This is a genomic window from Kocuria sp. KRD140 (assembly GCF_017168375.1).
In the GTDB taxonomy this organism is placed as follows: Bacteria; Actinomycetota; Actinomycetes; order Actinomycetales; family Micrococcaceae; genus Kocuria; species Kocuria marina.
Genome location: NZ_JABFAW010000009.1, coordinates 314,571 through 372,241, shown reverse-complemented (window position 1 = coordinate 372,241; position 57,671 = coordinate 314,571). Strand labels below are relative to the sequence as shown.

Annotated in this window: 48 protein-coding genes, 2 tRNA genes and 1 pseudogene (1 of these 51 only partly in view); 16 read left to right on the top strand and 35 right to left on the bottom strand. The window is 69.4% G+C overall.

Going from position 1 to position 57,671, the window contains the following annotated elements:
• From J1M36_RS10435 to J1M36_RS10425, 3 genes are all read right to left on the bottom strand, one after another.
• On the bottom strand, nt 1–1,564 hold the 5' portion of the coding sequence (locus J1M36_RS10435; RefSeq protein WP_206479431.1) for a phospho-sugar mutase. 137 nt of this gene lie to the left of the window's left edge; the window shows 1,564 of its 1,701 coding nt (coding positions 1–1,564); the start codon lies at nt 1,562–1,564; the stop codon falls past the left edge of the window.
• Nucleotides 1,564–2,220, bottom strand: coding sequence for a deoxyribose-phosphate aldolase (gene deoC / locus J1M36_RS10430; RefSeq protein ID WP_206479429.1), 657 nt, complete (start codon nt 2,218–2,220; stop codon nt 1,564–1,566). Before deoC ends, J1M36_RS10435 begins: the two co-directional genes overlap by 1 nt.
• 100 nt (nt 2,221–2,320) lie before the next feature.
• Nucleotides 2,321–3,616, bottom strand: coding sequence for a thymidine phosphorylase (locus tag J1M36_RS10425; RefSeq protein ID WP_206479904.1), 1,296 nt, complete (start codon nt 3,614–3,616; stop codon nt 2,321–2,323).
• A 179-nt stretch (nt 3,617–3,795) separates the two neighbouring features.
• On the opposite strand from J1M36_RS10425, the gene J1M36_RS10420 reads away from it, so the two are divergent.
• Together J1M36_RS10420 and J1M36_RS10415 are read left to right on the top strand one after the other, a co-directional pair.
• Nucleotides 3,796–5,013: a nucleoside transporter C-terminal domain-containing protein gene (locus J1M36_RS10420; protein ID WP_206479428.1), complete on the top strand. Its 1,218-nt coding sequence runs from the start codon at nt 3,796–3,798 to the stop codon at nt 5,011–5,013.
• A gap of 34 nt (nt 5,014–5,047) precedes the next feature.
• Nucleotides 5,048–5,983, top strand: a complete 936-nt coding sequence (locus J1M36_RS10415) for a sugar-binding transcriptional regulator (RefSeq protein ID WP_206479426.1) — start codon at nt 5,048–5,050, stop codon at nt 5,981–5,983.
• A gap of 159 nt (nt 5,984–6,142) precedes the next feature.
• Here the strand turns inward: J1M36_RS10415 and J1M36_RS10410 are convergent, their stop codons facing one another.
• Nucleotides 6,143–8,146, bottom strand: a complete 2,004-nt coding sequence (locus tag J1M36_RS10410) for an FAD/NAD(P)-binding protein (RefSeq protein ID WP_206479424.1) — start codon at nt 8,144–8,146, stop codon at nt 6,143–6,145.
• 248 nt (nt 8,147–8,394) lie between these two features.
• Between J1M36_RS10410 and J1M36_RS10405 the strand changes: the two genes are divergently transcribed.
• Nucleotides 8,395–9,885, top strand: a complete 1,491-nt coding sequence (locus tag J1M36_RS10405) for an MDR family MFS transporter (RefSeq protein WP_206479421.1) — start codon at nt 8,395–8,397, stop codon at nt 9,883–9,885.
• A gap of 141 nt (nt 9,886–10,026) precedes the next feature.
• Here the strand turns inward: J1M36_RS10405 and J1M36_RS10400 are convergent, their stop codons facing one another.
• Nucleotides 10,027–11,985: a S8 family serine peptidase gene (locus tag J1M36_RS10400; protein ID WP_206479418.1), complete on the bottom strand. Its 1,959-nt coding sequence runs from the start codon at nt 11,983–11,985 to the stop codon at nt 10,027–10,029.
• A 179-nt stretch (nt 11,986–12,164) separates the two neighbouring features.
• A tRNA-Ser gene (locus J1M36_RS10395) sits at nt 12,165–12,253 on the bottom strand.
• Between the two features lie 200 nt (nt 12,254–12,453).
• Between J1M36_RS10395 and J1M36_RS10390 the strand changes: the two genes are divergently transcribed.
• Nucleotides 12,454–13,575, top strand: a complete 1,122-nt coding sequence (locus tag J1M36_RS10390) for a glycosyltransferase (RefSeq protein ID WP_064846297.1) — start codon at nt 12,454–12,456, stop codon at nt 13,573–13,575.
• 133 nt (nt 13,576–13,708) lie between these two features.
• Nucleotides 13,709–15,088 carry a lipopolysaccharide biosynthesis protein gene (locus J1M36_RS10385; RefSeq protein ID WP_342358331.1) on the top strand — a complete coding sequence of 460 codons (1,380 nt, stop codon included), beginning with the start codon at nt 13,709–13,711 and terminating at the stop codon, nt 15,086–15,088.
• A 22-nt stretch (nt 15,089–15,110) separates the two neighbouring features.
• Here J1M36_RS10385 and J1M36_RS10380 read toward each other — a convergent pair whose 3' ends face one another.
• The 3 genes from J1M36_RS10380 to J1M36_RS10370 all read right to left on the bottom strand — a co-directional run bounded on the left by J1M36_RS10380 (nt 15,111) and on the right by J1M36_RS10370 (nt 20,121).
• A complete protein-coding gene (locus tag J1M36_RS10380; protein WP_206479400.1) occupies nt 15,111–16,244 on the bottom strand; it encodes a glycosyltransferase in 1,134 nt (377 codons plus the stop codon).
• Between the two features lie 81 nt (nt 16,245–16,325).
• A complete protein-coding gene (locus J1M36_RS10375) occupies nt 16,326–18,482 on the bottom strand; it encodes a RecQ family ATP-dependent DNA helicase (protein ID WP_206479397.1) in 2,157 nt (718 codons plus the stop codon).
• A 598-nt stretch (nt 18,483–19,080) separates the two neighbouring features.
• Nucleotides 19,081–20,121, bottom strand: a complete 1,041-nt coding sequence (locus J1M36_RS10370) for a hypothetical protein (protein ID WP_206069148.1) — start codon at nt 20,119–20,121, stop codon at nt 19,081–19,083.
• Between the two features lie 101 nt (nt 20,122–20,222).
• Here J1M36_RS10370 and J1M36_RS10365 point away from each other — a divergent pair, with 101 nt between their 5' ends.
• Entirely contained in the window at nt 20,223–20,621 is a 399-nt protein-coding gene (locus J1M36_RS10365; protein ID WP_085108167.1) for an SRPBCC family protein, read from the top strand.
• A gap of 143 nt (nt 20,622–20,764) precedes the next feature.
• Here the strand turns inward: J1M36_RS10365 and J1M36_RS10360 are convergent.
• A tRNA-Lys gene (locus J1M36_RS10360) sits at nt 20,765–20,840 on the bottom strand.
• Between the two features lie 278 nt (nt 20,841–21,118).
• On the opposite strand from J1M36_RS10360, the gene glsA reads away from it, so the two are divergent.
• The 4 genes from glsA to J1M36_RS10340 all read left to right on the top strand — a co-directional run bounded on the left by glsA (nt 21,119) and on the right by J1M36_RS10340 (nt 25,538).
• Entirely contained in the window at nt 21,119–22,960 is a 1,842-nt protein-coding gene (glsA, locus tag J1M36_RS10355) for a glutaminase A (RefSeq protein ID WP_206479395.1), read from the top strand.
• Between the two features lie 43 nt (nt 22,961–23,003).
• Entirely contained in the window at nt 23,004–23,624 is a 621-nt protein-coding gene (locus J1M36_RS10350; RefSeq protein ID WP_206479384.1) for a hypothetical protein, read from the top strand.
• 258 nt (nt 23,625–23,882) lie between these two features.
• Nucleotides 23,883–24,500 (top strand): hypothetical protein, encoded by a 618-nt coding sequence (locus J1M36_RS10345; protein WP_206479381.1) that lies wholly within the window; start codon nt 23,883–23,885, stop codon nt 24,498–24,500.
• Between the two features lie 6 nt (nt 24,501–24,506).
• Nucleotides 24,507–25,538: an inorganic phosphate transporter gene (locus J1M36_RS10340; protein ID WP_206479378.1), complete on the top strand. Its 1,032-nt coding sequence runs from the start codon at nt 24,507–24,509 to the stop codon at nt 25,536–25,538.
• A 207-nt stretch (nt 25,539–25,745) separates the two neighbouring features.
• Here J1M36_RS10340 and pstB read toward each other — a convergent pair whose 3' ends face one another.
• From pstB to pstS, 4 genes are all read right to left on the bottom strand, one after another.
• Nucleotides 25,746–26,525 carry a phosphate ABC transporter ATP-binding protein PstB gene (gene pstB, locus J1M36_RS10335; RefSeq protein WP_064846305.1) on the bottom strand — a complete coding sequence of 260 codons (780 nt, stop codon included), beginning with the start codon at nt 26,523–26,525 and terminating at the stop codon, nt 25,746–25,748.
• Between the two features lie 36 nt (nt 26,526–26,561).
• Nucleotides 26,562–27,677 (bottom strand): phosphate ABC transporter permease PstA, encoded by a 1,116-nt coding sequence (gene pstA / locus J1M36_RS10330; protein WP_085108135.1) that lies wholly within the window; start codon nt 27,675–27,677, stop codon nt 26,562–26,564.
• Entirely contained in the window at nt 27,677–28,624 is a 948-nt protein-coding gene (gene pstC / locus J1M36_RS10325; protein WP_064846307.1) for a phosphate ABC transporter permease subunit PstC, read from the bottom strand. The genes pstA and pstC overlap by 1 nt, the downstream gene beginning before the upstream one ends.
• A gap of 149 nt (nt 28,625–28,773) precedes the next feature.
• The gene (gene pstS, locus J1M36_RS10320) at nt 28,774–29,886 is read right to left on the bottom strand and encodes a phosphate ABC transporter substrate-binding protein PstS (RefSeq protein WP_098054270.1); all 1,113 of its coding nucleotides are present in this window, start codon (nt 29,884–29,886) and stop codon (nt 28,774–28,776) included.
• A gap of 252 nt (nt 29,887–30,138) precedes the next feature.
• Between pstS and J1M36_RS10315 the strand changes: the two genes are divergently transcribed.
• The 3 genes from J1M36_RS10315 to disA all read left to right on the top strand — a co-directional run bounded on the left by J1M36_RS10315 (nt 30,139) and on the right by disA (nt 33,930).
• A complete protein-coding gene (locus J1M36_RS10315; RefSeq protein ID WP_085108132.1) occupies nt 30,139–31,296 on the top strand; it encodes an aromatic acid exporter family protein in 1,158 nt (385 codons plus the stop codon).
• Nucleotides 31,297–31,353: 57 nt separating this feature from the next.
• A complete protein-coding gene (radA, locus tag J1M36_RS10310; RefSeq protein ID WP_206479375.1) occupies nt 31,354–32,745 on the top strand; it encodes a DNA repair protein RadA in 1,392 nt (463 codons plus the stop codon).
• Between the two features lie 108 nt (nt 32,746–32,853).
• Entirely contained in the window at nt 32,854–33,930 is a 1,077-nt protein-coding gene (gene disA, locus J1M36_RS10305; protein WP_206479370.1) for a DNA integrity scanning diadenylate cyclase DisA, read from the top strand.
• A gap of 144 nt (nt 33,931–34,074) precedes the next feature.
• On the opposite strand, the gene J1M36_RS10300 is transcribed toward disA, so the two are convergent.
• On the bottom strand, nt 34,075–34,800 hold the full coding sequence (locus tag J1M36_RS10300; protein ID WP_206479354.1) for a hypothetical protein: 726 nt from the start codon (nt 34,798–34,800) through the stop codon (nt 34,075–34,077).
• Between J1M36_RS10300 and J1M36_RS10295 the strand changes: the two genes are divergently transcribed.
• On the top strand, nt 34,799–35,809 hold the full coding sequence (locus tag J1M36_RS10295) for an A/G-specific adenine glycosylase (protein WP_206479353.1): 1,011 nt from the start codon (nt 34,799–34,801) through the stop codon (nt 35,807–35,809). The genes J1M36_RS10300 and J1M36_RS10295 overlap by 2 nt on opposite strands.
• Here J1M36_RS10295 and J1M36_RS10290 read toward each other — a convergent pair.
• The 20 genes from J1M36_RS10290 to dacB form a co-directional block, all read right to left on the bottom strand.
• Entirely contained in the window at nt 35,793–36,311 is a 519-nt protein-coding gene (locus tag J1M36_RS10290; RefSeq protein ID WP_179861259.1) for an amino-acid N-acetyltransferase, read from the bottom strand. The two genes, J1M36_RS10295 and J1M36_RS10290, sit on opposite strands and share 17 nt — an antisense overlap.
• Nucleotides 36,312–36,426: 115 nt before the next feature.
• Nucleotides 36,427–39,045 carry an ATP-dependent Clp protease ATP-binding subunit gene (locus J1M36_RS10285; protein WP_206479351.1) on the bottom strand — a complete coding sequence of 873 codons (2,619 nt, stop codon included), beginning with the start codon at nt 39,043–39,045 and terminating at the stop codon, nt 36,427–36,429.
• Between the two features lie 218 nt (nt 39,046–39,263).
• The gene (locus J1M36_RS10280) at nt 39,264–39,605 is read right to left on the bottom strand and encodes an Lsr2 family protein (RefSeq protein WP_035959173.1); all 342 of its coding nucleotides are present in this window, start codon (nt 39,603–39,605) and stop codon (nt 39,264–39,266) included.
• 218 nt (nt 39,606–39,823) lie between these two features.
• Nucleotides 39,824–40,096 carry a hypothetical protein gene (locus J1M36_RS10275; protein WP_241247058.1) on the bottom strand — a complete coding sequence of 91 codons (273 nt, stop codon included), beginning with the start codon at nt 40,094–40,096 and terminating at the stop codon, nt 39,824–39,826.
• A gap of 61 nt (nt 40,097–40,157) precedes the next feature.
• Complete coding sequence (gene lysS, locus J1M36_RS10270; protein ID WP_206479348.1) at nt 40,158–41,690, bottom strand: lysine--tRNA ligase; 1,533 nt, start codon at nt 41,688–41,690, stop codon at nt 40,158–40,160.
• Nucleotides 41,691–41,714: 24 nt separating this feature from the next.
• Complete coding sequence (gene panC, locus J1M36_RS10265) at nt 41,715–42,557, bottom strand: pantoate--beta-alanine ligase (RefSeq protein ID WP_206479341.1); 843 nt, start codon at nt 42,555–42,557, stop codon at nt 41,715–41,717.
• A complete protein-coding gene (locus tag J1M36_RS10260; protein ID WP_206479340.1) occupies nt 42,554–43,546 on the bottom strand; it encodes a DUF2520 domain-containing protein in 993 nt (330 codons plus the stop codon). Before J1M36_RS10260 ends, panC begins: the two co-directional genes overlap by 4 nt.
• A gap of 51 nt (nt 43,547–43,597) precedes the next feature.
• Nucleotides 43,598–45,433, bottom strand: coding sequence for a PH domain-containing protein (locus J1M36_RS10255; protein WP_206479339.1), 1,836 nt, complete (start codon nt 45,431–45,433; stop codon nt 43,598–43,600).
• Complete coding sequence (locus J1M36_RS10250; RefSeq protein WP_085108103.1) at nt 45,433–45,948, bottom strand: PH domain-containing protein; 516 nt, start codon at nt 45,946–45,948, stop codon at nt 45,433–45,435. The genes J1M36_RS10255 and J1M36_RS10250 overlap by 1 nt, the downstream gene beginning before the upstream one ends.
• Nucleotides 45,932–46,486, bottom strand: a complete 555-nt coding sequence (locus J1M36_RS10245; RefSeq protein WP_085108101.1) for a DUF3180 domain-containing protein — start codon at nt 46,484–46,486, stop codon at nt 45,932–45,934. Before J1M36_RS10245 ends, J1M36_RS10250 begins: the two co-directional genes overlap by 17 nt.
• The gene (folK, locus tag J1M36_RS10240; RefSeq protein WP_085108098.1) at nt 46,474–46,998 is read right to left on the bottom strand and encodes a 2-amino-4-hydroxy-6-hydroxymethyldihydropteridine diphosphokinase; all 525 of its coding nucleotides are present in this window, start codon (nt 46,996–46,998) and stop codon (nt 46,474–46,476) included. The genes J1M36_RS10245 and folK overlap by 13 nt, the downstream gene beginning before the upstream one ends.
• Nucleotides 46,995–47,411, bottom strand: a complete 417-nt coding sequence (folB, locus tag J1M36_RS10235; protein WP_131333416.1) for a dihydroneopterin aldolase — start codon at nt 47,409–47,411, stop codon at nt 46,995–46,997. The genes folK and folB overlap by 4 nt, the downstream gene beginning before the upstream one ends.
• 7 nt (nt 47,412–47,418) lie before the next feature.
• Nucleotides 47,419–48,366 carry a dihydropteroate synthase gene (folP, locus tag J1M36_RS10230; protein WP_206479329.1) on the bottom strand — a complete coding sequence of 316 codons (948 nt, stop codon included), beginning with the start codon at nt 48,364–48,366 and terminating at the stop codon, nt 47,419–47,421.
• Nucleotides 48,363–49,019: a GTP cyclohydrolase I FolE gene (gene folE, locus J1M36_RS10225; RefSeq protein ID WP_206479326.1), complete on the bottom strand. Its 657-nt coding sequence runs from the start codon at nt 49,017–49,019 to the stop codon at nt 48,363–48,365. Before folE ends, folP begins: the two co-directional genes overlap by 4 nt.
• Nucleotides 49,019–51,139, bottom strand: coding sequence for an ATP-dependent zinc metalloprotease FtsH (gene ftsH / locus J1M36_RS10220; RefSeq protein ID WP_206479324.1), 2,121 nt, complete (start codon nt 51,137–51,139; stop codon nt 49,019–49,021). The genes folE and ftsH overlap by 1 nt, the downstream gene beginning before the upstream one ends.
• Before the next feature lie 230 nt (nt 51,140–51,369).
• Nucleotides 51,370–51,921, bottom strand: coding sequence for a hypoxanthine phosphoribosyltransferase (gene hpt / locus J1M36_RS10215; protein WP_085108084.1), 552 nt, complete (start codon nt 51,919–51,921; stop codon nt 51,370–51,372).
• Nucleotides 51,918–52,997, bottom strand: a complete 1,080-nt coding sequence (gene tilS / locus J1M36_RS10210) for a tRNA lysidine(34) synthetase TilS (RefSeq protein WP_085108161.1) — start codon at nt 52,995–52,997, stop codon at nt 51,918–51,920. The genes hpt and tilS overlap by 4 nt, the downstream gene beginning before the upstream one ends.
• Nucleotides 52,998–53,123: 126 nt before the next feature.
• Nucleotides 53,124–53,585 (bottom strand): hypothetical protein, encoded by a 462-nt coding sequence (locus J1M36_RS10205; protein ID WP_064847371.1) that lies wholly within the window; start codon nt 53,583–53,585, stop codon nt 53,124–53,126.
• A gap of 53 nt (nt 53,586–53,638) precedes the next feature.
• Nucleotides 53,639–54,733, bottom strand: coding sequence for a zinc-dependent metalloprotease (locus J1M36_RS10200; protein ID WP_064847370.1), 1,095 nt, complete (start codon nt 54,731–54,733; stop codon nt 53,639–53,641).
• Nucleotides 54,734–54,820: 87 nt separating this feature from the next.
• On the bottom strand, nt 54,821–56,251 hold the full coding sequence (gene dacB / locus J1M36_RS10195; protein ID WP_206479318.1) for a D-alanyl-D-alanine carboxypeptidase/D-alanyl-D-alanine-endopeptidase: 1,431 nt from the start codon (nt 56,249–56,251) through the stop codon (nt 54,821–54,823).
• Nucleotides 56,252–56,470: 219 nt separating this feature from the next.
• Between dacB and J1M36_RS10190 the strand changes: the two genes are divergently transcribed.
• Together J1M36_RS10190 and J1M36_RS10185 are read left to right on the top strand one after the other, a co-directional pair.
• Nucleotides 56,471–56,986 carry an inorganic diphosphatase gene (locus J1M36_RS10190; RefSeq protein WP_035959224.1) on the top strand — a complete coding sequence of 172 codons (516 nt, stop codon included), beginning with the start codon at nt 56,471–56,473 and terminating at the stop codon, nt 56,984–56,986.
• Between the two features lie 224 nt (nt 56,987–57,210).
• Nucleotides 57,211–57,671 (top strand): annotated as a pseudogene (locus tag J1M36_RS10185) (hypothetical protein); the annotation flags it as partial.

Genomic DNA, 57,671 nt, shown 5'->3' with positions numbered 1-57,671 from the left:
AGGGCCGCACGATCACGCGGTCATCGGCCTCGGTGCGGATGAGGATCCCCTCGGTGGGCAGCATCTCGGGCCCGCCCTTGGACAGATCCGTGTACTCGACCACGGACGAGCCCGCGATCTCCCGCGGCGGGTTCTCCCGCAACCGGTCCAGCCCGCGGGTGATGAGCGAGAGATCCGCCACCCGGAACGTCAACGGCGCGGTCGCGTAGAGCCCGTGGAGCGTGGCGAGCCGGTCCAGTTCCTGCTGCACCGTGGCGCCCCGGTCCTTGAGAGCGGCCACGTAGGAGGCCACCCGCACGGCCGTGGAGATCCCGTCCTTGTCACGCACGGCGCTGGGATCGGTGCAATAGCCGATGGCTTCCTCGTACCCGAAACGCAGCCCGGGGGTGCGGGCGATCCACTTGAACCCCGTGAGGGTCTGACGGAACGAGAGCCCGTGGTGCTCGGCGATCCGCCCGAGCAACCGCCCGGAGACGATCGAGCACGCGAGGGTGTCCCCCGCGCGATCGGGATCCGCTGCGGCGTTCTCCCCCAGCAACGCGCCGAGCTCGTCGCCGCTCAGTCGCCGCCAGTCACGTGCGGGATCGCCCGTGCCCGCGCCCGTGGGGATGGCGACGGCGCAGCGGTCCGCGTCCGGGTCCAGGGCGATCGCGACGTCCGCGTCCTGGTCCGCTGCGAGTGCCACGAGCAGGTCCATGGCCCCGGGTTCCTCCGGATTGGGAAAGGCCACGGTCGGGAAGTCGGGATCCGGCTCGGCCTGTTCGGCCACCACGGAGACCCGCTCGAAACCGGCGCCACGCAGTACGGCGAGCGCGGTGTCCAGGCCCACGCCGTGCATGGGGGTCAGCGCGATGGAGATCTCGGAACGGGCCTCGGGGTCGCGCAGGCACCCGGCGCGTTCGATGTAGCCGGCGACCAGATCGGCGTCGGCGGCTGAAACACGCGAGGAGTCCCGGGGAACGCGATCCGCGGGAGGGGCGGCGGCCATGTGCTCAGCGATCAGGGCGTCGTCCGGGGGCACGATCTGCACGCCGCGCTCGTCGTCGGAGCCCACCGCGCGACCGCCCAGGTAGACCTTGTACCCGTTGTCCGCGGGCGGGTTGTGGGACGCGGTGACCATGACGCCGGCGTCCGCGCCCAGTTGTCGCACGGCGTAGGCCACGAGCGGGGTGGGCAGCCGGGACGGCAACCGCACGGCCCGGCACCCGGCGGCGGAGAAGACCGCAGCGGCGTCGGCGGCGAAGTCCTCGGAACCGTGGCGCGCATCGCACCCGACCACGACCAGGGGCGCGGGCCCCGCGCGCTCCGTGAGGAAGGAGGCGAGCCCGGCGCTCGCGCGGATCACGACCGCGCGGTTCATCCGCGATTCCCCCGCGCCCACGGCCGCGCGCAGCCCGGCGGTGCCGAACACGAGCGGTCCGGAGAAGCGCGAGTCGAGCTCGGCGAGCGCGGGCTCGTCACCGGAGGCGGCGGCGTTCGACAGCTCGGTGAGTTCGTCGCGGGTCGCGGGATCGGGGTCGTGCTCGACCCACTGCCGCACCCGCTCGAGTAGCTGGTCGCTCATCAGGAATCGAGCCCCTCGAGCACCGCGCGGGTCCCGGACAGCCCGAGGCGCGTGGCGCCGGCGTCGATCATGGCCAGCGCGGCCTCGGTCGTGCGGATCCCGCCGGAGGCCTTCACGCCCAGGCGCCCGCCCACGGTCTCGGCCATGAGGCGCACCGCCTCGACCGACGCCCCGCCCGCGGGGTGGAAGCCCGTGGACGTCTTGACGAAGTCCGCGCCGGCGGCCTCGGCCTCGCGGCACGCGGCCACGATCTGATCGTCGGTCAGGGCCGCGGACTCGATGATCACCTTGAGCACCGCGGGCGCGGGGCATGCCGCGCGCACGGCCTCGATGTCGTCGCGCACGCCGTCCCAGTCCCCCGCGACGGCGAGGCCCAGGTTGATGACCATGTCCACCTCGTCCGCGCCGTTCGCCACGGACACGGCTGCCTCCGCGGCCTTGACCTGGGCGGGGTGCGCGCCGGACGGGAAGCCGCACACGGTCGCGAGCTTGACCCCCTCGGGCAGGTCCACGTCCAGCCGGGACGGGGAGACACAGATGGAGTACGTCCCGAGTTCACCCGCCTCCCGGGCGAGCTGGGCGACCTGATCGGCGGTGGACTCGGGCTTGAGCAGGGTGTGGTCGACCATGGCGGCCAGTTCTTCACGGGTGATCATGCGGTTCTCCTCGCGGGGGTGGTGCGGCGCGGTGACAATGCACCACGGTGGGGCGACGACGCCCGGTCCCCGAGCGTCGTCGTTGCGGTCGGACGGTGGGTCAGGCGATGCGGTCCAGCACGACGTCGTCGCGCGCCCCTGTGCCCTCGGCGGCATGGGGGTCGATCGTGGCGCCGCCGTGGAGGGACTCGAGCGCGCGCTCGAAGCGGTCGGGGGTGTCGGTGTGCAGGGTGAACAGCTTCTGGCCCTTACTCACGCGCTCGCCGGGCACCGCGTGGATCTCCACGCCGGCGCCGGCCTGGACGGGGTCGCCCTGCCGGGCGCGGCCAGCACCCAGTCGCCAGGACGCCACACCCACGGACATCGCGTCCATCTCGATGAGCACGCCCGAGGTCTCGGCCAGCACGTCCTGCGTGTGCTCCGCCTGCGGCAGCTGGGCGTCCGGATCCCCGCCCTGGGCGGCGACCATGCGCTTCCACGCGTCCATCGCGCGGCCGTCGCGCAGGGCCTCCTCGACGTCCGCGTCGTGCGCGCCGGCCGCCGCGAGCATCTCGCGGGCCAACGCCACGGTCAGGCGCACGACGTCACTCGGGCCACCCCCGCCCAGCACCTCGACCGATTCGCGCACCTCCAGGGCGTTGCCCACGGTGCGCCCCAGCGGGCGGGACATGTCGGTGAGCAGGGCCACGGTGTCCACGCCGTGGTCCTTGCCGAGCTCGACCATGGTGCGCGCGAGTTCGCGGGCGTCCTCCTCCGCCTTCATGAACGCGCCCGGGCCGGTCTTGACGTCCAGGACCAGGGCTCCGGTGCCCTCGGCGATCTTCTTGGACATGATCGAGGAGGCGATCAGCGGGATGCACTCCACGGTGGAGGTGGTGTCACGCAGCGCGTAGAGCTTCTTGTCCGCGGGGGCCAGGCCGGTTCCGGCGGCGCAGATCACCGCGCCCACGGTGTCCAGGATGTCCATCATCTCGGCGTTGCTCAGATCCGCACGCCACCCGGGGATGGCCTCCATCTTGTCCAGGGTCCCACCGGTGTGCCCGAGCCCCCGCCCGGACAGCTGCGGGACGGCCACCCCGAAGCTCGCGACGAGCGGGGCGAGCGGCAGCGTGATCTTGTCCCCCACGCCACCCGTGGAGTGCTTGTCCGCCGTGGGGCGGGACAGCTCCCCGAAGTTCATGCGCTCGCCCGAATCGATCATGGCCTGGGTCCAGCGCGAGATCTCCGCTCGGTCCATCCCGTTGAGGAAGATCGCCATGGCCAGCGCGGACATCTGCTCGTCCGCGACCACGCCGCGCGTGTAGGCGTCGATCACCCAGTCGATGGCCTCGGGGGACAGCGTCTCGCGGTCCCGTTTCATGCGGATGACGTCGACGGCGTCGAACGCTTCAACCACCGTGATCACTCCCTCGTGTAGCTGCGGCACGGTGTCGTGTCGGCGCCGGGCGTCCCAGGACACGACCTGTCCTGCAATCCTAGGCGGCGTATCGGAAAATTTGTCAATTATAGTTTTGACAAATGTTCGCGCCGCTGCGGATCCCGTCGCGGCGCCGGAAGTCGAAAGCTGGGGTCACCGTGGACCGTTTCCAGGGCCTGGTGGGGATCGTCCTCATCCTGGGCATCATCATCCTCCTATCCCGCCACCGCACCGCGATCAAGTGGCGCACCCTGGCGGTGGGACTGCTGTTGCAGGTGGGCGTGGCGCTGCTGATCCTCAAGTGGGGTCCGGGCTACGAGGCCCTGAAATGGTTCTCCGGCCTGGTCCAGGGACTGATCGGATTCACGAACGAGGGCACGCAGTTCGTCTTCGGCGGGCTGCTCAGTGACAACAACGGGTTCGTGTTCGCGCTCAGTGTGCTGCCCGTGATCATCTTCCTGGGTGCCGTGATCGGTGCGTTGTATTACCTGCGGGTCATCCAGGTCTTCGTGCACGTGTTGGGCACGACGCTGAACAAGATCATGGGCACGTCCAAGATCGAGTCCGTGTTCGCGTCCACCGTGATCTTCCTGGGCCAGAGCGAGGCACCGCTCATGATCAAGCCGTACCTGAGCAAGCTCACCCGCTCCGAACTGTTCGCGTGTATGACCGGTGGGTTCGCCGCCGTGGCCGGATCGACCCTCGTGGGGTACTCCCTGCTGGGCGCACCGCTGCCCTATTTGCTCGCCGCGTCTGTGATGAACGCCCCCGGTTCCCTGCTCGTGGCCAAGGCCCTCATGCCCGAGACCGAGACCTCCGTGGCCTCCGTGAACACGCTGAAGGTCCGGGACACCGAGTCCAAGAACCTGATCGACGCGATCGGCAACGGCGCCATCAGCGGCGGCCGGATCGCCGTGATCGTGGGCTGCCTGCTGATCGCGTTCATCGCGCTGATCGCCTTGGTCTCCGCCGTGCTCGGCTGGGTCGGCTCACTCTTCGGTTTCGAGGGCTGGTCCCTCGAGGGGCTCTTCGGGATCATCTTCGCGCCGCTCGCGTGGGCCCTGGGCGTGCCGTGGCACGACGCCGCACAGGTGGGCAACTTCATCGGCCAGAAGACCATCCTCAACGAGTTCGTGGGCTACACCGCGTTCGGCCCGGAGATCCCCAACCTGGATCCCCAGTCCGTGCTGATCACCACGTTCGCGCTCGCGGGCTTCGCCAACCTGTCCTCGATCGCGATCCAGATCGGTTCCATCGGCGGGCTGGCCCCGGACCGACGCGCGGACGTGGCCCAGCTGGGCTTGTTCGCCCTGTTCGGTGGGTTCCTCACGAACATGCTCAACGCCGCGCTCGTCGGCGTGATCATCGGGCTATGACGGTGACGGCACTTCCGGTGACCGGAGCGCCGTCGTGGACCTGACCGCGCGGGACGTCCAGTCCCTGGAGGCGGCCCGGCTCTACCACGAACGCGGCCTGTCCCAGGCGGAGGTGGCCCGGACACTGGCCATGTCCCGCCCCACGGTGTCCAAACTACTGCAGCACGCGCGCGAGCGCGGGTTCGTGAGCATCGAGATCCGGGACCCCCGCACGGTGTCCACGGACGTGGGGCGCGAGCTGTGCTCCGCGTTCGGGCTCGCCCAGGCCACCGTGGTGGCCGATGCGGAGACCGAGCACGAGTTGCTGCACAACCTGGGTGTCGCCGGGGCGCGGATGCTCGAGGAGAATGTGGCCGACGGCGATCTCGTGGGCATCACGTGGGGTCGCACCATGCGCGCCGTGGCCCAGGCGCTGACCCCCCAACCGCGTAGCGGCGTGCACATGGTCCAGCTCAAAGGCGGCAGCAGCCTGGCCTCACCGGCGGCGGGGCACTTCGAGACCGTGCGGATGTTCTGCACCGCGTTCAACGCCTACCCCCACACGCTGCCCCTCCCGGCGCTCTTCGACAGCCCCAAGGTCAAACGCCTCGTGGCGCAGGACCGGCACATCGAGTACGTCCTGGACCTGGGCCGCAGCGCCCGGGTGGCGGTGTTCACCGTGGGCTCCGCCGGACGGGACGCACCCCTGCTCGCACGCGACTACCTGACCACCGAGGAGCGGGAAGGGGTCGCGCAGCGCGCGGTGGGTGACCTGTGTTCGCACTTTATTGACGACGCCGGCAACCCCGCCGTGCCCGAGCTCGACGCCCGCACCGTGGCCATCCCCCTGGACTCCCTGCGGCACAAGGAGATCCGGATCTGCGTGGCCGGCGGCGCGGCGAAGACCCCGGTCCTGCGCGCGGCACTGCGGGCCGGGTACGTGTCCCACCTCGTCACCGACGAACGCACTGCCCGCACCGTCCTGGGCTGAGCCGGCGGCGCGGTAGTGGTGGGACCCGCATGGTTCGGCGCGATTCCGGCCGGGTCGACGTGATCCCGGCGGTGTCGGCCCGAGCCCACCCGTCCCGGTCCCATGGCGCGCGGTTGCTCCGCGCACGGTCACTCCCCGTATGACGCCGCCCGGACCGGATCACTGCCGCGCGCGCGGCTCCCCCAGGATTTCCCGGGCGATGGCGTCCGCGTCCGCGATGGTCCGGGCACCCAGGTGGGCCGGTGCACCGGCCTCGGCCGCGATCGACACACCCCACTGCACCGAGGACAGTTGCAGACCGATCACGTGGATGCCGGGTTCCACCGCGTCTTTGTCCCCCACGGCGCGGTAGACGAACGAGCCGGCCGCGGCGTCGTCGTCGTGGACACCCCGCGGACGCTCGCGCGAGACGTCCAGACCCGTGCTCGTCTCGGGGCTCGCGCCGTCGCGCGTCTCCATGAGTTTCGCGCGCACCAGGCCGCGCTCGTGCATGTGCGTGAGCAGCGGGGAGATGTTGCGGTGGACGTCGTTGCTCGGGGACATGGCCTCGATCATCCAGCGTGAGCGCACGGGTGCCGCCTCGACCCACGGGGACGCGGCCACGAAGTAACCCTCGGAGCGGTCCACGACGAAGCGTGGTTCGGGGCCCAGGAACCGCACGATCCCTGCGCGGGTCAGCGCGGCGAGCTGCTGGATCCGCAGCACGGGCGGTCCGGAGGCCAGCCCCTCCACGAAGGGTTCGAACTCGCGCTGCAGCTCGTGGACCCAGGACGAGTCCGAGATGCCGATCTCCGCAAGGACGCACTTGAGCACGCTGCGCGCGGCATTGAGGGACGCGATCGCCATCTTGACGGGATCGTCCTCACCCTGCAGGGACCCGTGGACGTCCCGGTCCAGGTAGTGCACCACGGCGGCCGCGTACTCGTCGTGGCTCGCGAAGCTCACGTCCTCGAAGGGCCGAGCGAGCCGGGCCTGCTGCAGTTGCCGCCCGGGGACCACCGAGTCCGAGATCAGCGCATCGCTCTTGCGCGCCCAGTTCACGTCCGTGCGATCCGTGAGGATTTCATCCAGCCGGTCCAGGAACGCCCGGGGGTCCCCCAGGAACGCGTCCGGTGCCGTGCGCGCGAGCACCACGTAGTAGTTCCACACGGCGTCCTTGCGGATCAGGGGTCCGAGTTGCCGGTCGAAGGACAGCTCGCCGGGGCTCGAGGCCGCAACGTGGCGCACCGCGTCCACGGTGAAGAAGCGGGTCTGCAACGACGCCGCGTAGTACCCCCGGAGCCGCGGCTTCGCCCGGTACGGCGTTCCGCGACGCGAGCCCGCCACGATCTTCGGTTCCCGTCCGGAGGGGTGGTACACCAACCGTTCCGGGTTGTCTAGATCGGTCGTGAAGCGGCCTCCCCGCCCCTCGGTGAGCTGGGCGAGCGCGTCGCAGAAGTTCAGGCCCATGCCCCGCACGAGCACCGTCTCGCCGTGCGGTAGATCGGGCCACGCGGCGTCCGCGGGCACGGTGGGCGGCCAGTACGTCAGTCCGTGTTCGGCGGCGCCGTCCACGAGTTCCTTCTGGGACGGACGCAGGTGCGCGTCCAGGTGGCCCAGCGCGAGCACGACAGCGTCCGCGGGCAGCACCACACCGCCCGCGAGTTCCACGGAGTAGCGATGACGCCCGTCCGTCCTGACCCACGCGTCCACGGCCTCGGCGCGGTGCACCGTGAGCTCCACGGTGCGCGGCAGGTTCTCCCGCAGGGTCGCGAAGACCCACGCGAGGTAGCGCCCGTACGTGGCGCGCGGCGGGTACCCCTGCGGGGTCAGCCGCGCGAGTTGGTCGCGTTGCTCGTCCGTGAGCGGGCTCACCGGGGTGATCTCCCCGGCGACGACGCCGCGGCGCCACCGTTCGAAGCTCACCCCCCGCAGGGGCTCCAGCGCGGGGACTGCCAATGCGCCGTCGGCGGCGATCACGGTGGGGAAAAGAGAAGGGGTGTTCATGAGGAACAGCTCCGACTGGTCGGTGCGCCACACGTGCCCCGGTCCGGGAGGAAAAGGATCCACCAGGTCCACGTGGACGCGGATCCCGTAGGCCGCGGAGTGCGCCGCGAGCCGTTCCACCACGGACAGGCCTCTGGGGCCCGCTCCCACCACCACCACGCGTTGCTGAATCACCACGTCCTTCAGGATAACGAAGGGTGACCCCCCCCTTCGGGCCGGGCATGAATCCGACGTGGACGTCCGGCCGGTGTCGCGCTCGAGTGCTCGACGGACCGACCAGCACACCACCCGCGGGCGTGCCGCGGGCCTGGCGGACCGCTCCCGATGCGCATGTGCACGCGTTCGTCTGTGACCGTTACCCTTACAGGGGCCCGGCCCCGGAAGGCCCGCCCGACCCCGTCCGCTCCAACGCTGGGAACCTCTCCATGTCCTCTGCCGCTCCGGCCGAACCACGCACGTTCGCCCCCCAGGGCACCACCGGGACCATTGCGGTGCTGCTCGTGGCCGCGTTCGTGGTGATCCTCAACGAGACCGTCCTGAACGTGGCGCTGCCCCACATCATGGGAGACCTGCACGTGGACGCCGCCACGGTGCAGTGGGTGACCACGTCCTTCATGCTCACGATGGCCGTGGTGATCCCCACCACCGGGTTCCTGCTACAACGCTTCAGTACCCGCGCGGTCTTCGCCCTGGCCATGGGCAGTTTCGCGGCCGGGACCCTGCTGGCCGCGCTGTCCCCGAGTTTCGGGGTGCTGATCGCCGCGCGCGTGATTCAGGCCTTTGGCTCGGCGATCATGCTCCCGCTGCTGATGACCACCATCCTCATGCTCGTCCCCCAGCAGCGCCGCGGGGTGGTGATGGGCAACGTGTCCATCGTGATCTCGGTGGCCCCCGCCCTGGGTCCCACGCTGTCCGGGTTGATCCTGGCACACTTTCCGTGGCGCACGGTGTTCTGGTTCGTGTTGCCCATCGTCCTGCTGGCCCTGGTGATCGGCCTGCTGCGGTTGCGGGACGTGAGCGAGCGCGGGAGCCTCACACTGGACCTGCTGTCCGTGGTGCTGTCCGTGCTGGGCTTCGGTTCCCTGGTCCAGGGCCTTTCCGTGGTGGGGGCCGCCGGTTCCCACGCCGGCGCCGAGTCCGGCTGGCTTTCCACGACCGCCGGCGGTGCCACCGTGCTCGCGCTGGGCGTGGTCCTCGTGGCCCTGTTCGTGTGGCGGCAGATCCGGTTGCAGCGCAAGGACCAACCGTTCCTGGACCTGCGCACGTTCCGGCACCGGGACTTCACGGTCTCCGTGGCGGTGCTCGCGCTCGGCATGATGGCGTTGTTCGGCGGTGTGATCGTGTTGCCCCTCTACCTGCAGACGGGCCGCGGGCTGGACACCCTGCAGACCGGCCTGATCCTGCTGCCCGGTGGGCTCATCATGGGCCTGCTGGGACCGCTCGTGGGTCGGTTGTTCGACGCGTTCGGCCCCCGCCCCCTGGCTGTTCCCGGTGCCGCACTGCTGACCCTCGTGATGTTCGGCTTCTCCCGGTTGCAGTCCGACACCCCCGTGTGGTGGATCGTGACTCTGCAGATCTCCATGTCCGTGGGGCTCGCGCTGATCTTCACGCCCGCGTTCACCTCCGGGCTGAACCCGCTGCCGCCGCAGTTGTACTCGCACGGTTCCGCGACGCTGTCCACATTGCAACAGGTGGCCGGCGGCGCGGGCACGGCGTTGCTCGTGGGCGTCCTGCAGGCCGGCACCGTGATTCATCGACAGGCCGACGGCACCACCGTGACCGATTCCATCCCCGGCGTCCACGCGGCATTCGTCACCGCCACGGTGATCGCTGCGATCGTCCTCGTGCTCACGTGCTTCATGCGCCGCTCCACCCCCACGAAACTGACCCGCGTGGGGGACGACGCCGCTCGGTAATGTCCGCGCGCGGATGCCGCAGCGCTGTCGTACCCCGCCCACGAATCGCCCAAGAACATACGAGGCCCGAAAAGGCACGCTGCCAATCGGTGGCGTGCCCTTTCGGGCCAGGAATGCAGCGGGTGGATCACCGCGGGGCGGTCACTTGATGCGGGTGACCTTGACACCCCCGCGCGGGGTCCAGGTGTACTGCGTGCGCTCGCCCGTCCTGATGTTCTGGAACCGCTGGTAGGCGCCGGTGGACGTGCGGACCTCCGGGGAGATCGGGTACCCCGCCTTGGTCTCGTACCCCTTGCGGACCCAGACCCGGCCGATGCCCGAGCTCTCGACGATCGGTTGCGCACCCGTGCGAGCGCTCCACAGGATCTTGGTGGTCTTGCCCGAACGCGGGTCCACGAAGCTTTGGTAGTAGCCTCCCGTGGCGGTGCGCTGCTCGTTGTTGAACGGGATGCCCACCGCGCGGGCACCGCCCAGGCCCTCGTGGCGCGAGCCGATGCCCGTCCACGTGCGGACCTCGCGCACCCCAGTGCGGGAGGACCAGTAGAGCTTGGTGGTGCGCCCGTTCTTCACGAAGTGCTGCACGACGCCGCCCACGCCCGTGTCCCGCTCCCCGGTGGTCGGATTGCCGTAGACGCCCGCCCCACCGTGGGACTTGTAGTACGTGGCGATCGCCCCGCGCGTGGTGGGCGCCACCGCGCGGGCGGCGCGCACCGCGTCCACCTTGCGGTAACCGTTCACGTTCACGCCGGTGTCCCGCAGGGTCTTGCGGATGGCCTCCACGCCGATGTTCGGGTTGCGTTCCTTCATGAGCGCGATCACCCCGGACACGTGCGGCGCCGCCATGGACGTCCCGCTCAGGTCCCCGTACGAGGGAGCGCCCAGGCTGAACGCCCCCGTGTTGACCGTGGACCAGATCGGCGCGTTGGTGTCCCCGCCCGGGGCTGCGACGTCCACCATGGGCCCCCAGTTGGAGTAGCCGGTGATCCGGTTCTGGGACGACGTCGCGGCGACCACGATCGCGCCGCCACAGTTGGCGGGGGCGGCGAGATTGGCGCTCTTGCCCGCGTTCCCGGCCGCGACCACGAGCGGGACCCCGATCTTGTGCATGCGGTTGACCGCGTTCTGCATGACGGGTGCGCACGTGGGAGCGTCCCACGCCTCGGAGAGGTTCACGACCTTGGCGGGGGTCGTGTTGCGCGGGACCCCGGGGATGGCGATGCCCGCGGACCACATCACACCGTCCGCGATGTCCGAGACGTACCCGCGACCGTCCGCTCCCAGGACGCGGGCATGCTGGATCCGGGCGTCCGGGGCCACCCCGGCGATCCCCGTGCGGTTGTTGGTGTGGGCCGCGGCGATCCCGGCCACGTGCGAACCGTGCCACCAGTTGGGCCGTCCGGGGCTCCAGTCGCCCTCGTCCTGGGGGTTGCCGTCCCGCCCGTTGCCGTCCCGTGAGTGGTACAGGTCCGAGAGGAAGTCGTACCCGCGCACCGTGCGCTGATTGAGGTCCGGGTGGTTGATCTGGCCCGTGTCCGCGATCCCGATCACCACGCCGTTACCCGTGCCGTGCGACCACGCGGAGGGCACACCGATGTTGCGGGGACCCCACTGGTAGTTCCAGTAGCGGTCGTTCGGGGCGGACGCCGCGTGCGCCGCGAGCCCGTTGACCACGATCAGGTCCGGTTCCGCCGATTCCACGGCGGGGTCCTTCTCGAGGGTCTCGACCACCGCTTGCTGCTCCGCCTTGTCGAGCATCGTGTCGGATTCCACGACCTGCTCGGCGTTGCCCGTGGTCTTGACGATCTCCGGGTCCTCGATCTCGGTGGCCGTCTCCACCTCGGTCAGGACCTCTTCCTTCTGCGCCTCGGGGACGTGGTCCTTGAACTTCACCACGACCCGGTCGGTTTCCGCCAGGACCTTGCCCTGGGCGCCCGTTCCTCTTCCGAGGGATTCGACGCCGCCCACGGTCGGGGGTTTCGTCTGAGCCTGTTGTTCCGGGGTGGGTCCCTCCGGGGGTGCCGCCGAGGCGGGTGCGGCCGTGGCCAGCAACAGCGCGGAGACGGACAACGTGAGAAGTGTTCGTGCGGAGCGTCGTGGCATGATGTCCCCCTCGGGAATCAGCTCGCGGAGGCGGGATCAGCACCGGATCGAGGTGGCTGACGCCCGTGGGCGGGAGCACCGGACTGCGAGTGCCACGGACTTTACCAATGTAAATATCGCGAGGGTGCCCCCGACACGAACGAGGGCCCCACATGACATGCGGGGCCCTCGACATTTCGCGGAGACGGGGGGATTTGAACCCCCGGTCCGGTTTAACCCGGACCCTTCATTAGCAGTGAAGTCCATTCGGCCGCTCTGGCACGTCTCCGTGTCGTTCGTGATGCTCCAGTTCCATGAGAACAGGCTCATCCCAAAACAACGGACGTCAGCTTATCGGCACGGTGCGCGAGCGGTCAAAGCGGCGGGCGCGTCGTTCCCGCCGGGATGCAGCGGCAGCACACCCCGGCGTGGTAGTCATGGTGCGGGGCGTTGTGCTCCGTCCGCTTCCTCCCGAAAGGTCTTCGTCCCGTGCGATCACTCGTCGTCACCGCGTGGTTCCCCGACGCGGAAACCCCCAGCCGCACCCCCTTCATCGTGGAGCACTGCTGGGCGCTGCAGGAAGCGGGCCACGACGTCGCGGTGGTGCACGTGAACATCGGTCGACGCGCGCACACCACGGAGCAAGAGGTCTACCAGCGCATCCCTGTCACCCGCGTGTGGCTCGACGTGACGGATCCACGGTCCTACGCGCACGTGACCCGCGTTCTCTCCGCCGGGCTGCGCGGCGCGGACGTGCTGCACACGATGGCGTTCTCCGCGGTCCTGCTGAGCGCACCGGCCTGGGCCGTGCGACGGCTGCCCTGGGTACACACCGAGCACTGGAACGGAGTGGTCAATCCCGCGAGTGTGAATCCGCTGTGGCAGCGGTTGGCGTGGCTGCGGCATGCCTTGCGACTGCCTCACGTGGTCACGGGCGTGACCGCCGAGCTGTGCACCGAGATGGCGCGCTTCTCCCGCCCCGGGGCGACCCACGTGGTGCCGTGCGTCGTGGAGAACCCTCACCCGGCCGCCGAGTTCCCGGCGAGCCCGCCCCTGCGACTGGTGGGCGTGGGGGCACTCATCGATCGCAAACGCCCCGTCCTGGCGTTGGAGACCGTCGCGGAACTGGTGCGCCGCGGAGTGGACGTGCACTACACCCTGGTGGGCAAGGGCCCCCTCATGGAGTCCCTCCCGCAGACCGCCCGTGAGCTGGGCATCGAGGACCGGGTCGAGCTGACCGGGGCGGTCCCCCCGGCGGAGATCGCCCAGCGGCTCTCCGACGCGCACATCTTCTTCCTCCCGAGCGCCCAGGAGAACTTCTTCACCGCGGTTGCCGAGGCGATCGCGGCCGGACGGCCCGCCGCGGTCCCCCTGAGCGGTGGGTTCGACGACTACTGCACCCCCGAGAACTCGGTGCTCACCCACAGCTGGGACGTCCCCGTGCTCGCGGACGCGATCGAGACCGCGCGGGACCGCTTCCGTGAGGCCGATCCGGCCGCCATCGCCGCCACCGTGCGCTCCCGGTTCTCCCGCGCGGAGATCGGTGCGCAGTTCTCCCGGCTCTACCGTGCCGTGACGCGGGATGCGTCCGGTCGACACGCGAGTCGATAAACTCCAGGATGTGACATCCTCCCCCACCTCAGGCTCCCCCTCTCGGCGGTGGCGGGGAATTCTCTTCCCTCCGCCGAATCACGAGAACCGGGACAACCCCATCGGTTCGTCGTTCGCGTTAACCGTGATCGCCGTGTTCGTGCAGGGACTCTCCCGTTTCGGGTACAGCCTGCTGGTGGGCAACATCCTGGGCAGTGAGATCCTGGGGCGGGTCAACCTGGCCATCTCCCTGGCCCTGTTCCTGGTCCTGCTGTGGCCGCAGGCCTCGGGCAACGCGGCGGCCAAGTTCATTGCCATGGCACGCGGTCAGCAACACCGCGAGGAGCAGTTGTCCGTGGCGGTCTACGCGTCACGCACCGCGGCCCTGGCCTCGGCGGTGCTGGCCGTGGTGGCGGTCGTGGTGGCCACGTACTTCCTGCACCTGCCCCCAAGCTACGCGCTGTCCGCGGGCCTGCTGGTGATCGCGCTGTCCGCCTACAACTTCGTACGCGGTGTGCGCACCGGCAACAACCAGTTCGTGACCACGGCCGTGTGGGACTGCATCAGCTCGGGGATCACCCTGACCCTCCTGCTCGTGGTGCTGCTGGGTGGTTTCACACCGCTGCTGCTGGTGCCGCTGAGCCTGGGCTACCTGATCTACGCGATCCCGGGCTGGCCGCACCGTTCCGGCGGCCCGCTGCCCACATCCCTCAAACGGCAGATCAACTCGTTCACGGCGTGGGCGTCCATCAACATCCTCACCGCTTCGGGTCTGCTGCAACTGTCCATGATGCTCGGCAAGCACTACGACAGCCCCGCCGCGGTGGGTCAGTACTCCGCCGCGGTGAGCATCGCGACGCCGGCCAGCATGCTCTCCTCCTCCATGCTCGTGGCCCTCGCGCCGGCCGTGGCCCGCATGTTCACCGCCGGGGACATGACCGGCATGAAACAGCAGCTCGATTCCATCCTGCGGGTCATGGTGCTCACGTTCCTACCCGTGTTCGGCGTGGGCATCCTCTGGGCGCCGTACGTGATCCACGGGCTCTACAACGCCCGCGCCGAGGAGTTCACCGGGGCCGTCCCCCTGCTCATCGTCCTGTTCTTCGCGGTCTCCGCCACGAGCTTCAACGCCTCCAACTCGCGGCTCAACGGCGGGGAGAGCTGGGGGGTCCGCGCGCTCGCGGCGTGCAACGCGCTCGGGCTGATCCTGGGCGTCGCCACCGTCCTGTGGTGGGGTCCGCGGCTCGGTGTCATGGCCGCGGCCATGGGGTACCTGGTCGGCTGCCTCATCAGTGCGGTGGGGCCGCTGATCATTGTGTGGGTCCACGACCGCATGAAATGGTCCGGTCTCATGTTCCGGGTGATGTTGGGGTACGTGCTGATCCTGTCCGGGCTGTGGCTCGTGTTCACGCGCCAGGGCGTGCTCGTGACCGTCCTGGCGACCGTGGCTTTCCTGGCGCTGTGGTGTGCGATCTCATGGCGTGATCTCGCACCGCGTGTGGCCATGGTCATGCGCAGGTTCCGTCGCGGCTGACCCCATCACGACGGCGGTCGGTTCAGTTCCGCGACCCCGCGGCGAGCGCCCAGCGGTAACGCAGCATCTGGACGGCGCTCGCGGCGACCACCCGCAGGGGTGCCTGCCGGCCCAGCACCCGGGTCCAGCGCTCGGTGAGCAGCGCCCCCGGCGTGGTGTAACGACGTCGCTCGGCCAGGGCCGCGAGCAACTCCCGCTCCCCCGCACCCGGGGACAACAACCGCGCGACCCGCAGGTCCGCGCGCGAGAGCTGGTCCGTCACGTGCGGCGCGTACTGCGTCAGTTCTTCGAACACGGCATTCGCCGACCGCGCGTAGTGGGCGTCCCAGTCCCCCGAGCGCACGGCGTGCTCCAGAGCGGGGAAAAAGTTCACGCGGATGTACTTGAGGATGTAGGACCGCTTCAGCTCGTCCGGGGCCCCTGCGAACCAGGGTTCGCGACCGAGATCCAGGGCGGCTGCCACGGTTTCTCGAATCGGGAGGAGCTGGCGCGAGACTCGGTCCGTACCATCCGCATGCATCAGCACCCCGGGGAGACCGGGCGCGAGATCGATCCGGTGTGCCCCCGTATAAAGGGCCATGACGAAGGACTGGTCCTCACCCGTTCTCGCAGACTCGTCAAAGCGAGCCCCCGTGCGCCTGACCGCGGACATACGGATCAGTCCGAATGCCGTGCTGCGATACCCCAGGCGGTCCTTCACGGGATCCAGATCCGAACGGCGCAACGGCCTGACGATGGGGGTGATGTCCACCCTCGGGTTCTCGTGGTGCTGGAAGGGCATGACCAGGTCGCTACCACGCCGCTCGGCGATCCTGAGCCACCGGGTCACCGCGCCGGGATCGAGGGTGTCGTCGCTGTCCAGGAAACTGATGTAGCGCGCGCTGGTCCGTCGTAGCGCCTCGTTGCGCGGCACGGCCGCGGTACTCCCCCGGTCCTCGGACTCGATGACGTCCACCACGGCGCGTTGCTCGACGCTCAACATGGAATGCACCTGCTCGGCGGTGAGATGATGCGCGACCGCCGTCACCCGGCACTGACCGGGGGCCGCACCGGGGGCCGCACGCAATGCCGAGGACACGGCCCGCTGCAAAGGTCGCGAGGTGGAGTGGACCGGGATCACGATGTCCACGAGCGGCGGTTGCGGGTGTTCGACCATGTCGCAAGGATAATTTACACACGTTTCCCGTCGCCTGGGTGTCCCCTTAAGAGTGCCCGATCCATCCCGCGGCGGCCCGATTCACCCCTGGGCGGCGAGTACGAACGGTAGCACCGCGTCCGCCCCGGCGAGGCGCAACTGCCGGGCCGCGACCGTGAGGCTCCACCGGCTGTCTACGAGGTCGTCCACGAGCAGCACGCTCGCCCGCGGCGCCCGCGCCAACTGTTCCGCGAGGGGCTCCGGGACCAGGAACCGGTCCCACACCTCGGCGAGCCGGTAGGCGCTGTTGCCGCCGTGGGAGCCGCGGGGGACGTCCGGGTTCAGTTCGAGCGAGCCCCAGAACGGCAGGTGCCCCGCGGAGGCGAGCCCGCGGGCCAGGGAGTCCACGAGCTGTGGGCGGGACAGTGACGGCATGGCCACGACCGCGGTGGGCCGTTCCTGCCAGTCCCACTGCGCCAGGACGGTGATGCTCGCGCGTCCCAGGTCCGCCGTGACCACCGAATCCACGGGATCGCCGTGCTCGTCCGATCGGAAGATCTCCCGCAACCGCTGCCCCCACCCGAGATCGGTGAGCCGGGCCAGGGCGCGGCCGCGTTCGGCGCGTTCCGTTTCCGGGATCTTCCCCTTGGCCTGCAACCCCAATCGATCCATGCCGGTGGGCCACTGCGCGCGCGGTTCCACGGGGACGCCGGCCCGGTGCAGGGCGGCGTCCGCGGCGGCGGAGGCGTCGGAATGCACGGTGGTGGGGTACCACGGCCCGGCGCACACGTCGCACCGACCGCACGGTTCCGCGGTGGCGTCGTCGAGCTGACGGGTGAGGAAGCGCATGCGGCACTCGCTCGTGAACTGGTAATCCATCATGGCCTGCTGTTCCGCGATCCTGGCCTTGCGCACCCGCTCGTAACGCGGGGCGTCGTAGGTCCAGGGCCGGCCCGTGCTCTGCCAGCCGCCGGAGACCCGTTCCACCGCGCCGTCCACCGCGAGCACCTTGAGCAACAGCTCGAGCGGGGTGCGTTTGATGTTGACCCGCGGCTCGAGAGCCGCGACCGACAACGGGCCGCCGTTCTCCGCGAGCGCGGTGAGCACCGCGGTGGCCTTTTCCTCGGTGGGCATGGACGCGGTGGCGAAGTACTCCCAGATTTCCCGGTCCTCGCCGCCCGGCAGCAGCAGGACGTCCGCGGTGTCGGTCGCGCGCCCGGCGCGGCCCACCTGCTGGTAGTACGCCACCGGGGACGACGGCGCTCCCAGGTGCACCACGAAACCCAGGTCCGGTTTGTCGAAGCCCATGCCCAGCGCGGACGTGGCCACAAGGGCCTTGACCCGGTTCTCCTTCAGGGCGACCTCGAGTTCCTCGCGTTCCGCCGCGTCCGTGCGACCGGTGTAGGCCGCCACGGGATGGCCCGCCTCCGTCAGCGCTCGGGCAGTGTCCTCCGCCGCCCCGATGGTCAACGCGTAGATGATCCCGCTGCCCGGAAGCTGGTCCAGGTGTTCGAGCAACCAGGCGAGCCGTGTGGCGGTGGAGGGCAGTCGCAGCACGCCGAGCCGCAGGGACGCGCGGGACAGCGGACCGCGCAGGGTGAACACCTCGCCGCGGTACCCGGAGCCCACCCCAAGCTGCTCCCGGACGTCCTCGATCACGCGTTCGTTGGCGGTGGCCGTGGTGGCCAGTACGGCCACCGAGTCCGAGAGGTCCGCGAGCAGGTCCTTGATTCGCCGGTAGTCCGGACGGAAGTCGTGACCCCAGTCCGAGATGCAGTGGGCCTCGTCCACGACGAGCAGTCCGAGCCGGGAGACGAGCTGTGGGAGTTGCTCGTCCCGGAAACGGGGATTGTTGAGGCGTTCCGGGGACACCAACAGGACGTCGATCTCGCCGCGATCCAGGGCCGCGGAGATCTCCGCCCACTCGGTGGGATTGGCGGACGAGATGGCCGCGGCGCGGACACCCGCGCGCTGGGCCGCCGCGACCTGGTCCCGCATGAGTGCGAGCAGCGGGGAGATGATCAGCGTGGGGCCGTAGCCCTGGGCCCGCATCAACAGCGCGGACAGGAAGTACACCGCCGATTTCCCCCACCCGGTGCGCTGCACCACGAGTGCCCGCCGGTGCTCCTGGACGAGTGCGGAGATGGCCTCGAACTGGCCGGGGTGGAAATCGGCGTGCGGGTTCCCCGTGAGCTCACGGAGGTGATCCAGGGCTCGGTCCCGGAGGGATGCGGTGTTCTCGTGCGCAGGCGCGATCATGACTCGAGTGTCCCAGCAGGTTCGGACACGCAGAAGCGACCGGAGCGCCCACCACGGCGCGAGGTGCGGCCCTCTGCATCAGGCCCCATGACGCGCCGGGTCGGGCGTACGACCCCTTAACGCGTTGCGTCCGCTGCGCCAGGACTCATTCCCCCGAAGGAGTCCATGCGGCGCAGCGGACGCATATGCCGGAGAACCGGCGCGGATCAGGTCCGCTCGAAGCACATGCCCCCCGGCATGAACCTCGTACCGTCGCCTCACGGGTGACCCGGACACACCACGCCCCCCAGCGTGGAACGCGTACGAATCCGTCATGGACGTACGGCCCGTATTCCCCCCGGTCATGACCGCACATCACTGAATGTCCCGTGTTGCGACATGAATATGCTGGCACGCCCGCTCCAGGATTTCCAGCGGTCACCGCGTCGCGCAAGACCCATCGCAGTTTTGTGGACAAATCAACTCAAGCGTATGTTCTCCCATGTCGGAGGCCGATTCCCTGCTTCCATTGCGCGCAATCGACCGGACGGCGGCGCTGATTCGTAGCGCAAAATGGGGACAGCTCGGACGCCCCGAATGCCCGTCATGGGGACCCGTGTCAGTGGTCGTCGTCCTTCTCGACCCGCTCGGCGTTCCGCTGACCGTGCGTCAACCGCTCGATGTCCGCGTGGCTGTCGAAGTTCGACCCGAGAGCACCGGCGATCGTGCCGAGCGAGGCAGAGAGCCACGCGATGTCCACGTAGTTGCTCAGCGAGGGAGAGACTCCGATCACGGATTGCATGTATCCGACTTCGATCACCACCAGAGCGGCCACGAGGATCCCCGCCATGAGCACGGTGTAGAACGTGAGAACCGTCACGAGCAGCGTGGCGATCGTGGAGGCGTTGTACATCGCGGCCTCCACGCGACTGCCGAGCCGCCGGGGCGGGTCCCACAGGCGGTTGCTGAACATCAGCCACCCCACCATGGCCCCAACCGCCAGGAGCGAGATCAGGGCGAGCCGCCACGAGGGCAACGCCAGGGACATCTGCCAGATGGAGGAGTAGAACACGCCGAACGCGCCGGTGGCCGAGGCCGCCGCCCACATGCGCTTGAGCTTGGTGACGTCCTGGAACGGCTGGTTGGTGCGCACCATGCCCAGGACCAGGCGGATGCGACCTGGCCACCACCACGGCGACGCAATGAACACGGAACGCCCGGTGTCCACGTCCTGCTCGTGGACCACTCCGAAGCGCACACGCCGGTCCTGGACGTCCGGGAGGTCCTGATGGGCCAGGGTGTCCAGGGAGTCGAAGATGGCGCGTTCCAGTTTGGTCGTGAGCCCCCGCCAGCCCAGCGCGGGCAGCGAGATGATCACGAGCCCGTCCTCGAAGTGCAGCTCCGCCATCTTGGGCAGCTTGCCCGCCCGCCGGGGGATCTCCGTGATCACGACCTGGAAATCGGCCTCGCCCTCGCGGGACCACGCGCGCACGGCGTCCACGTCCAGGCTGTTGTCGGGGCGCAGGGGGATGGTCCTGTCCCGGCGCACGAGCTGGTAGTCCCCGAAGCCGTCCCCGCCGTGGCGTTGCTGCAGCCGACTGAAGATCGCGGAGCACAGCCCGGGATCGGTGAAGACGTCTACGCGATAGGCCGGGTCCATGCGCCCCATGATCCCAGCCCGCCGGCTCGCCCCACAATCGACAGTTGGCTTACCGTTGCGTGACGCCCCCCGTCCGCGAGGATCCCGGGCACACTGGTGCCATGGACATGACCGTGACCCGCACCGGCCCCGCTCGCCCGGCGGACGTGTGGCAGCACTATGAGCGCCTCGATCTGTGGACCGTGTGGGCTCCCCACCTCACGAACGTCCGCGCCGATTCCGCCACCCTGGCCCCCGGCACCTCGGGAGTGGTCACGGCGCTGGGCGTGGTACCCGCGGCGTTCCGTGTGATGAGCGTCCGCGCCAACCTGCATTCGTGGTCCTGGCGCGTGCGCGTGGGTCCCGTGACACTGGAGCTCACGCACGATGTCGCTCCCACCCCGAGCGGCGGTTCCCGCGCGGACGTCAGGATCCAGGGCCCCGCCCCCGTCCTGCTGGCCTACCGCCCGCTCATGGGCTGGGCGCTCGCGCGCCTCGTACGGGTCGGCCCGGCGCACTGAGCGCGACTCGGCCAGAGGCGCTGCACGCGGGCAGGTCCGGGGCGCCGAAGGCCGCTCGCCCCGGGCCCCGAATGCGAGCGGACACGGAAATGCCCCGCGCGATCGTGATCGCCACGGGGCACATGGTCTCCGGTTCCGGGAGGTGGTGCGCCCTGTGGGGCTCGAACCCACGACCCATGGATTAAAAGTCCACTGCTCTACCAACTGAGCTAAAGGCGCGTGCCCAGCCGCGAGTTCCCGCCACCGAGCACGGCTACTCTACCGCAGCGCGGGCGCATTTCCAGTTCGGGAAGCGGCCTCCCGCACGGCACCGACGGCAACCACGGGCGGGCCCAGCGCGCCGCACCGCGCGGCGCGACGAGCCACCGCGCCGTGGGCGAGCGCACGGCGTCGTCGTCGACCGGGCCCGTCCGCAATATGAGACCCTGGGAGGAGACGACACCCGGGGCGTGCGCAGCCCGCCGCGGGGTTCCCGCCGAGCCTTCGAGGAATGACCCATGAGCACCGTTGCGATGTCCAAGCTGGGCCCCTCCCCCGTCACCGAGTACCTGCGCCGCGTGGTGGAGGACCTGCGCCCGCTGACGGACGGCACGGTGAACAATTCCGTCCCGGAGCTCGCGGCCGCGGACGAGAACATCGTGGGGATCGCCGTGGCCACCGTGGACGGCGCGCTCTACCAGGCCGGGGACACCAAGCTCGAATTCTGCATCCAGTCCATCTCCAAGGCCTTCACGTATGCCCAGGCGCTCACGGACCGCGGCCCGGAGGGTGTGTTCGAGAAGATCGACGTGGAACCGAGCGGTGACGCCTTCAACGAGATCTCACTGCAGCCGGAGACGGGACGCCCCGCGAACCCCATGATCAACGCGGGCGCGATCGCGGCGACGTCCCTCGTGCGCAACACGTCCCACGGCACGCGCATGGAACGGATCCTGCGGTTGCATTCCCGTTGCGCGGGCCGGCAGCTGCGGATCAACAAGAACATCCAGTCGCAGGAGCACAAGGCCGGGGACCGCAACCGCGCGCTGGGCTGGCTGCTCGCGTCCCGGGGGATCATCGAGGGGGATCCCACCGGCGCGCTCGAGGACTACTTCGGCCAGTGCTCGATCATGCTCAACTGCGTGGACCTGGCCCGCATGGGTGCCACGCTCGCGGCCGGCGGGCGCAACCCCGTAACCGGCGAGCGCGTCCTGGACCCCGAGGTCGTCTCGGACGTGCTGTCCGTGATGAGCACGTGCGGGATGTACGACGACGCCGGGCGCTGGGCCATCCGCGTGGGCCTGCCCGCCAAGTCCGGGGTCAGCGGCGGCGTGGTGACCGTGCTCCCGGGGCAGCTCGCGGTCGCGGTGTTCTCCCCGCCCCTGGACCGCCACGGCAACTCCGTGCGCGGCGTGGCCGCATGCGAACGGCTCACCAAGGACCTGGACCTGCACTTCGCCCGCACGGAACGCAACGGGCACTCCCCGGTGCGCTCCGAGTACACCCTGGCGGAAGCGCCGTCGTTGGTGCGGCGCAACGAGGCCGCCACCGAGGTGCTCGACGCGCACGGCGAGGACGCTCGGATCATCGAGCTGCAGGGCGATCTGCGCTTCGCCGGGGCCGAGACCGCGGTGCGCACGGTGCGCGACGCCGCCCGCAGGTCCAGTTACGTGCTCGTGGACATCCGGCAGGTGGACGATATGGCCCGCTTCGTCCTGCCCATGCTCAGCCGCACCGCCGAACAGATCGAGAAGACGGGCCACCACATGGTGCTCATCGCGGAGAAGAGCGGTGAGAACACGCGGAACCTGGAACACCCGCTCACGGTCTTCGCCACGCGCGCCGAGGCCCTCACGTGGGCCGAGGACCAGATCCTGGAGCGCTTCGGCGGCCCCGAGTGCACCCCGGACAAGGTGCACTCCACCCGTTCCGAACTGCTGAGCACGCTCGGCGAGGAGGACGTGGAGCGCATCCGCTCACGCACCGAGTCCGTGGATTGGAAGGCCGGGACCACGGTGTTGCGCACGGGCCAGAAGTTCAACGGCGTGTACATGGTCACGTCCGGCAACGTGGAGGTCTCCCGGCGCTCACCGCAGGGTGACCGCGTGGAACTGGAGGTGATCGGCCCGGGGATGAGCTTCGGTGAGATCGCCCTGGGTACCAATATGCGCCACATGGTGAGCTTCACCGCGCTCACGGACGTCTCCGCGCGCAGGCTCTCCCCGGAGGCGATCCAGGAGATCGAGGAGGAGGACCCCCGGCTGGCCCTGCGGTGGTGGCGCGCGGTGTCCCAGCAGGCCCTGCTGCGCATCGAGGAACGCTGGCGTCAGCAGGCCGGGGAGACGCACACGGTCGACTGATCCGCCGAGCCCCGTGAAAGGTGCGCGGCGTACACTCGGGCGCATGTCCGAACGCCGCACGCATCATTCGCCCGTGAAGTTCTCCCCCGAGAAGTTCGACGCCCACGAGGGCGGCACGGACCCCGCCCGAGTGTCGGAGGCGGCCCACCTGGCCGCGCAGGCGCTCGTGTCGCGGGGCCGGGAATCCGCGGATCCGGTGGTCCACGATCGCCTCGTTCGGCTCACGGACGAGCAGGGTCTCGAGGGGATCGCGGAGATGTGGGCGCAGGCCCCCGCGGTGTCCCTCCCGGGCGCGCTGTGGCGGCTCTACGCGCTGCACGCCGCCGCCCGCAAGGACCCCTACCGCATGGGCCGCTGGTTCGCCGCGGGCAAGCAGACCGCGCAGGTGTCCAACGTGGTCGCGGGCGTCGCGGACCCGCCCGGTGCGGAGGAGATCTGCGAGGTCGCGGACGCCATCCTCTCCGGCGCGTTCGACGGCGAGTTCGACGTCGCTCTCGAACGCTCCGCCGCGTTCTGCCGCGTGATCGCCACGGGCCAGGAACGCACGCTGGACATCTCGAGCCTCGGCGTGCGCGATCCGTGGCGCCGCATCCCCCGCCTGATCCGCACCGCAGAGGAACTCGAGTCCGCGGCCGCCGCGTGGCGCAGGGGTGCGCTCGAGTGAGGGCCTGCCCTCCGCGGGGCGTCCTCGTCCGGACGGACCGCTTTGCGGCGCCCCCGGGGTCGGGGATTATGATGGAGACAGGTGTCGGGCCGTGGCAGCCCCGGGCTCCATCATTTAGCCGCTACGAGCGGCCTTCCGCCGAGAGGCGCTCCCGGTCCGGCACCGCACCCCTCAACAAGATCCACATGTCCCCCCGGTTAACTTTCGTTCGGTACAGTGACGGCCGAAAAGTGAACGGTTCGACGGGAGGACGAACGGATGGCCTTTCGGATCTTCCCCGAGGACGAGCGGGTGACCGAGCTCCTGGTCCAGATGTCCCAGTGCGTGGGCACCGCGGTGGATCAGCTCGCCGAACACATCGGGCAGATCGACAAGACCTGGCAGCGCCCCATCACGGACCTCCTGGACACCGAGGACCGCTGCACCAACCTTTACTTCTCCCTGATGACCACCACGCGCTCCTCGTACGTGGTGCCCATCCCGCGTCAAGACGTCTACATCTTGGGGCAGTGGCTGTTGCGAGCAGTCCAGTGCCTCGTGGCGAGTGCCGAGACCCACCAGCTGTACCAGCTGGAGCGGTCCACCTCGCACGCGACCGAGCAGCTCGCAGTGATCCAGCACATGTCGCTCATGACCACCAAGGCCATGGGCCGGCTGACCAGCTTGAACGAGCTGGACGACTACTGGTTCGAGATGATCCGTCTCACGCGCCAGGCCGAACGGACCCACCGGGTGCACCGCGCGAGCTTGCTGGAGCAGTTCAAGACGGCCCAGGCCATCCGCCGCATGGACGCCGCCCGCCAGCTCTTCGATGCCGCACGCGCCCTGGGCCAGGTCTCCGCAGAGGTGGGCCGGATCCTCGTGGCAGAGTCCTGACGCGCGGTGACAGAGTTACTGGCCGTCGTAGGCATCCTCCTGACCCTGGTCTTAACGGTCGTCAACGGTTTCCACGACGCCTCCAACGCCGTGGCCCTGCCCGTACGGTTCAACGCCCTGACACCCAGTGTGGCCCTGTGGACCGGAGCGGTGTTCAACCTCATGGGCGCCCTCCTGGTGGGGCTGGTCCTGGACCGGCTGATCTCGTTCGAGATCCCCATCCCCCTCAACGACGCGGGCGTGGTGGCCCTGTTGTGCGCCCTGCTCACGGCCATCGGGTGGGACCTCCTCACGTGGTGGTGGCGCATGCCCACGTCCTCCACCGCCGCGATCGGCGGCGCCGTGGTGGGTGCTCTGCTCGGAGCACGCGCCGCGGGGCTCTACGACGACCACCTGGCCATGGGTTCCTACTTCTCCTGGAATGTGCTGCTGCCCCTGCTGATCTCCCCCGTGATCGCGTTCGGGCTCGCGTTCCTGCTGGTCGTGCCCCTCGTGTACCTGGTACGCCACGAGACCCCGGGACGCGTGAACTTCCGCGCGGGGGTCGTGCAGGCCACGGGTGCCGCGGCCATCCACTTCGGACACGGGATCCAGCACGCCCGGCGCACGCTGTGGATCCTGTTGGTCCTCCTACTGATCGTGAACCCCAACCTCTCCCGGGACAGCATCCCCGTGTGGCTCACGGTGCTCGTGGGGGCATGTCTCGCGTTCGGTACCCTGCTGGGCGGCTGGCGGATCTCCTACACCCTCTCCGCACGCATCGTGACGCTGGATCCCCTGCGCGGAGCGGCGGCGCAAACGGTGTCCGGCGCCCTGCTGTTCGTGGGGGGGTTCCTCTCCCCCATTCCGCTCTCTACGTCCCAGACCACCACCGCGGCGATCCTGGGCGCGGGTTCCGCCCAGAAGTTCCGAACCGTGTATCACGCCACCGTGCTGCGGGTCATCGCCTCGTGGGTCGCCACGGTCCCCGTGTGCGGCGTGGTCTCCGCCATCCTGTTCCTGGCGGCCTCCCCGCTGATCCAGGTCCCCGCGGCCTGACCCGTACCCGCGGTCCGCTCGGGGCACGCGTCACGATCGGGGCACGCGGAGGCTGACGACGTCGCACGGTGCGGATCGCTGCGCGCTCCCGGTGCGTGCGTCGTCGTACCCCCGGGCCCGGCCGGAGCGCCGTCGTACCCCCGGGCGTGCACAGTGAACGGTGCCCTCCGAGACGGAGGGCACCGTTCGCGTGCGCGAGGACGCGGATCAGCCGAAGCGGCCGGACACGTAGTCCTCGGTGTCCTTCTTCTGCGGGTTGTTGAAGATGTCCGTGGTGGGCGCGTACTCGATCAGACGGCCGGGCTTGCCCGTGCCCTCGATGTTGAAGAACGCGGTCTTGTCCGACACACGGGACGCCTGCTGCATGTTGTGGGTCACGATCACCACGGTGTAATCGGTCTTGATCTCGTTGATCAGGTCCTCGATCGCGAGCGTGGAGATGGGGTCCAGCGCGGAGCACGGCTCGTCCATGAGGATCACGTCCGGCTTGACCGCGATTGCGCGGGCGATGCACAGCCGCTGCTGCTGACCACCGGAGAGACCGGAACCGGGCTTGTCCAAACGGTCCTTGACCTCGTTCCAGAGGTTCGCACCGCGCAGCGAGCTCTCCACGAGCTCGTCCGCGTCCTTGCTCGAGATGCGCTTGTTGTTGAGCTTCACGCCCGCGAGCACGTTGTCGCGGATGGACATCGTGGGGAACGGGTTGGGGCGCTGGAACACCATGCCCACCATGGAGCGCACGGTCACGGGGTCCACGCCCTTGCCGTAGAGATCGTCCCCGTCCAGCAGCACCTTGCCCTGGGCGTAAGCACCCGGGATCACCTCGTGCATGCGGTTGAGGGTGCGCAGGAACGTGGACTTGCCGCAACCGGAGGGACCGATGAACGCGGTGACCGAGCGCGGTTCGATGTTCATGCTGACGTCCTGGACCGCCAGGAAATCGCCGTAGTAGACGTTGAGGTTTTCGACGTCGATTCGTTTCGACATGGGTGTGTTTCCTTAGATCGAATGGTCGGCCAGCACTCAGCGGCCGGCGGTCTTGGGAGCGAAGGCCCTGGCGATCAAGCGTGCCACGAGGTTGAGCAGCATCACGATCACGATCAGGATCAGCGCCGCGGCCCAGGCCCGCTGCAGGGACGGATCGGGGTTCGTGGGCGAGGTGGGCGTCATGATCTGGTAGTAGATGAACGTGGGCAGCGTGGTCATCCAGCCGGAGAACGAGTTCCAGTTGATGGCCGTGGCGAAGCCCGCGGTCACGAGCAGCGGCGCCGTCTCACCGATCACACGGGCGATCGCGAGGGTCACACCCGAGGCGATACCCGAGATGGCCGTGGGGATGACCACCTTGAGGATGGTCCGCCACTTGCGCACACCCAGCGCGTAGGACGCCTCGCGCAGTTCGTTGGGCACGATCCGCAGCATCTCCTCGGTGTTCTTGACCACCGTGGGGATCATCAGCACGGTCAGCGCGACCGCCGCCACGAACCCGGTACGGGTCGAGGGGCCGAAGATCATGCCGAACAGAGCGGCCGCGAACAGACCAGCCACGATGGACGGGATACCGGTCATGACGTCCACGAAGAACGTGATGGCCTTGCCGAGCCAGCCGCCCCGGGAGTACTCCACGAGGTAGATCGCGGTGAGCAACCCCACGGGCACGGACATGAGCGTGGCCCAGAACGTGATGGACACCGTACCGATGATCGCGTGGTAGGCGCCGCCCATCACCTGACTGGGCGCATCGGCCTGGTTGTCGTGGAAGCCCGTGACCCCGTTCATGGAGGTGAACAACATGTTGGAGGTCAGACCGGGGATGCCGTTGGCGAGCACCGTCCAGATCACGGAGATCAGCGGGATCACCGCGAGGATGAAGGCGGCATAGACCAGGAAGGTCATGAGCGAATCGGCCCCGGCGCGGGAACCCTCGATCATGCCCACGGCCAGCGGGCCGACCACCAGGAAGATCACGGTGGCGAACAGGGCCCACAGCGCGATGCTGAACCCCACCAGAGCGGCAAGCGCGGCCCCCGCCACGATCGCGGCCACGCCGATGACGGGGACGAGCCACTTGGGGCGCTGACCGCGGGTGAGCCTTGACTGGCGGACGGGCGAGGTTCCGGGTTGGGTGGACGTGGTCATCAGTTGGCCCCCGAGAATTCCTTGTAGCGAGCGATGATGGCGCGGGCGATCATGTTGACCACGAGGGTGATCAGGAACAGCACGAGACCGGCCGCGATCAGTTCGGACAACCGCAGGCCGTAGGCCTCGGGGAAGTTCAGCGCGATCTCCGCGGCGATCGTCTGGTTACCGGACTTGATCAGGGACGCGATCATGGGCCCGGAGGACAGCACCAGGGCCACCGCCATGGTCTCGCCGAGCGCGCGGCCCAGGGCCAGCATGATCGAGGAGATGATCCCGGGGCGCGCGAACGGCAGCACGGCCATCCGGATCATCTCCCACCGCGTGGCCCCCAGTGCCAGCGCGGCCTCCTCGTGGAGCTTGGGCGTCTGCGTGAAGATCTCGCGGGACATGGACGTGATGATCGGCAGGATCATGATGGCCAGCACGATGCCTGCGGTGAGCATGGTCTTACCCGTCTGGGACGCGGGCCCGTCGAAGATGGGGATGAAGCCCAGGTGCTCGGTGAGCCAGTTGTACAGCGGTACGAGCGCCGGCGCGAGCACCGTGGCACCCCACGCGCCGTAGATCACGGAGGGAATGGCCGCGAGCAGGTCGATCACGTAGCCCACCGGCTTGGAGATCTTGGCCGGTGCGTAGTGGGAGATGTAGAGCGCCACCAGGATGCCCACGGGTGTGGCGATCAGCAGGGCGATCACCGCGGCGATGAGCGTTCCCACGATGAGCGGCCAAATGTAGTGGAAGAAGCCCTGCCCACCGGTGATCTCCTCGGCGGGGGCGGCGAACGTGGGCAGCGCCTGCAGCAACAGGAATAGCGCGACGGCCGCGAGCACCGCGAAGATCAGGATGCCGGCGGCCAGGCTGAGTCCGGAGAAGACGGAGTCACCGGCACGTCCGGCCGAGGACTGGCGGGTCCCCGGTTTCTGGGCGCTGATGGTGGTGGACATGAACCAGTCCCTTCGATCAAGGTGTGGAACGAGCTGAGCGGTGAATTCGGCCAGCGTAGGACGTGGCGGTCCGAGATGACCGCGTGCGTGGCTGCGGCGCCGACGCTCGATGACACGCCGGCGCCGCACTCACACGTCGTCGGGGCGGATCAGCCCTTCGCGGTGATGGAGTCCACGGCCGCCTTGGCCTGGTCGCGCAGGGTCTGGCTCAGCGGGGCGGAACCGGCAGAGTCCGCAGCGGCCTTCTGCCCGTCCTCGGAGATCACGTAGTTCTCGAAGGCCTTGACCAGGTCCGCGGTCTCCTGGGAGTCGTACTGGGAGCACACGATGTGGTAGGAGATCAGCACGAGCGGGTACGCACCGGATTCCTTGGTGTCGCGCCCGATGTTGATCGCGAGGTCGTGCTCGCCGCGGCCCTCGGCCTGGGCGGAGACCTCGACGGCCTTGGCGGCGGCCTCGGGCGAGTGGGTCACGTACTGGTCGCCCACCTTGATCGCGGCGGTGCCGAGATCGCCCACGGCGGAGGAGTCCGCGTAGGTCACCGCGCCCTCGGTGCCGGAGGTCGTGGAGACCACGCCGGAGGTGCCCTTGTTGTTCTCCGCCGCGTACTCGGAGGGCCAGGCCTGTGCCGGGTCCTTGGTCCACTCCTTCGGAGCGGCCTTGTGCAGGTAGTCGGTGAAGTTCTCGGTGGTCCCGGAGTCATCGCTGCGGTGCACCACCGTGATCGGGGTGTCCGGGAGATCGGCGTCCGGGTTCTGCTGCTTGATCTGCTCCGCGTTCCAGCGCTTGATCTCACCCTTGAAGATCTTGGCGATGGTGGGGGCGTCCAGGTTCAGGGACTCGATACCGGGCAGGTTGAACGCCACGGAGATCGGGGAGATGTAGACCGGGAGGTCCATGGCGCCGTCGGGGCCGCACTGCTGCTTGGCCTGCTCGACCTCGTCGTCGGAGAGGTAGGCGTCCGAGCCGGCAAAGTTCGCGCCGCCCGCCAGGAAGGCCTTGCGCCCGGCGCCGGAGCCGTCCGGGGAGTACTGCACGGTGGAGCCGCTGTTAGCGGACTGGAAGCCGTTCTGCCACGCGGTCATGGCGGCCTGCTGGGAGGACGCCCCGATGCCGGTCAGCGTTCCGGACACGCCGCTGCTCTCGCCCGAGCCCCCGCCGCTGTTGGTGTTGCCGGTGGCGTTGTCGGAACCGCAAGCGGTCAGAGCGAGGGCACCAATGGCCAGGACTGCGGCCGAACGGCCGACATGCGAAACCTTCACTGTATTTCCCTTCGAAAGCGTGAACCGGAGAGCCCGGTGGGTGCGGACAACCGGATCTTGGAGTCCAACGCCGCTGCGTCCGCAGCGCGCCCGGGAATTACCGTAGGCAGGCGATATTGACAGATGCGGCCGGGAAGGTGAACTGGCGGTTAACAACCCCTGTGACCGGCGCCACCCCTGGCCACGGCGCCGCCCGGTCACGCGTCCCGCGCGGTACGCGTCCGTCCGAGGCGCCCGCCTAGGATGGGAGCCATGACGTCCTCGGAAGCAGCTCCGTACCGCTCCCGATTCCGTCGTGTTCCCGAGGTCGTGGGCAAGCGCGGGCGCTCCGGCTGGGCACGCATGACGTCCGGTTTCTTCCAGGCCGTGCAGATGACCGTGGCGGCCGTTGGCGCGTACGTGATCGCGGAACGGCTGCTGGGCCATCAAGGCCCCATCTTCGCCGCGACCGCCGCGCTCGTGTCCCTGGGGTACGCCAAGGGCGGGCTGCGCTACCGCCGGGTGCTGGAGGTCTCGATCGGGTGCACCCTGGGGATCGTGATGGGCGATCTGCTCATCCAGGTCCTGGGCCATGGTGAGTGGCAAGCGGCCCTCGTGTTGCTCCTGTCCCTCTTGCTCGCCCGGTTCCTTGACAACGGCGCGATCTTCACCACGCAGATGGGGCTGCAGTCCGTGCTGGTGGTGCTCCTCCCGCCATCGCAGGACGGCGTGTTCGCGCGGTCCTTCGACGCCGTGGTGGGGTGCCTGTGCGCGCTGCTCCTCGCGTACGTGATTCCCCAAGACCCGCGCCGCGAACCGCGCCAGGACCTCAGCAAGCTCATTGTGGAGTTCACCCAGGTGCTCACGGACTGCTCCCGTGCGGTCTCGGACACCGATTCGCGCCTCGCGTGGCACGCCCTCGTGCGGGCTCGTCAGACGCAGCCGCTCGTGGACTCGGTACGCTCGGGGCTCACGGCCTCCCGGGAGATCGCCCACGCATCCCCTCTGCACCGCCGGCACCGCCGCGAGATCGACGACCTGAGCGAGAGCATCCGGTACGTGGACCTCGCCGTGCGCAACTCGCGCGTGTTCGCACGCCGCCTCGCGTCCGTCCTCAACCGCGTCTCCCTGTCCGACGACGCCGTGGCCTCCCTCTCCGAGGCCCTCGCCGATCTCTCCGACGCCATCCTGAGCCTGGATCACACGTTCTCCGCGAGTCATCCCCAGACCCGTGAAAGCTACCTGCGCCAGACGCGCAATGAACTGATCTCCGTGGCCGGTCGCCTGGAACCCGGGCTCATGGGGGTGCGGACCATGGAGGGCGAGGCGCTCGTGCTGCTGATCCGTCCGTTGGTCGTGGACCTGTTGGAGTCCACCGGTCTCACCCACGAGGAGGCGATCCGGTACCTGCCCACGCTGGGCGGTCGGTGACCGAGCCACGGATCCGTGCCGCTTATGCGCGTCAGATCCGCCCCCTACGGTGACAGCATGAGCGCGAAGACCAGGAAGCCGTCCGTCTCCTACCGATGCACGGAATGCGGCTGGACCACGGCCAAATGGGTGGGCCGGTGCGGTGAGTGCCAGTCCTGGGGCACCGTGCAGGAGATCTCCACGAACCAGGAACACGGGCGCACCCGGGCCGCGACCAGCGTGGCGGTGCCCGCTCAACCGATCGGCCAGGTGGATTCCTCGGTGGCCCGCTTCACCCCCACGCGCGTCACCGAGTTCGACCGCGTCCTGGGCGGCGGACTCGTGCCCGGTGCGGTCATCCTGATCGCAGGGGAACCCGGCGTGGGTAAGTCCACGCTGCTCCTGGACGCAGCCGCCAAGGTGGCGGGCGGGCCCGATCCCCGCACCGTGTTGTACGTGACCGGGGAGGAGTCCGCGGCGCAGGTCAAACTGCGGGCCGAGCGCATCGATGCCCTCTCGGAAAAGCTGTACCTCACCGCGGAGACCGACCTCTCCGCGGCGCTCGCGCAGGTCAAGGCCCTGAAACCGGAACTGTTGATCGTGGACTCGGTGCAGACCCTCGCGAGCCCGGAGATCGAGGGTTCGGCGGGCGGGGTGAGCCAGGTGCGGGAGGTCGCGGCGAGCCTCATCCACGCCGCCAAGACCCGGAACATGACCACCCTGCTCGTGGGCCACGTGACCAAGGAGGGTTCGATCGCCGGCCCGCGGTTGCTCGAACACCTCGTGGACGTCGTGTGTCAGTTCGAGGGGGACAAACACTCGCGCATCCGCCTCTTGCGGGCCGTGAAGAACCGGTTCGGCCCCACGGACGAGGTCGGGTGCTTCGATCTCGAGGAGAACGGTATCCGCTCGGTCTCGGACCCGTCCGGCCTGTTCGTCTCCCGCACCCCCGTCCCGGTCGCGGGAACATGTCTGAGCGTCACCGTGGAGGGGCGCAGGCCGCTGCTGGCGGAGGTCCAGGCCCTGCTGGACAAGTCCAGCACCGCGCAACCCCGACGGGCCACCTCCGGCCTGGACGGTTCCCGGGTGGCCATGCTGCTCGCGGTGTTGCAGCGCCGGGCGGGCGTGGCCCTCGCGACCATGGACTGCTACGTGTCCACCGTGGGTGGTGTGCGGCTCACCGAACCCGCCACGGACCTCGCGGTGTGCATGGCGCTCGCGTCCGCTGCCCAGGATCGACCACTGCCCCAGCGGCTCGTGTGCTTCGGGGAGATCGGACTGGCCGGTGAGGTCCGCCCCGTACCCGAGATCAACCGCAGGATCCAGGAGGTCGCCCGGCTGGGCTTCACCCACGCCGTGGTCCCGGCATCCCCCAACGGACCCGGCAAGATCCCTCCGGGCTTCTCCGTGCGTGAGGTCACCACCGTCTCACAGGCCATGGAGCTGCTCTTCCCGCCGCGGCAGGGCTGAGTCCGACGCCGTACGGCCGAGTCCGCCGGGGCAAGGCCGAGTCCGAACACACATGCCACGCGGGGCATGTTGGCCTTCGGGCGGGGCGAGCGCACATAGAATGAGGCCGTGGTGAAATCGCACGAGACTGCCCTGAGACGGACCCTGGCCAGGGTCTCCCCCGGTACCGAACTGAGGACGGGGCTGGAGCGCATCCTCCGGGGCCGCACAGGCGCGCTCATCGTGCTCGGATTCGACCGTTCCGTGGAGTCGCTGTGTTCGGGCGGGTTCGACATCGACACCGAATTCACCCCCACCAAGTTGCGCGAACTCGCCAAGATGGACGGGGCGATCGTGTGCGACAAGGAAGCCACCCGCATCCTCAAGGCCGGGGTCCAGCTCATGCCGGACGCGTCCATCCGCACCCAGGAGTCCGGCACGCGTCACCGCTCCGCCGAGCGCACCGCCAAGCAGACCGGTGTTCCCGTGATCTCGGTCAGCCAGTCCATGAGCGTCATCACGATCTACGTGGCCGATTACCGCTACGCGATCGACGGTTCCCAGGCCATCATGGCCCGCGCGAACCAGGCCCTGCAGACCCTGGAGCACTACAGCAACCGCCTCGAGCAGGTCCTGGGCAGCCTCTCGGCGCTCGAGATCGAAGCCGCTGTGACCGCCCGCGACGTGGCCCTGACGCTGCAGCGGATGGAGATGGTGCGCAGGATCTCGGACGAGATCGGGTGGTACGTCCTGGAACTCGGCTCGGACGGGCGTCTGATTTCCCTGCAGCTCGAGGAGCTCACGGCCGGGACGGGACCGGGGCCCGGCGTAGTCCTGCGGGACTACCTGCCCGAGGCCACGAGGCCCGAGGTGATCGCGGAGTCCCTGGACCGGCTCGCCCGGTTGTCGTCCACCGAACTGATCGATCTGCAGCGGGTCGCGGTGGCCGCGGGTCTCACCGGGCCGCAGGGCAACTTGGAGGTGGACCTGCACCCCCACGGTTACCGGCTGCTCGAGGGCATCAAGTCCATGCCGCGTGCGGTGGCGAAACGGCTCGTGGCCCAGTTCGACGGGCTGCAGTCGCTCATGGCCGCGAACCTCGAGGACCTGATGTCCGTGGAGGGCATCGGCGAGCAGCGTGCCCGCACCGTACGCGAGTCCTTGTCCCGTATGGCCGAGACGAGCCTGCTGGAACGGTTCATGTAGCAGTCCGGGTGGCCCGGTCGCGGACGTGGCCCGTGCACCGCCCGGGCATCGCCCACCGATGGTCACCTCGAGGGCCGCCAGCCGGCCGCGCGAACCCCGGGACCGCCGTCGCCAGTGGATCTGCGCGAGCCGCGAGCCGCCCACTCACTGCAGGCTGAAAACGGCCTGCTGGCTCGCGACGTCCCCGAGCGACGTCGTGAGGTTGTAGTACCCGGCGAGCGCCTCGGACTGGCCGGCCGGGCAGCCCTCCGCGGTGCGCACCCGGTTCCACGTGAGCCGTGCGGTCTCCTTCTGCCCCGTGTCCAGGGTGATCTGACGGTCCTCACCGGCTGCCGCGCAGTGCCGTGAATCAAAGACGGTGTCCGCACCGGAGGTCACCACGAAGGCCATGTGATTACTACCGGCGTCCACGCGGCACGGATGCTGACCCTTGTTCTCGAGGGTCAGTTCGAGCACCGGGTTCTGGCCCGCCGCGTAACTCTGTTCGTCGGTCGCAGCACTCACCGCCAGATCCGCGCCGCATTCCGGCGCCGCCGTACTGCTCGCACTCGGGCTGCCGGACGCGCCGGGTGCACCAGACCCGGACGGTGTGGGCCGGGCAGTGAAGTCCGCGAACTTGTTCTGGGGATCCGTGCTCGGCTGCGCCGCGGCGTCGGGCTGCTGCGTGGCATTCGCGTCGTCGGCCTCCGGTGCCGTGAGTGCGCGCACGCCCGAGACCACTGCCCACAGCAGGGCCAGGACCAGGACGACGATCACGGCGAGCGCGACCATGCGGCGTCGCCGGTAGACGTGCTCCGGGAGCCTGCCCCCGGTGTCCGCGGATTCCGCGGGGGACGTGGGGGGATCGTGCTGTTCGGAACCGGAAGCCATGGTCTCCAGGCTACCGTGGACAGTTATGAACTCGAGCCGCACACCAGCCCGCGACGAGCGACTTCACGGCATTCACGCAGCCGTGATCGAGTGGTACCGGCGGGCGTCCCGCGACCTGCCGTGGCGCGCGCCCGAACGCACGCCGTGGCAGGTTCTCGTGAGCGAGATCATGCTGCAGCAGACCCCGGTGGGGCGCGTCCTGCCGGTGTGGCGCCGGTGGCTCGAACAGTGGCCGGAACCGGGCGATCTCGCGGCGGCGTCGCCCGCGGAGGTCCTGCGCGCGTGGGACAGGCTCGGCTACCCGCGCCGCGCGCTGCGGCTGCACGCGGCTGCCCAGAACATCGCCGCGGAGCACGACGGGCGGGTGCCCGAGGACCACGCACAGCTGTTGGCATTGCCCGGGATCGGCGCGTACACCGCGGCGGCAGTGACCGTGTTCGCGTTCGGTCAGCGCCACACGGTCGTGGACACGAACATCCGCCGGGTCGAGGCCCGGGTGTTCTCCGGGCGGGCCCTGCCGTCCCGTTCCCTCACCGCGGCGGAGACCCGGTTGGCGCAGGACGTCCTGCCGCAGGACGTCGCGGAATCGGTCGCGTGGAACCAGGCCGTGATGGAGCTGGGGGCACTGATCTGCACCGCGCGTTCCCCGCGCTGCGACGAGTGCCCCGTGCGGCGGGACTGCGCGTGGGTCGCAGCTGGCAGCCCTCCCGCGCAGGAGACGCCCAGGGGCCAGTTGTGGCACGGCACAGACCGCCAGGTCCGCGGGGCCATGATGGCGGTGCTGCGCGCCGCGGACGAGCCCGTGCCCGCGCAGTTGCTGCTCACGGACCTCACGGGCTCGGAACAGATCGCCGGGGAGCACGCGGCCCCGCCCGCCGTGGTGATCGAACGGCTCGGGGCCCTGTGGCGGCTGCCCGCGCCCGCCGAACAACGGGAGCGTGCGTTGAACGGGCTGCTCGCGGACGGTCTGGCCACCTCGGACGACGGCGCGGTCAGCCTTCCGGGGTGATCGCGCGGATCATCCGCGTGTTGCCCAGCGTGTTGGGTTTGACCCGGGCCAGGTCCAGGAACTCCGCGACGCCCTCGTCGTGGGAACGCAACAGCTCTGCGAAGACCTCGGGCTCGATGGTCTCCTGGTTCTCCATCACGGCGAATCCGTGCCGCGCGAAGAACGCCACCTCGAAGGTCAGGCAGAAAACCCGGCCGACCCCGAGCCGAGCCGCACGGGCCAGCAGTTCCTCGATCATCCGCCCGCCCACGCCGTGACCGCGCGCCGCGGGGGACGTGGCCAGGGTGCGCACCTCCGCGAGGTCCTCCCACATCACGTGCAAGGCCCCGCAGCCCACGAGGTTCCCGGCGTCGTCCTCCGCAACCACGAACTCCTGGATACTCTCGAAGTACGTCACCGTGTCCTTGGTGATCAGGATGCGCTCGGCCGCCATGGGCGCCACGAGCTCCTTGATGCCGTGGACGTCCGAGGTCCGGGCGGGGCGGATGCGGATCTCTACCATGCCCACGACTGTACGCGTCCGTTCGAACGCGAGCGGGCGGCGCCGCCGACCGTTGTGGTCGACGACGCCGCCCGCTCGCGGAGGCGCCGCGGTGCCGGGCACCGCGCGGGGTGGCTCAGGCCTGCGCCTGGGCCGCTCCCCCGCCGCTGTCGGGCCCCGAGTGGGGCGAGCGCGGCACGTCTTTGCCGGACTGGCTGTCGGCGTCGTCCGAGAACGCCGGGGTGTTCTCGATCTCCCGGATCTCGTCGTCGGAGAGCTCGGACATGGGCGTGGAGGAGAAGGTGAAGGTGGCGCCGTCGCCCTCACCCTCGACGTCCACCGAGATCTTCTCGCCCGAGGCGATCTCGCCGAACAGGATCCGCTCGGAGAGCTGGTCCTCGATCTCACGCTGCATGGTCCGGCGCAGCGGCCGGGCACCCATCGCGGGGTCGTAGCCCTTCTTGGCGAGCAACTGCTTGGCGGCGTCGGACAGCGAGATGGACATGTCCTGCTCACGCAACCGCCGCTGCAGGCGCGCGACGAACAGGTCCACGATCTGCACGATCTCACTCTCGCTCAGCTGCGGGAACACGATGATCTCGTCCACGCGGTTGAGGAACTCGGGACGGAAGTGCTCCTTGAGCTCCTCCTGCACCTTGGCCTGCATTCGGTCGTAGGACGTGGCCGCGTCCCCGCTGGCCTGGAAGCCCACGGGAACCGTGCGGGAGATGTCCCGGGTACCGAGGTTCGTGGTCATGATGATCACGGTGTTCTTGAAGTCCACCACACGGCCCTGCGAGTCGGTCAGGCGACCGTCCTCGAGGATCTGCAGCAGCGAGTTGAAGAGGTCCTGGTGGGCCTTCTCGACCTCGTCGAACAGCACCACGGAGAACGGCTTGCGACGGACCTTCTCGGTCAACTGACCGCCCTCCTCGTACCCCACGTAGCCCGGAGGGGCACCGAAGAGCCGGGAGACGGTGTGCTTCTCCTGGTACTCGGACATGTCCAGCGTGATCAGGGCGTCCTCGTCACCGAACAGGAACTCCGCGAGCGCCTTGGCCAACTCGGTCTTTCCCACACCAGTGGGCCCGGCGAAGATGAACGAGCCACCCGGGCGGCGCGGGTCCTTCAGACCAGCTCGGGTACGGCGGATGGAGCGGGACAGGGCCTTGATGGCCTCGTTCTGCCCGATGACGCGCTTGTGCAACTCGTCCTCCATGTGCAGCAGCCGCCCGGACTCCTCCTCGGAGAGCTTGTACACGGGCACACCCGTGGAGGCGGACAGGACGTCCGAGATGACCTCCGGGGTCACCTCCGAGATCTGGTCGTCGCCCTCGCGCCACGCGGTGTCCTTCTCGTCACGCTCGGCGATGAGCTTCTGCTCGGTGTCGCGCAGGGACGCGGCCTTCTCGTAGTCCTGGCCCTCGATCGCGGCTTCCTTGGAACGCTTGGTGTCCGCGATCTTCTGGTCCAGGGCCTTGATCTCCGGCGGCGCGGTCATGCGCTTGATGCGCAGACGTGCACCGGCCTCGTCGATCAGGTCGATGGCCTTGTCGGGCAGGAACCGGTCCGAGACGTAGCGCGCGGACATGTGCACCGCGGCCTCCAGCGCGTCGTCCGAGATGGACACGCGGTGGTGCGCCTCGTACTTGTCGCGCAGGCCCTTGAGGATCTCCACGGCGTGGGCCTCGGAGGGCTCGTCCACCTGGATGGGCTGGAAGCGCCGTTCGAGGGCGGCGTCCTTCTCGATGTGCTTGCGGTACTCGTCCAGCGTGGTGGCACCGATGGTCTGCAGCTCGCCGCGCGCCAGCATGGGCTTGAGGATCGACGCGGCGTCGATCGCGCCTTCCGCGGCACCCGCACCCACGAGCGTGTGGATCTCGTCGATGAACAGGATGATGTCCCCGCGCGTGCGGATCTCCTTGAGCACCTTCTTGAGGCGTTCCTCGAAGTCACCGCGGTAGCGGGAACCGGCCACGAGCGATCCCAGGTCCAGCGTGTAGAGCTGCTTGTCCTTGAGCGTCTCGGGGACGTCCCCGCGCACGATCGCCTGGGCCAGGCCCTCCACGACCGCGGTCTTACCGACACCGGGCTCACCGATCAGCACCGGGTTGTTCTTGGTGCGCCGGGAGAGCACCTGCATCACGCGCTCCATCTCGCGGTAGCGCCCGATGACGGGGTCCAGCGTGGACTCGCGCGCGGCGGCGGTGAGGTTGCGACCGAACTGGTCCAGCACGGCCGACCCCGCGGGAGTGCCCTCCGCGCGGCCACCGGTGCCGACGCCGGCGGCTTCCTTCTCCCCGCCGGCGTTGCCGGACTGGTAGCCGGAGATCAGTTCCAGCACCGTGGCGCGGACCTTACCGGGATCCGCACCCAGCTTGACGAGCACCTGGGAGGCCACGCCCTCGCCGGCACGGATGATCCCGAGGAGGATGTGCTCGGTACCGATGTAGTTGTGCCCCAACTGCAGGGCCTCGCGCAGCGAGTGCTCGAGCACCTTCTTGGCGCGGGGCGTGAACGGGATGTGGCCCGAGGGCGCTTGCTGGCCCGGGCCGATGATGTCCTGGACCTGCTCGCGGGCGGCGCTCAGGGTGATGCCCATGGACTCGAGGGCCTTGGCGGCGACGCCCTCACCCTCGTGGATCAGGCCGAGCAGCAGGTGCTCGGTCCCGATGTAGTTGTGGTTGAGCATCCTGGCCTCTTCCTGGGCCAGCACGACGACCCTACGGGCGCGGTCGGTGAAGCGTTCGAACATGGATACTCCTTCATTGATCTCTGCCAACGATGCTAGGCATCCCCCGCGGCGTTTCCGGTACTGTTCGCCACTGGCGCACGGTATCCAGCCCTCAGCAAAATTCCCCCCGCGGGGCTTTCCGCAACTCCCCCGTCCCGTGCTCCCCGGTACCGACGACAACGGCCGGAACACGCCTGTTGCGGCGTGTTCCGGCCGTGATGCCGGGGTGTGCTACGAACTCAGTCGTTGTGAGCGGCGTAGTACTTGTCCTGGATGTCCTGGTGGATGCGGCCGCGGTCCGAGACCTGCAGGCCCTGCTTTTTGGCCCACGCGCGGATCTTGGGGGTCTCGGGGTTGCCCGAGCGGTTCGGGCGCGTGGTGGTGTTCTGGCTGCGCCCGCTCTTGGCGGACGCGCGGCGACCGGCCGCGACGTAGGGACGCAGGGCGTCGCGCAGCTTGGTGGCATTGGCCGAGCTCAGGTCGATCTCGTACTGGCCGCCGTCCAGACCGAAACGCACGGTCTCATTGGCCTCGCCGCCGTCGATATCGTCTTCAAGAATGATTTTCACGGTCTGAGCCATGCTCCAGCTCCTCCAAACGCCCTACGGGCTCGTCGATCAATTATTCGCGCTAGCAAATTCATGCTGTGGGGTGAAACACAGGAATTTGTCCCCCGTGTGATTCCGATCTCCATTCCTCATGGAAACTGTTCGGATTCACCCATGGGAACGTCCCCGGAATGAAATGCAGGAACCGCGGATTCACGGTCCTATCATGGCAGATATTCGAATAATTGTCATCACGGGCTATTGGGATCTTCCGGGGATTCACGAATAGGAATGCTGTTGCGTAAGCCCAGACCCCGTTGTTGCCGGGGCTTATCCTCCTGATATCCGAACGGGACTTTGTCCCCCTCGCGTTCGCGTACCGAGCGGTACCACTGCTCGGCGTCGTCGCGGGCCTGTGCCTGCGCACTGCGCTCGGTCCTGTCCCCGCGCAGCAACCAGCGCATCACGAGGTAGAAGACCACACCCACACCGATTGAGGGTACGAAGACGGCCAGGTAATCCATGACGGTGATCATCCTCTCCAGGACTGGACGGCGGCTGGACGCGGTACTGCGCCGGGCCGGTTCACTCGGGCTTCATGAGGGGGAAGAGGATGGTGTCCCGGATGCCCAGGTTGGTGAACAGCATGATGAGCCGGTCCAGCCCCAGGCCGAGCCCGCCCATGGGCGGCGCGCCGTATTCGAGGGCCCGCAGGAAGTCCTCGTCCAACTGCATGGCCTCGTCGTCCCCCGCCGCGGCGAGCCGGGACTGCTCCGTGAGCCGGTCGCGCTGCACCACCGGGTCCACGAGCTCGGAGAACGCGGTGCCACGCTCCATCCCTCCGATGATCAGGTCCCACGCCTCGATCAACCCCGGCTTCTCGCGGTGGGGCCGGGCGAGCGGTTGTGCGGCCGGCGGGTAGTCGTACACGAACGTGGGTTGGATCAGGGTGGGCTCCACGATTTCCTCGAAGAGTTCCATGACGAGTTTCTGTGCGTCCCATGCAGGATTCACCTGAATATCGCGCTGAGCGGCGATCTTTCGCAGTTCCGTGACATCCGTGTCCGGGGTGATCTCCCGTCCCACGGCCTCGGACAGCCCCGGATACACGGAAACCCATGCCCACTCCCCGAACAAATCAATGCGGCCGTCCTCGGTGTCCACCCCGTCCACACCGAGCGCGCGGGCGCATTCCTGGATGATCTCCTGGATCCGCTGCGCCATCACGAATTGATCGGCGTAGGCCTCATACGCCTCGAGGGTGGTGAATTCCGGGCTGTGGGAGGAATCCACACCCTCGTTACGGAAGACCCGGCCGATCTCGAAAACCCTGTCGATACCGCCCACGACCGCGCGCTTGAGATACAGCTCGGTAGCGATACGCAGCGTCATGTCCTGGTCGAACGCGTTGAGGTGGGTACCGAATGGGCGCGCTGCGGCCCCGCCGTGCACGAGCTGGAGCATGGGGGTCTCAATCTCCACGTACCCCTGTTCCTCCATGACACGGCGTACGGTGCGCGTGATCGTGGAGCGCGTGAGGACGACGTCGCGGGCCTCCTGGCGCACGATCAGGTCCAGGTAGCGCTGGCGCACCCGGGTTTCCTCGTTGAGTTCCTTATGCATGGTGGGCAGGGGGCGCAGGGCCTTGGAGGCCATGGTCCACGAGTCCGCCATCACGGACAGCTCCCCGCGCCGCGAGCTGATCACGCGACCGGTGATGGCCACGAAGTCGCCAAGGTCCACGAGGGCCTTCCACTGCGCGAGGGGTTCGTCCCCCACGTTGACCTTGGAGAGCATGGCCTGCAGCCGGGTGCCGTCCCCCTCCTGGAGGGTCGCGAAGCACAACTTGCCGGTGTTGCGCACGTGGACCACACGACCGGCCACGGTCACGACGTGCTCGGTCTCCTCCCCGGCTTCGAGCTGACCGAACTGCTCACGGACCGCGGCAAGGGTCGTGGTGCGGTGCACGTCCACGGGATAGGGCGCCATCCCGGCGTCCTGCGCTGCCTGGCGCTTGGCGGCGCGCACGGCCATCTGATCGTTGAGCTCGTGGGCGCTCAGCTCCGGATCGGTGCTGGCGGTGTCTGCGGGAACGGTGGATTCGGGCTGCTCGGTCACAATGGACCAGGATACCGCCCGCGCTCAGATTCGCATGTTGTCGATCAGGCGGGTGGGACCCACCCACGCCGCCACGAGCGCGAGGGTCCCGGGGCCGGGTTCCACGAGGGAAAGATCTCCCGGGTCCACGGTCACGAGGTAGTCCAGGCGCACCTCCGGCTCGGCGTCGATGGCGCTGCGCGCCCGCTCGAGCGTGAGCTCCCCTGCCGCGAGCGCGCGCAACGTCCGGTGCAGCACGAGCGCGTGGTCGGCCTGCTCGGCGGAGAGGTACTGGTTGCGCGAGGACAGGGCGAGCCCTTGCTCCGAGCGCACGATGGGCACCGCACGGATCTCCACCGGGTGATCGAAATCACGCACCATCCGCTGCATGAGCAGCAGTTGCTGCGCGTCCTTCTCCCCGAAATAGGCCCGCAGTTCGGCGGCGGGGCCCGGTGCCGCGATCGTGAACAGCTTGTTGACCACGGTCAGGGCGCCGTCGAAGTGCCCGGGGCGCGTGGCCCCCTCCAGGATCGACCCTGCCCGCCCGGAGGTCACGGACACCACGGGCGTCCCGTCCGGGTACATCTGCTCGACCGACGGCGCGAAGACGAGGTCCACACCCACCTCGGCGAGCCGCGCAACGTCCCCGTCCAGGTCCCGCGGGTAGCTCTCGAAGTCCTCGCCGGGACCGAACTGCAGTGGGTTGACGAACACGGACACCACCGCGAGGTCGTTCTCCGCACGCGTGCGCTGCGCGATCCGCGCGTGCCCGTCGTGCAGGGCACCCATGGTGGGGAACAACCCCACGGTGCGGGCGCCGCGGGTCACGCGCGCCCCGATCTCCTCGCGCAACTGCGCCACGGTGGTGCACACCACGGGTCCCGTCACGGGCGTTCCTCTCCGTCGAGCGCGGCAAGCACCGCGCGATAGGTCGTCTCGTCGATCCGGCCCGACGACGCCGCGCGGGCCGCGGTCTGCCGCGCCAGTGCGCGGTACCCCGCCAACAACTGCTCCCCGGCGTCCGTCTGGCGCGCTCCCCGCACGGAGGCGTCGGGTGCCGTGACGCGCTCGGGCGAGCGGGCGGCGTCGGCGGCGGAGACCCCATCTTGGGACAGCTCCCGTAGGGCGGCGACGTGGGCGGCCACCGTGGCGACGTCCCCGCGGGCCACGGGACCGGTCAGGGCGTCCTCCCCGGAGGCCAGGGCGTTGTCCACCGTGGCGCGCGCGAGGGGGCCCAGGACGCGTTCCGGGTGGGTGACCCCGATCTGCCCGAGCACTTGCATGGACTCCCCGAGCAGGGTCATCACGTGGTTGGAACCGTGGGCGAGCGCCGCGTGGTACAGGGGGCGATCCGCTTCCGCGATCACCACGGGCTCGGCGCCCATCTCCACCACGAGAGCTTGCGCGATGGGCAGGACGGGTGTCGCGGCGGTGACGCCGAAGCTGCAGTCCGCGAGCCGGTGCAGGTCCAGGCTGAGCCCCGTGAAAGTCATGGCGGGGTGCACGGCCAGGCCAATCCCCCCGGCACGGCGCACGGGTTCGAGCACATCCGTGCCGTAGCGCCCCGCGGTGTGCACCACGAGCTGACCGGGTTGCCACGCGCCCGTGGCACCGAGCCCGCTCACCAGACCTGGTAGTTGGTCGTCCGGGACCGCGAGCAGTACGAGTTCACTGCGTTCCACGATCGTGGGGACGTCCAACACGGGCACGTCCGGCAACAGGGCACCCGCGCGCTCCCGGCTCTGTTCGGAGGACGCGTGCACACCCACGACGGCGTGTCCCGCAGCCCGCAGCGCGGCGCCCAGCACCGCGCCCACCTTGCCGGCACTGATCACGCCCACGCCCAACCGGCCCGGGCGGTCACTGGGTTGTCTCACGGAAATTCTCCTCGACGGGGACGACGGCACGCACAGAGTAGCGCACGCGCGTCAGCTCCCCCGCGGGTCGGGCATGCCTGCCAGCGCAGTGGCGTGCTGTTCGCGGCCCCGACCGTTGACGCGGTCGCGCGCCGCGCGCGCAAGGTCCGTGTGGCGTGCCTGCAGCTCGCGGACCTGTGCGGTGTCCAGGTGGCGCACGGACGTGGTCACCGACCCGGGGGTCACGTGCACCGCGAAACCACTCAGCCGCAACCGCCGGTCCACGGGACCCTGGGTCACGGCCACGGACTGCGTCTTGTGGTGCGGGATCACGCTCGCGTGCCGTGCGAGTCTGCCCCACCGCAGCACGAGCGCGGACGTGTTCAAGGCGAAGCCCGTGCGACGCCACGTGAGCGGATCCAACCAGCGGGCCCTCCGGGGGCTCGTGGTGAAGTCCTCCGAGTCGCCGATCCCCGTGAGTCCCTGGTCCACGAGCTCGGTGGGCGCGTGTTCGAGCGGCAGCACGAGGTCGAGGATCTCGTGCACGTTCTCAAGTGTGCCCACGGGCAACACCGTGGAACCGAGCCCCTCGGTGCCCTCGGAGCCGCCTTTACCCGCGGTGATCACACGGACGTGGTGGCCGTCGAAACCGCGCCACATCAGGGGTTTACCGACCTCCAGTGCCTGCACCCTCCCCGTGGGAATCGTGGAGGAGCGCTCGTTGAACAACCCGGATCGGGTGCGCACCCCGGAGGGGACCACGCTGAGCGTGAACCCCCAGCTCTTCTCGAGCCGCGAGTACACCGTGGAGACCACGCCGAGCAGCAGGGGGACGAAACTGGGGATCATGACCCGCATCACCTGGGCGTTCCAGAACGCGGCGATCACCGCCGCCACTGCCATGAGCAGCAGGATCACGGCGGGCGGGGAACACACGAGGCTCAGCAGCACCCGGCTCGTGGGCACCGTGAACACGCGCCGCAACTCGTCCTGTTCGCCCAACAGGCCGTACTTCCGGGCGGCCCGCACGTCCACGGTGTCGCGCCGGCCGCGCTCGCCCGTACCGGCCGCGGGGTTCCCCTGGTACGCGGGGTAGCGCTCGGTCGCGCCGGAGTCCACGGCAGGGACGACGGCGCTCGCCGCCGAACGGTCCCACGGCGCCACGCGCCCGGGGCGGGTGACCTGCGGATCCCGGTACCGGTCGGCAGCCGCCTCCCCCGTTGCTTGGCCGTCATGAGCGGCCGACGCCTCGTGGGCGTCCGGGGCGGTGTGCGGGATCGGCGCGTCCGACGCGTGGTGCGCGGCCACGAGCAGTTGTTGCCGCAGCTGGCGGGCGTGGTCGCGGCGAAGGTAGGACAGCTCGAGGACGCTGGACCCGCCGTCTGCGACGTCGAACTTCAAGGACGCGAGACCCAGGATCCGGGGGACGAACTTGCGCTCGATGTCGATGCCCTGGACCCGGTCCAGGCGGGCCTGGCGGTGCGTGCGAAACAGCCACCCCGTGCGCAGGCGCACGTGTTCGTCCGTGATCTGGTAGCGGATGAACCACCACGAGAGTAGACCTAGACCGATGAGCAGGCCGAGCACACCGCACAGGATCGCGATCGCAAGACCCGCGCCCGCGAGCTGCACCGCCCCGCCCACGTCCATCTCGATGGGGTCCCCGTTGAGCACCGCCGTGACGAGGTCGTCCAGGAACACGTTGCCGAAGCCCCACGCGAGGGCCACCACGAGTAGCCAGCTGCGCACGAAGGGCGTGAGCGGGTGCACCCGGTGCCACGCGCCGTCGGCGTCCACCCCGGGGCGTGGACCCGTGCCAGTGCGCTGGGCGGGCCCGGGAAGCGGACCGGAGCCCGGGTCCGCCGGCGACCCCGGCTGCGCGTAGCGGTGGGATGGGTCCGGGCTCATCACAACCCCACCATGTGCTCTTCCCCGCGCTCCGTGAGCTGCTCACGCAACCGGCCTGCCTCCGCGCGGGGTAACCCGGGCAGCACGGCGTCCGTGGCCGCGGACGCGGTGTGGAGCGTGAGCGTGGCCAGCCCGAACGCGTTGAGCACCGGCCCGGTCTTGATGTCCACGTACTGCATCCGCCCGTACGGCACCACGGTCACGCTGCGGAAGAACAGGCCCTTGCGCAGCCACAGTTCGGTGGGTGCCTCCGCGTAGCCGATGGCCCGGACCCGGCGCGGGATCAGGGACAGGTTCACGAGACCCAGCCCGAGCACGATCCCGGACAGCACCCACATCCACCACTGCGGGCGGTCGCCCCAGGTCCCGAGCAGACCCAGGATCAAGGGGATCGAGAAGATCGCGGTCCACATGACGGTGGAGATGGCGGAGCTGATCAGGCGTACGGAAACGTACTGGGGCGCCACCCGGTGCCAGGTCAGTCCCGGAGGTGACAGTTCATCGGTGGCGGGCATATCCTCCCTCTCCTGGGGCGTACGGGTCCCGCCGTCCACCGTAGGGGGTTTCCTCCTCCGCGTCGGGGTCATCGGGTGGGAGCCGACACGATTTCTCCACGATCCAGCCCACGACCGCCAGCACGATCCCCGCCGCGCCTTGGGCGATGCACAGCCACAACGGTTCCTGCGTGGAACGCACCCCGAGCAGGGTGAGCTGGTCCACGCCGATCCCGGCGTGCCACCCGGCGGTCAGCGCTCCGTAGTACGCGATCGCCTGCGCCGCCGCTGCCGTGCCCACGGCCCACACGGGATCGTACGGTTTGCGCCGAGCCGGGTCGCGACGTCGCCCGGCACCGCGTTCGGGGTCCCGGTAGGCGCGCAACCGCAGCCCCAGGTACCCCACCACGAGCGCGGCCGCGAGTTCGGCGAGCAGACTGAGCCACGGCAGGATGAGCAGGCTCTGGTGTTGCCCGCTCACCACGTGATTGAGGCTCCACCCCACGGCCGCCGCGACCGCGGCGGCCGCCACGAGGGACAACACGTTCAGGTATCGCACGGGGACCCCACCTCCGGTCGCACGCGGTGCTCGGTCACGGTCAGATCCGCGAAGTCCGAGGCCTCACGGGCCAGCTTACGGACGGGACGGCCGTCGAGGTGGGCCCGCGGATCCATGAGGGCCCACGGTTCGAGCACGAACGCGCGTTCGTGGGCCCGCGGGTGCGGCAACTGCAAACGCGGATCGTCGCTGTGGACGTCCTCGAACCACACGACGTCCAGGTCCAGGGTGCGCGGCCCCCAGCGCACGTCACGCGTGCGACCGTGCTCGGCCTCGATGCTCTGGCACACCGCGAGCACCTCGAACGGCGTGAGCCGGGTACGCAGTTCCACGACCGCGTTGAGGTAGTCCGGGGAGTCCTGCGGTCCACCCACCGCGCGGGTCTCCACGACCGGTGAGCTCGCCGTGACACTGATCCCGGGTGTCGCGTCCAGCGTCCGCACGGCCTGCCGCAGCACCGTCAACCGCTCCCCCAGGTTCGCCCCCAGGGCCACAACACACCGGGCCGTCATCCGTCCGCGCTCGCCTCGTAGTGTCCTCGGCGGCGGTGGATGCTCACGGCCACGTCCGAGAACGTCACGTCGATCGGCGCCTTGGGTTTGTGGACCGTGACCTCGAGTTCGGCCACCGCGGGGAAATTCTCCACGAGCGCCCGCGCGATCTCCTCCGCGAGTGCCTCGATCAACTGGAACCGGGTCCCGATGATGATCTCCCGCACCATTTCCGCGACCTCCCCGTAGTGCACGGTGCGGGTGAGGTCGTCGCTGGTCCCGGCCGGTCGCAGGTCCATGTAGAGCACGAGGTCCACGAAGAACGGCTGGCCGCTGCGGCGTTCCTTCTCGAACACGCCGTGGTAGCCCACCGCGCCCAGGCCGGTGAGGGTGATCCGATCGCGATGGTTCTTGTCAGGGGCGGGTGTGTTCATGGCGGGCTCAGTTTCCCATATCCCGGGGGTGCAGTACGGGCGGGGTGACGCCGCGCCACGCGTGAGCCGCGGCCACCGCGTCCACCGTGGTCGGGACGTCGTGAACGCGCACGGCCCAGGCTCCCCCGAACGCGGACAGTGCGCTGATGGCTGCCGTGGCCGTGTCCCGTTCATCCACGGGACGCGGTCCGTCCTGCGTGGCCAGCAGGGCGCCCACGAAGCGTTTACGGGACGCGGCGATCAGGACCTTGCCGAGACCGGTCAGCCGGGGCAGGGCGCGCAGCAGTTCCCAGTTCTGCTCCCCCGCCTTGGCGAAGCCGAGCCCCGGGTCCACAATCAGGTGCTCCGGGCGGATCTCCGCGGCGAGGCAGCGCTCCCGCAGCTGCTCGAGCTCGGCGAGCACCTCGGTCACGGTGTCGCCGTAGTCCGCGAGGGACGTCATGGTCTGGGGGGTCCCGCGCGAATGCATGAGCACGTACGGCACGCCCCGGTCCCCGGCCAGCTCGATCATGCGGGGGTCCAGGTTCGTCCCGGAGACGTCGTTGATGATGTGCGCCCCGGCGTCCAGGGCGGCCTCGGCCGTGTCCGGGTGCAGGGTGTCCACGCTCACGACGACGCCGCGGTCGCTCAGTTCGCGGATCACGGCCAGCACGCGCCGCTGTTCCTCCCGCGGATCCACCCGTTCGGAGTCGGGCCGGGTGGACTCCCCGCCCACGTCCACGATGTCCGCGCCCTGTTCGGCGAGCAGTAGCCCGTGCGCCACCGCCGCGGCCTCGGTGTCGTGGCGACCGCCGTCACTGAACGAATCTGGGGTCACGTTGAGGATGCCCATCACGAGTGTGCGTCCGGTGGGCAGCGCGTCGAACGAACCCCAGCCAAGCGCGTGCCGAGCGGGCCCGGCATGGTGGGTCCGAACACCGTCGGGCGAGCTTGCGGCGTCGTGCGGCGCGCTCATTGCCCGCGCCCCGCCTGGATCAGGTTCATGGCCTCGGCGCGGGTTGCCGGGTTACGCAGTTGACCGCGCACGGCCGACGTCACGGTCTTGGCGCCGGGTTTACGAACCCCCCGCATGGACATGCACAGGTGCTCGCACTCGATCACCACGATCGCCCCGGCCGGGTGCAGGTGCTCGCTCAGGGCCTCAACAACCTGCGTGGTGAGCCGCTCCTGGACCTGGGGACGCTTGGCGTAGAGGTCCACGAGCCGCGCGAGCTTGGACAGGCCCGTGACCTTGCCTTCCGGGCCCGGGATGTACCCCACGTGAGCGAGCCCGTGGAACGGCACCAGGTGGTGCTCACACGTGGAGTAGAACGGGATGTCCCGCACGAGCACCATCTCGGAGTGGCCGATGTCGAAGGACGTGGCCAGCAGGTCCACGGGGTCCTGGTGCAGACCCGCGAAGACCTCGGCGTACGCGCGTGCCACCCGGGCCGGGGTGTCCCGCAGACCATCGCGGTCCGGGTCCTCCCCCACGGCCAACAGGATCTCGCGCACCGCGGCCGCGATCCGAGGTTGGTCGATCGTCGGATCGAGCTGGGGGGCATCGGCGTAGTCCGCGTAGGACCCCGACACCGGCTCGTGCGGATCGTCCTCGTGGGTGCCGTGCATCAGGGGTTCTCCCGCCGCACACCGCCCGGTTCCTGTCCGGACGGCCCGTCCGGGCCCGCGCCGGAGGCGTCGGCCCCCGGCTGTGGGTCCTGGTGCTCGGGCACCTCGAGCGGGTGTTCCGGCTTGGCGGCCACGGCCTGGTCCTGCGGTGCCATGGTGCTGGGGTCCTGGAGGTTCTTGCGGCGAGCCTCCTCCCGTTCGGCGGACGTGACCACCGGCGGGATGTCGGAGACCTCGCGCTCCTCCCCGGAAAGCCACACCGGGCGCAGGTCCCGCTTGGTGACGTCCCGGAAGATCTCCTGGATCTGGGCCTCGTTGAGGGTTTCCTTTTCGAGCAGCTCCAAGGCCAGGCGGTCCAGGACGGGACGGTTCTCGAGCAGGATCTGGTGTGCCTCGGTGTGGGCCTGGTCGAGCAGTGCCCGCACCTCGTCGTCCACGACGGCCAGCGTGTGGTCCGAGTACTCCTTGGAGCCCGAGCCCATCTCGCGGCCCACGAACGGGTCCGAGTTGTCCCCGCCGATCTTGACCGAGCCGATCCGCGAGCTCATCCCGTACTGGGTGACCATCTTGCGCGCGGTGTCCGTGGCCTTCTGGATGTCGTTGGACGCACCCGTGGAGGGGTCGTGGAACACGATCTCCTCCGCCGCGCGACCGCCCATGGCGTAGGCCATCTGGTCCAACAGCTCGTTGCGGGTCGTGGAGTACTTGTCGTCCGAGGGCATCACCATGGTGTAGCCCAGCGCGCGGCCGCGCGGCAAGATCGTGATCTTGGTGACGGGGTCCGTGTTACGCAGTGCCGCGGCGACGAGCGCGTGGCCGCCCTCGTGGTACGCGGTGACCTTGCGCTCGAGTTCCTTCATCACGCGGGAACGCTTCTGCGGGCCGGCGATTACGCGGTCGATCGCCTCGTCCACCGCGCGGTCGTCGATCAGCTGCGCGTGGGAGCGGGCGGTCAACAGCGCGGCCTCGTTCATCACGTTCGCGAGTTCCGCACCCGTGAACCCTGGCGTGCGCTTGGCCACGGAGGCCAGGTCCACGTTGTTCGCGAGCGGCTTGTTCTGGGAGTGCACGCGCAGGATCTGCTCGCGGCCCTTCATGTCGGGGGCATCCACGCCGATCTGGCGGTCGAAACGGCCCGGGCGCAACAGCGCGGGGTCCAGGACGTCCGGGCGGTTGGTCGCGGCGATCAGGATCACGTTCGTGTTGGCGTCGAAGCCGTCCATCTCCACGAGCAACTGGTTCAGGGTCTGCTCGCGTTCGTCGTTGCCGCCGCCCATACCGGCACCGCGCTGGCGGCCCACGGCGTCGATCTCGTCGACGAACACGATGGCCGGGGAGTTCTCCTTGGCCTGCTGGAACAGGTCGCGCACGCGGGACGCACCCACGCCCACGAACATCTCCACGAAGTCGGAACCGGAGATTGAGTAGAACGGAACACCGGCCTCACCCGCCACGGCCTTGGCCAGCAGGGTCTTGCCGGTACCCGGAGGGCCGTAGAGCAGCACACCCTTGGGAACCTTGGCACCCACGGCGGTGAAGCGGTCGTGCTCCACCAGGAACTGCTTGATCTCATCGAGCTCCTGGACGGCCTCGTCCGCGCCGGCCACATTCGCGAACGTGACCTCGGAGTTCTCCTTGTTGAACATCTTGGCCTTGGACCGGCCGAACTTCATGGCCTGCCCGCCGGTCTGCATGCGGGCGAAGATGAACCAGAAGATACCCAGGATGATCAGAAACGGGAGCAGGAAGCGTACGAGCGACAGGAACCAGTTGTTCTCCACGGGTTGGTCCGTGAAGCCGCTCAACTGGGCGTCGTTCATGGTCCGCACGACGTCTTCCGCGCGGGGCTGGACGTAGAAGAACTCCACGTCCTTACCGAGGTTCTGGCCGTCCCGGTTCAGATCGTCCCTGAGGCTGAGCTCCACCTTCTGCTCGCCGTCGTAGATCTTGGCCTCGTCGACCTTGTGGTCCCTGAGCAGTTCCAGACCCACGTTGGTGTCCACGCGGGACGAGGTGGGGCTGAACACGCTGGCGCCCACGGGAACCAGGACCACAATGGCCAGCAGGATCCAGAAGAGTGGACCCTTGAAGAAACTCGTGGGTTTTTTTGCCGTGGCCAAGCCGTTGATCCTCCCATGGACGTGACACGTTTCGTCACGGCCCGCTCGTGCACCTGTCTCCATGGGGCGGAGGGGTGGGGAACGGTGGCCGTGACGTGTATGGCACAATCTATCGCTTCGAATGGCGCTGCGACGCCGTGCGTGCGGTCCGTTCTTTCACAGCGCACACGATTGGGCCACGGTACACGCCTCTGCCCGACATTGGCTGGGCGTGAGGGTCCGTGCGCGACTCACTCGTAAACGTGCGGTGCGAGCGTGGCGATGCAGTCCAGGTTGCGGTACTGCTCCGCGAAGTCCAACCCGTACCCCACCACGAACTCGTTGGGGATGTCCCAGCCCACATAGCGCACGTCGATGTCCGTCTTGGCGGCGTCGGGCTTGCGCAGCAGCGTGCAGATCTCCACCGAGGCGGGTCCGCGCGACTCCAGGTTGGTGCGCAGCCAGGACAGCGTGAGGCCCGAGTCGATGACGTCCTCCACGATCAGCACGTCCTTGCCGTGCAGGTCCGTGTCCAGGTCCTTGAGGATGCGCACCACGCCCGAGGATTTGGTGCCCGAACCGTAGGAGGACACCGCCATCCAGTCCATGGGGTACTGCCCCTCGAGCTCGCGCATGAGGTCCGCCATGACCATCACCGCACCCTTGAGCACCCCCACGAGCAGCACGTCCCGCCCGTGGTAGTCGCGGTCGATCTGCTGGGCGAGTTCACGGACCTTCTGCGCGATCTGTTCCTTGGTGAACAGGACGTTGCTCAGGTCGTCGTGGACGTGTTCGGCCTTCACTGTGCACTCCCGGGGTCGTTCGTGGGTGGACTTGTCTCCAGCGGGCGAGGTCCGCGCTCACCGCGCAGCTCGAGGCACCCTCGCGCATGGGTCGCGTCCGAGCGGTGCCGCCACGCTGCCACCTTACCCGCCATCTGCACCGGCCCGGCCGCCCCGTACCCGAGCGCGAACTGCTCGAGCGCGCTCAACCGTTCGAACGTGGGCGTCTCCCCGCCCGCGAGGACACATGCCTTCGCGAGCATGCGTCGGCGCAGTGCCGCCGGGGTCCCCTGGACGACGGCACCGTCCAGCACGACCGACGAGCCGGACGACGCCGCGGGCACCAGGGCGGCGTCGAACGCCAGGGACGCCTGTTCGTCCAGGTAGTCGGCATCGGCGCCGAGTACCGACGCCGTGCGGGCCAGCGCCCTGCCCACCCCCGGCCCCAGCTGGGACTCGAGATAGGGCAGGACCTCGTGGCGCACGCGTGCGCGGGTCAGTGCAGTGTCCGCGTTGGTGGGATCGTGCCATGGCGACAGCCCCTCGGCCGCGCACACCGTCTCGGTCTCGGCGCGCGTGACGTTGAGGAACGGACGCAGGTACAGCACGTCGTCGACATGATGCCGCTCGGGCATCCCGGACAGCGAGCGCGTTCCCGAGCCCCGGGCGAGGCCCAGCAACACGGTCTCCGCCTGGTCGTCCCGTGTGTGTCCGAGCAGGACGGCGGCAGCGCCGGTTCGGCGCGCGACGTCGCTGAGGGCGCCGTAGCGGGCGAGGCGCGCGGCCATCTCGGGGCCGTGGTGCTCGCGCACCACCGTGACCCGCTCGACCGCGACGGGCTCGAGGCCGAGCTCCCGCACGGTGCGCGCCGCGTCACGGGCCACCTCGGCCGAGCCCTCTTGGAGTCCATGGTCCACCACGACGGCGCCCACCCGCACGCGGCCGCGCCGCGCGAGGTGCGCAGTCGCTGCGGCGAGCGCGAGGGAATCGGCGCCACCGCTGCATGCCACGAGCACGAGGGGCGGGCGGGGATCAGTGCCCGCCCGCGCGTGCTCGGTAGTTGTTTCCCGCGGGGTCGTCGAGGGGTCCGGACGCATCGGGTCACGTGCGTCCGCTCCCCCGGCCGACGTCTCACGGGGTAGGTGGTCGACGGCGCGGGCTACCGCACGCCGGGCGCGGGCGACCACGGGATGGAGGCGACCGGCCCGTCCGTGCTGCACCCGTCAGTCCTGGGCGGACCTGGCGCGCTGCGCCGTTTCCTCGGCCATCCCCAGGACCTTGCTCAGCACAGGGGTGGTGTCACCGAGCATGACCAGGGCGCGTTCCAGTTCCCCCACCGGAACCACCGAGGCGAGCGCGGACACGGCATCCGTGTCCGTGGTGATCCGCGTGCGGATCTGTGACGTGGACAGCACCGGTTGGGATGCCTCCACCCTGTTCAGGACGGCCTCCTGGTCCGAGGACCCTGCGCTGTCCTCGAGCATGACCAAGCGTTCGTAGACCGCAGGGTTACCGATCTTGATGCGTCTGCCGCTGATGAGTTGGGAGAGCATGGGCGCGGACAGGCCCAGGACCTGGGCCAGCCTGCGCTGCGTAATACCGTAGACCCCCACCACGGCGCCAAAACGCTCTGATAGCGGCTGACCGTACAGCCGGATCTGTTGATTGATGTTTTCAGAGCTCACACGGTCATCTTGGCACAGACAACCGGGGGAAAACCCGAGAGCACGTCCCGGACTCAGCCCAGGACGCGATCCATCCAGGCCTGCGGGTCGTGGATCTCCACCTCGGTGGGCAGGGTCTCGGGTGAGGTCCACACCGTGTTGAAGCGCTCCATGCCCGCACGCTCCACGATGTACTCCACGAACTTCTGGCCGTTGCTGTACTGGCGCATCTTGGCGTCCATGCCCAGCAGGGAACGAATGAACCGGTCCAGGGCGCCGTGGGTCGCGGAGCGGTCGTCGAAGCGGCGGCGGATGGTCTTCACGGAGGGCACGATGGACGAGTCCACGGCGTCCATGACGGCGTTGGCGTGACCCTCGAGCAGGGACATCACCGCCGTCACGTGGGAGACCGTGTCACGTTCGGCGTCCGTGAGCAGATGGGTCATGGGACCCAGACCCGCGTCCAGGCGGCCGGCGGAGCGGCCCGTGATCGACGCCGCGGCGGCGCGCAGGCGATCCCACGCGGAGGCATCCAACGAACCCAGGCGGGAGATCTGCTCGAGCATGTGATCGCGCAGCCACGGGGCCGCCGCGAACTGCACACGGTGGGTCTGTTCGTGCAGGCACACCCACAACCGGAAGTCCTCGGGGGCCACGTTGAGTTCGTGCTCGGTCCACAACACGTTGGGTGCCACGAACATGAGCCGGCCCCCGGGGTGGGAACGGGCCGCCTGTTCGGAGACGAGCCCGGCGTAGGGGTCGTACTGCCCCAGGACCTTGGCGGACAGGAAACCCACCAGGGCCCCCATCTCCGCGGCGATGGCCGTGGGCGCCACGCCCCGCAGGGCGGCGTCGAACGTGCCGGGGTCCTTGGCGTGCAACCGGTCGAAGACGGGCTGGACGAGCACGGAGAACGTCTGCGTGTTGGCCTTGGCCCAGCCCGCGCGATCCACCACGAGCACGGTGGAATCCCGCAGGTTCTCCGCAGCGTCCAGACGCGTGATCGCGTGGACGTGGTGCACCGATTCATGTGCGAAGTAGCGCAGGGACTCCACGGCGCGGGACATCTCACGCGGCCCGGGCGTGGGGCCCGGCGGGGTCAGTTTGGCAGCGATCTGGGCGGCTGCGTCCCAGTCCACGAGCGAACGACGTGTCAGTTCTTGGCTCATGCGCTCACTCAATCACACCCGGGCGGTCACGCGAATGGGCGGAGGCTGGAAACTCCCGGGGCACGGCGCGTTCCGCGAGTGGTCGGCTCACGCAGATCTCGCGAGCGCGGCCACCGTGCGATCCACGGTGTCCTTGGCCCGGGTGGCGTCCCCGCTGACCCCGTTGAGCACCAGGGAGTACACGAGCACGCTGCCGTCGGCGCGTTGCACGTACCCGGACAGCGCCACGACGTCCAGCAGGGTCCCGGTCTTGGCCCGGGTGACACCGCGCGCCGCGGCCTCCGCCGGGTCGTCGAAGCGCTCCGAGAGCGTTCCCTGGGCTCCCGCCAGGGGCAGCCCCCGGCCGTACGGACCGTAGCGGGGATCCGTGACCAGGGTGTCCACCGCGCGGGCGAGTGTGGTGGCGCTGACCCTGTCCTGCTGCGCCATCCCGCTCGCGTCCGCGGCCCGCAGGCCCTCGGTGTCGATCCCGTGCTCGGCCAGGGCGGCCGGGATCAGCTCCTGCACACCCGTCACGCTGCCCTCACGTCCGGAGGCCACCGCGGCGACCCGCGCGAGGCTCTCGGCGAGGGAATTGTCCGAGTGCGCGAGCATGTAGGCACTCTGTTCGGACACGGGCGCGGATGCCACGCGCGCGAGCCCCACGGCGTCCTCCGGGGCACTTGCGGCGCCTCCCACGGTGACGCTCGCCCCGGCACCCAGGCGCTGTTCGAGCTGGCGCGCGAATTCTCGCGCGACCGCGGCCGCGGGGTCCTGGGGCCGTTCGCCGCGAGAGCCCGGGTCCGCGCCGTCCGCGGTGGGCACCCGGTGGGAATACAGGGCCACGGGCGCCACACGGGTGATCTCCCCGGCGGCGACGTCCTCCCCCTCCCACGCGGGGTTCAGCTCCGGTCCGGCGAACAGGTCCGTGTCCAGTTCCACGGTCCACTGCCCGGAGGCCGCGGCATCGGGATCGTCCTGTCGCAGGGCCTGCGCGGTGCGTTCCGCGAGCGTCCCCAGTCCCGCATGACCGTTGACCGCATCCGCCCGCCCCTCGCCCGGAGCGAGCAGAGTGTCGCCACCGGCCACCAGGACGAGTTTCCGCGGCTGATCCCCCCGGACCACGGTGGTCTCCAGTCGTTCGTACGGGTCCACGGTCGCGGCCAGCGCCAGGGCGGTCAGCACCTTCTGGTTCGACGCCGGCACCATGGGCCGCTCCGGCGACCGCCCCGCGACCACGGAGTCCTCCCCCGCCACCGCCACGGCGGCTGCCACGGTTCCCGGGGCCCCGGTCAGACCCGCGTCCAGGGCCTCCGCCACACCCTCGGCATCCACCGTCCCGGACGCTGCCGCCAGACCGGCCGCAGCGGGATCGGGCGACGCCGCGGCGTCGTCCGCGTCCTGCCATGCCGGCCGTAGCTCCGCGACGACCGCGGGCACGGCGAATGTTGCCGCGACGAGCACCGCGAGCGCGAGCAGTACACACGCGAGGGGCCAGGAGCGGCGACGCGCGGAGGTACTCGGTGGGGGTGCGGGCATGGCCCTCATTCTCCCGTACCCGCCCGACACGGACAACGCACCGAGCGCCGTCGTACGCCGAACACCGGACCGCTGCGGGCGGGCGCTGCCCTACGGCGCGGCCACGGCCGGTATCGTGGGAGCATCCGATCGAACGCGCGGCGGCTCGGCGCTGTCCCGCGCGGTACCCGGGTGCGCGAACCGCCCGGCACACAGCACTACGACCCGAGGAGTTTCACCATGGAGCTTGACGTCACCATCGAGATCCCGCGGTATTCCCGCGTGAAGTACGAGATCGACCACGAGACCGGTCGACTCCGCCTGGACCGCGTACTCTTCACCTCCATGCAGTACCCCACGCACTACGGCTACTTCGAGAACACCCTGGGCGAGGACGGCGACCCGCTGGACGCCATGGTCATCCTGGACGTGGACGTGGTCCCCGGTGTGATCGTGGAGGCCCGGCCCATCGCCGTGTTCAACATGACGGACGAGGCCGGCGGGGACGCCAAGATCCTGTGCGTGTCCACGGACAAGCGCTACGACGAGATCCAGGGTCTCGAGGACGTCAACGAGTTCAAGCAGAAGGAGATCCAGCACTTCTTCGAGCGCTACAAGGACCTGGAGCCCAACAAGTGGGTCAAGGGCGAGGGCTGGGACGGCAAGGAGGCCGCGGAGCGGCTCATCGTGGAGGCCCAGCAGCGCTTCGAGCAGTCCCACTACGACAGCGCCGCGGAGGCCGAGCAGGACGACTGAGTCCGTCCCCCTCCATTCGGGGTCCCCGTGGTCGGTGTGCGCACCGAGCACGGGGACCTCACCTGTGCACACCGGCTCGGTGACGGTTACGCCCGGTGACTCCGCATCCCGCGCCCCTCGGAACCGCGGGCGCTTATGCCTGTCGGCGGGCCGTGGTGGGATGATCCTGCGGGACGCGGCCGCGAGAACCCGGTGGTCCCCTGCGCTTCGGAAAGGTGGTACCCGTGTTCGATCCGCACGCACGTGAACACGGGCACGTCTACGTCTTCCACGGCACCGAGTCCACGCAGGTCCTGGGCCCCGAGCACCTCATGGGTCAGGTGCGCACGCTGCTGTCGGCGGCCGGAACCGATCCGGCGCCCGAGCCGTCCCTGCACCCGGACATCGTCCCGCGCCCCTACACCTCGGAATCCCAGCAGGATCCCGGTGACCCGGCACCCGAACACTGGATGCACGTGCGTAGCACGGTCACGGAAGTCTCCGTGGACCTCGGGGCGGACGCCTTCTGGGACCGGGTGGACAAGGGCAGCTGGGCCACGTGGCAGGACCGCTGGCCCGATCCCCCGGGGGGACCGTTGTTCCCGCCCAGCGCACCGGACTGGCTCGTGCGCGCCCCGCGATGGGAACTCGATCCCCTGGCTCCGGCACTCGGCCCCGCGGCGTCGGGCGGGTGGGTACGCAGTCC

Bases quoted from the DNA above. Each gene is read 5' to 3' on its own strand.
- J1M36_RS10365 (WP_085108167.1), top strand. From the start codon at position 20,223: ATGGACATGACCGTGACCCGCACCGGCCCCGCTCGCCCGGCGGACGTG.
- pstB (WP_064846305.1), bottom strand. From the start codon at position 26,525: ATGTCGAAACGAATCGACGTCGAAAACCTCAACGTCTACTACGGCGAT.
- J1M36_RS10300 (WP_206479354.1), bottom strand. From the start codon at position 34,800: ATGGCTTCCGGTTCCGAACAGCACGATCCCCCCACGTCCCCCGCGGAA.
- folE (WP_206479326.1), bottom strand. From the start codon at position 49,019: ATGCACGGCACCCACGAGGACGATCCGCACGAGCCGGTGTCGGGGTCC.
- J1M36_RS10295 (WP_206479353.1), top strand. From the start codon at position 34,799: ATGGTCTCCAGGCTACCGTGGACAGTTATGAACTCGAGCCGCACACCA.
- tilS (WP_085108161.1), bottom strand. From the start codon at position 52,997: ATGCGTCCGGACCCCTCGACGACCCCGCGGGAAACAACTACCGAGCAC.
- J1M36_RS10290 (WP_179861259.1), bottom strand. From the start codon at position 36,311: ATGGTAGAGATCCGCATCCGCCCCGCCCGGACCTCGGACGTCCACGGC.
- J1M36_RS10375 (WP_206479397.1), bottom strand. From the start codon at position 18,482: ATGATCGCGCCTGCGCACGAGAACACCGCATCCCTCCGGGACCGAGCC.
- J1M36_RS10190 (WP_035959224.1), top strand. From the start codon at position 56,471: ATGGAGCTTGACGTCACCATCGAGATCCCGCGGTATTCCCGCGTGAAG.
- pstC (WP_064846307.1), bottom strand. From the start codon at position 28,624: ATGTCCACCACCATCAGCGCCCAGAAACCGGGGACCCGCCAGTCCTCG.
- folK (WP_085108098.1), bottom strand. From the start codon at position 46,998: ATGACGGCCCGGTGTGTTGTGGCCCTGGGGGCGAACCTGGGGGAGCGG.
- J1M36_RS10285 (WP_206479351.1), bottom strand. From the start codon at position 39,045: ATGTTCGAACGCTTCACCGACCGCGCCCGTAGGGTCGTCGTGCTGGCC.
- J1M36_RS10345 (WP_206479381.1), top strand. From the start codon at position 23,883: ATGGCCTTTCGGATCTTCCCCGAGGACGAGCGGGTGACCGAGCTCCTG.
- J1M36_RS10405 (WP_206479421.1), top strand. From the start codon at position 8,395: ATGTCCTCTGCCGCTCCGGCCGAACCACGCACGTTCGCCCCCCAGGGC.
- deoC (WP_206479429.1), bottom strand. From the start codon at position 2,220: ATGATCACCCGTGAAGAACTGGCCGCCATGGTCGACCACACCCTGCTC.
- radA (WP_206479375.1), top strand. From the start codon at position 31,354: ATGAGCGCGAAGACCAGGAAGCCGTCCGTCTCCTACCGATGCACGGAA.
- folP (WP_206479329.1), bottom strand. From the start codon at position 48,366: ATGAGCGCGCCGCACGACGCCGCAAGCTCGCCCGACGGTGTTCGGACC.
- glsA (WP_206479395.1), top strand. From the start codon at position 21,119: ATGAGCACCGTTGCGATGTCCAAGCTGGGCCCCTCCCCCGTCACCGAG.
- J1M36_RS10350 (WP_206479384.1), top strand. From the start codon at position 23,004: ATGTCCGAACGCCGCACGCATCATTCGCCCGTGAAGTTCTCCCCCGAG.
- J1M36_RS10200 (WP_064847370.1), bottom strand. From the start codon at position 54,733: ATGAGCCAAGAACTGACACGTCGTTCGCTCGTGGACTGGGACGCAGCC.
- J1M36_RS10280 (WP_035959173.1), bottom strand. From the start codon at position 39,605: ATGGCTCAGACCGTGAAAATCATTCTTGAAGACGATATCGACGGCGGC.
- dacB (WP_206479318.1), bottom strand. From the start codon at position 56,251: ATGCCCGCACCCCCACCGAGTACCTCCGCGCGTCGCCGCTCCTGGCCC.
- J1M36_RS10250 (WP_085108103.1), bottom strand. From the start codon at position 45,948: ATGCCCGCCACCGATGAACTGTCACCTCCGGGACTGACCTGGCACCGG.
- J1M36_RS10370 (WP_206069148.1), bottom strand. From the start codon at position 20,121: ATGGACCCGGCCTATCGCGTAGACGTCTTCACCGATCCCGGGCTGTGC.
- J1M36_RS10275 (WP_241247058.1), bottom strand. From the start codon at position 40,096: ATGGATTACCTGGCCGTCTTCGTACCCTCAATCGGTGTGGGTGTGGTC.
- folB (WP_131333416.1), bottom strand. From the start codon at position 47,411: ATGAACACACCCGCCCCTGACAAGAACCATCGCGATCGGATCACCCTC.
- J1M36_RS10400 (WP_206479418.1), bottom strand. From the start codon at position 11,985: ATGCCACGACGCTCCGCACGAACACTTCTCACGTTGTCCGTCTCCGCG.
- J1M36_RS10255 (WP_206479339.1), bottom strand. From the start codon at position 45,433: ATGAGCCCGGACCCATCCCACCGCTACGCGCAGCCGGGGTCGCCGGCG.
- pstA (WP_085108135.1), bottom strand. From the start codon at position 27,677: ATGACCACGTCCACCCAACCCGGAACCTCGCCCGTCCGCCAGTCAAGG.
- J1M36_RS10380 (WP_206479400.1), bottom strand. From the start codon at position 16,244: ATGGTCGAACACCCGCAACCGCCGCTCGTGGACATCGTGATCCCGGTC.
- J1M36_RS10315 (WP_085108132.1), top strand. From the start codon at position 30,139: ATGACGTCCTCGGAAGCAGCTCCGTACCGCTCCCGATTCCGTCGTGTT.